This window comes from Vallitalea sp., assembly GCF_025211055.1.
Classification (GTDB): Bacteria; Bacillota; Clostridia; order Lachnospirales; family Vallitaleaceae; genus Vallitalea.
In genome coordinates this window covers 1-50,591 of sequence record NZ_JAOARO010000013.1, presented here as the reverse complement: position 1 = coordinate 50,591, position 50,591 = coordinate 1, and the positions used below count along the sequence as shown (strand labels likewise).

The window sequence follows — 50,591 nt, the reverse complement described above, 5'->3', positions numbered from 1 at the left end:
GGAGGATTGAGTTTACTCAACATATTAATTAAGCTTCTAGCTTAGAACTTTAGTGGGCTTTAGCCCAGGACCAATTAGGACTTTCAGTCCTCGGCATTTATGCCATAAATCCACCTGCTTTAGCAGGTGGGTAGTTTAAGAAAAGGTATTTTATAATTTTATTATTATATTTATTGAATATTTAAAGAGGAGATGTAAAAATGAATAGTATAATAAAAGTAATTAAAAGCGTAAGTGCGATAATCTTAGTTTTTATTTTAATTTTACCTGTTAATAGTTATGCTAGTCCACAAAAGAATCCCTGGGCAAAAAAAGGTTATGGAACTGCATATTTATCTCAAGTTGGCAAAATGGAAAATGCTAAGTTTTCTTTTAAATATGCACATAATGCATTTGGAGCAACTCCTTCTGTTTCATACCCTTGGGGAGTAAGTTTTGGATTTCAAGGTGCTGAATATACGTATCTACCAGATGAAATAGTTAATAGTCAGAAGGACTTTTAATGAAAATGAAAAATAAAACAAGGTTAATAATATTAGTATTATTAATTATATCTATTACAATTAACGTTTGCCAAATTGTTCATATTAAGAATATCAGAAAAGATATAGCAGTGAGTAATATGAATTTACTTATAGAATTTGATAATTATTTATTTGCAATTGATAAGTATTTAGTAAAAGAATCTTATTCACAAGAGGATTTAGAACTGTTAAATGATGTGACGAAAACATACAAGAGTATTATGTTGCAGAATAATTTTAATGATATATATGAACAGTTAAATAAACAAAATTTTATTATTAATGGACTGTTAGAAGAAGAAATTACGGAACAAGAATTTGCTAATAAGTTAAAAGATATTATTAGTGTTAGCGTAAAGTTACTGTAGGAAAATTGGAGAATAGAAAGAAAGCACCTCTTTTTGTTATTATAAGTTTACTACCCATTGGGATGGTCAAAGATTGGAGTCGATAAAATATCACGATTAAGGGTATATAAGACTAATGGTGGTCTTTGATTGTGATACCTTATTATACTAAATGTCAAATTAGTATTAGTCTAAAGTTATCGTTACTTTACGAATTTTACTTGCAAAGTTCTACATTTTTTATAAGGTTATTATAGTAAAATGTATTAGGAGTTATAATTAAATTATTAAAGGAGGATTGTATGAAACGTATTTTTAAGAGTGTTTTTTCACTAGTTATTGTTTTTAGTCTTGTAATTTGTACTACTAATGTTAGTATGGCTGCTGGTAGTTTTGACTTGGGTACATCTGTTACTGAGGTAAATGGTGTTCGTACTGCTGTCACAACAGATGGGATATCAGAGTATACAACGGTATATGATACTGTAGAAAATACTATACAGATGTTTGTGCGAGATATTGAAACAGACAAAGTATCTGCTGGCTCTTTAGAAGCCATAGATGAAGAAGTAGCCTTATTTATAGGACAAACAAGATCAAAGATTCATCAAGATACTTTTTGTAACTATGAATATGATATCTGGACAGGAAATCCATTTGAATGGAATCTTGAGAGATCAAAAGAATCTGGATCAGGGCAATTTTATTTTAAGTGCAATGAAAACAGTTCAAATGAGAATGAACTTGACAAATGGAAAGAAGTTGTTGACACTTTAAATGATTTGGAGTGGTCGGCTGTTGGTAAATACGGGATGGCATTAGTAACTACTGCAGCCTCTGGTTTTATCTCTGGTATGGCTGTTGCATCAGGTGGAATTTTAACTCCTGCTGCTATTACTTCTATTGTTGCTGCAACTGGGGCAACCGGTGCATCGGTTCATGCTCTTATAAAAGTAGGAAATGCATGCAATAACTGTCTCCTCGCTTACTGGGAAGTATACTATGCAACTGATAACATGCATTTCTAATGTATATGATTGAGACATTTATTAGGATAATGATGATAACTCTTATAGCTATAGTTTTTTTATACTACACTTATATGAATGTAAAAGTATATTTATATTTAAAGCTAAAGAGGAATTGTAGTTTGATTGAGGACAAAGAAAATATTGAGCATTTATCTAAGAAATTGATTTACACTCTTTGCTATGCTTTTGCTATGCTTGCTATCGGAGTTCTATATATGACTTCTATAAGTCTAAGTATATTAGCAGATATACTAATTATTGTGCTCTTCATTATTAGTTTTATTGATCATAATAGGTTTATTTCTAGAACTGATTTAACTGAAATAAATAAAAGCAAATCGAGCTAAATAATTTTTGATTAAATTAGCTAAATTGCAATAAAAATAGTAATATAATTGAGAGTTAAAATAATATTTGTAAATTTCTTTTCTATGAAAAGTTTTAAGAACATAAGTATTATAGCCTACACCTGTAGTAGGCTATAATTATATCCGTATATATAAACAGCACGTTTAATCTAAATCGACTTAAATAAAAATAAAAAAGTTTGCGCTATAATATTCATTACTATTTATAGGCAAACTTTATTTTTACTATAGCAAACGAAATATTACAAAAAATAAAATACAAAATATTTTAAAATGTGATAAACTAGAACTACATTCTTATATTATCATAAAGGGATTATTCTATCCTTTCATTTCCTACAGTAAATTAACGCTATCATTATTAGTAATATAAAAGATACGTATACAATTAGTGGTGATTATAAAGATTATATGAAATATTTCGATGAAAAAAATAGATTAATAACATTATCAATATAATACCTTTCCTATAAAGTAAAATTAATAAAAAAAGATAAATAAATAAGCTAGATTAATGCATTATGCAAATTCTAGCTTAAATTATTTGTATGATTAGTTTATATGTATTAAAACTAGTAATAACTTAATTTTAATAATATTTCTTTCTGTTTAATTCATTCTGAACATCATCAAGAGCTTCACCAAATCTTTGGAAATGAATTACTTCTCTTTGGCGTAAGAATTTCAATGGTTCAATTAGGTCAGGATCATCAGTGAGATTCATAAGGTGCTCATAAGTCGCTCTAGCTTTTTGCTCAGCAGCAAGGTCCTCGTGTAAGTCAGTAACAGGGTCACCCAATGAGCCGATACCTGCTACAGTGAAAGGAACACCGCTAGCATCAGTTGGGAACAGACCATGATCGTGTTGGGCGTAATGTGGAGCTAATCCAGCGTCTTTCAATTCTTGGATTGTTGCACCTTTAAGTAGTTGGTAGATCATTGCGGATATTATTTCTACATGGGCTAATTCTTCAGTTCCAATATCCGTTAACAACCCTTTTGTTTTATTAGTAGGCATAGCATATCTCTGATTAAGATATCGAATAGCAGCACCTAATTCCCCGTCAGGTCCTCCATACTGGGTAACTAGTAATCCTGCCATTCTTAGATCTTTATTTTTGATATTAACAGGAAATTGTAATCTCTTTTCATATAACCACATACTTTATCCTCCTTTATTCATTTTCCCAGGGCCATGGTCCATCTAACCATTCCCATGGATATTTGCTAGGAGACATACCAAAGTTAATTAGTGGACCCACATTTAATTCATAAATGCGTCTCTTGTTTTCATATTGACGTTGTATAACATTATAATCCGAAATTGCTCTTTTACAATCAGGATGGGTATCTAGATATAGATTAAGGTCTAAGGCAGCAAATCCTAATTGTTGTATATCTCTCATTAATTTTTTATCATACATTAATGACGCCTCCAATCACGATAAGGTTGATATAGATTAGGGAACATACTTCCTCTATGGAAACCTTCTTGTAAAGGGACTAGTCCCACATAAGGCTGATTGGGGATATAAGCCGTTGCCAATCTAATCTCGGGTTCTGGTTGCTTTATAGATGCATTCTTATCATTGTTTGAGTTGTATATATCTCGCATTAATATACTCCTTATAAATGTCTATAAATTAGCATATGTTAATTAAGTATAATTAGTGTTTTTCCAATTAACAAAAAAATATCTTAATATTATACAAGATATTATCAATTGTTTTCTAAGGTTATATCAGAAGGAGATAACTTATAAACCATATCTTTTCTTTCTACTATAATTTGGACTTTTGAGGATGTCTGGGGATCATTTTTCAGCTTATTGACAAGTTCTCTTGTTGGATTAATAGCTACTGGAAATGCAACTGATTTTAACATGGAAAAATCTCCAGCGGTATCCCCATATGCATAGGATTTTGATAAATCAATGTCATATTTTTTCACTAATTCATTAATTGCTTTCTTTTTATTAACACTATCCCACATAGGAGTTACTTCACCAGTGTAAATATCTTTGTCATTGGTCAAATACATGGAACCAATAAAATCATGAAACCCATGTTTCTTGGACATGGCACTAACCAATTCAAATGGTGAACCAGATACAGTAATAACTTTATGACCTTGCTTGGTATGCCATTTTATTTTATTTCTAGTGTAGGTATAGACTCTATCACCCTTTTGTTCAATAACCTTACCTGCTATAAATTCAATTTGGGTTTTATGAAGACCTTTAATAGCATCAATATATATTTCAGCCATTTTTATTAAATAATCATCATAATTACCAATACGTTTATCCCATTTAACATATTTTTCTCTAACTTCGTTATACCATCTTTGCTTATCGATGATTTCTGATTTAATCAATTTCTTGAATATCTCAGTTATAAGACCTTCTCTATATAAAGTTCCATCAATATCAAAAAAAGCTGCAATTCTGCTCATATTATGACCACCTTTCTTGTCGGATTAATTGAATGTATATATACAATATACGCTATCCATCTCTGTTATGCTAATAAAAACACATTATAATAGTTAGTATTAAATTATTATTATATTTATTATACATTATTTGTTAATTTAACTGTATGTGTTTTAATAATTTTTTATTATAAAGTGAGTTAGATGAAAGATAGATATTCTGTAATCAACATTTAATTAATTATATTTTAATTAAAGTAATTAACACTAATAAAATAGATTGCAGGTCTTAGTGCAGTTATAAGTGGTAAAAAACAAAGTTTATTATAAAATATGCTGAAAAGAACATAAAAAAATGTTATAATAAGTAGATACGAATTAGAATATTGATGAAATAATTGACATATAATGCAAGGAGATGTTAGTATGCCACCACTTACTACACTGATAAAACCAGCTTCAGGTAATTGTAATCTAAGATGTAAGTATTGCTTTTATTATGATGTAATGAATAGCAGAGAAGTCAAGAACTATGGAATAATGACAGAAGAAACATTGGAACAATTGGTTAAAAAAGCTTTTGAATTTGCTGAAGGACAAGTAACATTTGCTTTCCAAGGTGGAGAACCAACAATGGCTTCATTGGATTTTTTTAAAAAACTTATCATATTTGAAAAAAAATATAATACCAATAACATTAAAGTGAATAATGCATTACAGACCAATGGAATTGTAATAGATGAAGAGTGGGCAACGTTTTTTCATGATAATAATTTTTTAATAGGAATATCTATGGATGGTTACAAAGATATTCATAATTACTATAGAATATATCCTAATGGAGAAGGAACTTTCAATAGAATATTAAAAACAACTAAATTATTTGATAAATATGATGTTATGTATAACATTCTCTGTGTAGTTAATAAGCACATTGCCAAGCATGGAAGGAAAGTATATAACTTTTATAAAAAACAGGGCTTCAAATACTTGCAATTCATACCTTGTTTAGATGAAATTGGTGAAGAGCCAGGAAAAAATCCTTATTCACTTACTCCAAAAGATTATGAAATATTCTTAAAAAATATTTTTGACCTATGGTATGAAGATTTTGTAAGTGGTAATGGGATAAGTATAAGAATGTTTGATAATATTGTTCAAATAATTATGGGTTATGAACCAGAGAGTTGTGATATGAGAGGTCACTGTTCTGTAAATGCAGTTATTGAAGCAGATGGTTCCGTATACCCTTGTGATTTTTACGTGCTAGATGAATGGAAATTAGGTAACGTAGTTGACGTAGGGCTTGATGAAATATTTAAATCAGAAAGAGCAGTTAAATTTTTGAAAGAATCAATTAATACTGATCCAGAATGTCAAAACTGTGAATTTTACAGAATTTGCCGTGGAGGATGTAAAAGACATAAAGAACCCAAAATTGAAGGTAAGTACACTAAGAACTATTTCTGTAATGCATATAAAGAATTTTATAAATATACATTACCAAGATTTATACAAATTACTAGAAATATTAGATAGTCATTTATAGGATTAATATAGAAATAACTATTACACAATTATTAAGGATAACATAAATAAAAACAATGTAAAATAAGCCAAAGAGATACTAGAGTAAAACCTGTATCTCTTTTATTTTGCTAAGTTATTGGAGAAATTATTTTGTTTTATTAATTTAGCTAGGGTATGTTGTTGGTAATAATTATTCAATGATTATTATAATTATTACATAATGGTAGAGGTGTAGATTAGTATAGTGTAATTCATGAATTATTGTATACAATGCTACAAAAAAACAAGTATTTATTTTGGTGAATTGTGCATAATATATAAAAAAGCTATTGACATATACTATTATTCATTATATATTAAGGGCATAGTTAATGTTAGGTATAACACCCTTAATAATAATTGATTGTAATTTGGAGGGACAAAATGAATAATAAAAAGATAGTGTTAGGTGTAATTGGTGCAGATGTTCATGCGGTCGGGAATAAAATATTAGCATATGCATTTGAAAAAGCAGGGTTCAAAGTAATTAACTTAGGTGTAATGGTTTCACAAGAAGAGTATATTAAGGCAGCAATAGAGACTGGAGCTGATGCTATTTTAGTATCGTCATTATACGGACACGGAGAACTAGATTGTAGAGGACTTAGAGAAAAATGTAAAGAAGCAGGTATTGGCGATATTTTACTATATGTTGGTGGAAATTTAGTAGTGGGTAAGACTCCTTTTGAAGAAGTTAAACAGAAGTTTTTAGATATGGGATTTAACAAAGTATATCCTCCAGGAACACTTCCAGATGTATCTATTAAAGATCTCAAAGAAGATTTGGGAGTGAATGACTAATGGAAGCAGTATTGCTTATCGATTTTGGCAGTACCTATACCAAATTAACTGCTGTAAATCTTGAAAATAAAGCTGTTATAGGAACTTCAAAATCATTTACAACGATTGAATCAGATATATGTGAAGGACTGAATAATGCTCTAGATAAACTTAAATCCAAGCATAAGGATTTGTGTATAAAAGAGATGTTTGCTTGTAGTAGTGCAGCTGGAGGCTTAAGGATGGTAGCAATAGGCTTAGTCCCAGATTTAACTGCTGAAGCGGCTAAACGAGCTGCACTGAGTGCAGGAGCTAAAGTGATGAAAGTGTTTTCTTATGAACTTAATGAGAGTGAAGCAGAAGAGATAGAGAACATTAGACCAGATATTATTTTATTAACAGGTGGGACAGATGGGGGTAACAAAGAAGTTATTTTACATAATGCTAAGATATTAGCTTCATTAGAGACAAAAGCACCTATTATTATAGCTGGTAATAAATCGGTACAAGAAAAAGTTGCAGATATTTTAAGTGAAAAAGAGATTACTATATGTGAAAATGTAATGCCTGAACTTGATGTTCTTAACATTGAATCAGCTAGGCTTGCTATAAGAGAAGTTTTTCTTAGAAGAATAGTCTATGCCAAAGGACTTTCGGGAGTAAAGGATTTGATAGAAGGTATTATAATGCCAACACCTTCTGCAGTATTGGGAGCAGCTAAGCTTCTAGGAGAAGGTACTAAGAAGGAAAAAGGAATAGGAGACTTGATAGTTGTTGACGTAGGTGGAGCTACCACAGATATCCATTCCATAGCAGAGGGGTTACCCAGTAAAGGAGGCGTGCTTCTAAAAGGACTTCCAGAGCCATTTGTCAAAAGAACTGTTGAAGGTGATTTAGGAGTAAGATATAGTGCAGATGCTCTAGTAAGTACTTGTGGTATTGATGAACTATTGAATAAGACTGAACTTACAGAGAGTCAAATTAACGAATATCAGCAGTTTATTAAAGCTAATCCTGGTTATATAACAGATAGAGATGAAATATTTGAAAAATTTGACTTTGGGTTAGCTTCATTAGCAGTGAAAAACGCTACTAAAAGACATGTTGGAACAATAGAAACACATTATACTCCTTTTGGAGCGACTTATGTACAGACGGGTAAAGACTTGACAACTGTGAGAAATATTATTGGAACTGGTGGTCCAATAATTAATTGTAAAAAGGCTAAGGAGGTTTTGGAGGAAGCACTTTTCGATCCTCTTGAACCAACAGTATTAAAACCTATGCGAGGTAAGATTCTAATAGATAACAAATATATACTTGCTGCTATGGGATTATTAGCAGTAAAATACCCAGATATTGCACTAAGTATAATGAAAAATGAAATAAAACTAATTTTAGAGGTGGATTAATATGGAATTAAAAAATAAAAAGATAGATAGTAAGCTTTTTAAAACTATACAGGATGAAGTGCTTTTTGGGTGGTCAACAGGTAAAGAAGTAGATTTTGAAGAAGCGGTAAAATACCATGAAGCCATTCCTGAACATAAGATATTTTCCAGAAAACTTAGTGAAGCTAGTAAATTGGGTAATACACTAATTCAGCCAAGAGCAGGAGTTGCATTAGTTGATAAGCATATTGAACTTCTTAACTATCTAGTAGATGAAGGGGAAGCTGATCTATTACCTACTACTATTGATAGCTATACTAGACACAATAGATATGAAGAAGCCCAAAAAGGAATAGACGAAAGTAGAAAAGCAGGAAGGTCACTTCTAAACGGATTTCCTGCAGTTAATCATGGCATATCTTTATGTAGAAAAGTTAATGAGTCTGTTAATGTACCAGTTGAGGTTAGACATGGTACTCCTGATGCAAGATTGCTTGCTGAAATAACAATAGCAGGTGGGTTTACTTCCTTTGAAGGTGGAGGAATCTCTTATAATATTCCATATTCAAAAAATATACCCCTAGATAAAACTATATATGATTGGCAATATGTTGACCGCCTTATGGGTATCTATGAAGAGGCAGGTATTAGTATCAACAGAGAACCTTTTGGCCCTCTTACGGGAACATTAGTACCGCCGTGTATTTCCCATAGTGTGGCTATAATTGAAAGTCTACTTGCGGCAGAGCAAGGAGTCAAGAATATTACGGTAGGTTATGGACAATGTGGTAACTTAATTCAAGATGTTGCGGCTATAAGTACTATCAAGACACTCACAGAAGAATATCTGGAAAAATTTGGTTATGAAGATGTGGTTGTTACTACAGTATTGCATCAATGGATGGGTGGATTCCCACAGGATGAATCAAAAGCATTTGGCGTTATTTCATGGGGAGCAGCTACAGCAGCATTAGCGGGTGCTACAAAAGTAATAGTAAAAACACCTCATGAAGCTATGGGTGTTCCAACAAAAGAAGCTAATGCAAGTGGTATAAAAGCTACAAAACAAGTTGTTACTATGTTAAGAGATCAGAAGATGGAACTAACTAAGGAGCTAGAGGAAGAGAAGAATATAATAAAGGCTGAAACACGTTGCATTATAGATAAGACTATAGAACTTGGGGAAGGTGACATTGCTGTTGGAACTCTAAGAGCATTTGCGGCAGGTGTTATAGACATACCTTTTGCACCAAGTAGACAAAATGCAGGAAAAGTATTTCCAGCTAGAGATAACATGGGAGCAGTTAGATTCTTAGAATGTGCCAATATACCATTTACGAAAGAAATCAAAGATTATCATTATAGTAAAATGCTTGAAAGAGCGAAATATGAAAAAAGAGATATGAGTTTCCAAATGGTTATTGATGATATATATGCAATAGGTAAAGGAAGATTGGTAGGAAGACCAAGATAAAATAGTAGAGATACTGTAATTGTATTCTTAGAAAGGAATGAAAAAAATGAGAATTGTAGACGTTATTCTATCGGAAGGGAAAACAGGTTTTTTCTTTGATGACCAGAGAGCAATAAAAAAACATGCTGTACAAAATGGAGCTACATATAGTGGGGAACCAATTACCAAAGGATTTAGTTCTGTAAGGCAGGCTGGTGAGGCTATATCAGTTATGATTCTATTAGAAGATGGACAAATAGCTTATGGGGATTGTGCAGCAGTTCAGTATTCTGGGGCAGGTGGAAGAGATCCACTGTTTCTTGCAAAAGAATATATACCAATCATAGACAAATATATTAAACCAGTATTAGTAGGTAGAGAATTAACTAGTTTTAAAGATTTAGCTGAAGAAATTGATAATTATGTATTACCTTCAGGTGAAAGATTGCATACAGCTGTTAGATATGGAGTTACTCAAGCTATTTTAGATGCTGTAGCTAAGAGTAAAAAGTTGATAATGGCAGAAGTGGTTGCAGATGAATATGATACAACTGTTTCTAAGGTAGAGATTCCTATATTTATGCAATCTGGAGATGATAGATATAATAACGTTGATAAGATGATATTGAAAGGTGCTGATATTCTACCTCATGGTCTTATTAATAATGTTAAGTTGAAATTAGGGGAACAAGGCGAGTTGTTAAAGAAATATATTATGTGGATTCGTGATAGGGTTGTTGAAATAAGAGATAATAATGATTATCAGCCAGTTATCCATATAGATGTATATGGTACTATTGGACTTATCTTTAATAATGATTGCGACAGAATGGTTGAGTATCTTAAGGAGCTTGAGGAAGCGGCTCATCCATTGACTTTAAGAATTGAAGGACCTATGGATATGGAAGAAAGAACAGCTCAGATGAAAGCTTTGAGTGAACTTTGTGAAAAATTGGATGATAATGGAGTTCATGTTGAGATAGTAGCTGATGAGTGGTGTAATACATTTGATGATATTAAGTATTTTGCTGATAATAGAGCAGGACATATGATTCAGATTAAGACTCCAGACCTTGGTGGTATCAATAATACTATTGAAGCTGTTTTGTATTGTAAGGAAAAAGGAATAGGGGCTTATCAAGGCGGTACTTGTAATGAGACTGATAGGTCATCACAAGTCTGTGTGCATTTGGCTATGGCTACAGAACCAGTTCAGATTCTTGCGAAACCTGGAATGGGTGTGGATGAAGGATATATGATTGTTTTTAATGAGATGGAGAGGATATTGGCTATTAGGGAGATGAAGGAAAGAAATAAATTGGTTTAGTTTTCAGTTAGGGTAAGTCGGTCAGGGTAGAAAAGTGTACTAATCACTTGCCTTACCCTGGGAAGCGGTCGGTCTGCGTGATTAGTACACTTTTTACCCTTCGACTGATTAATTGACGCATGATTGTGGATATAAGTATATTTAAGATAAATTAAGTAGTTGGATTGAAATTAGAGAAAGGATGGGATTTTATAATGAGTAGAGAATTGAGAGTGTTGTCTCCGACGGCTATATTGGGTTATGGTTTTCCTATGAAATCATTTGAAGAAGGTATGAAGAGAAAACCTCATGTTATAGCGGTTGATGCTGGTTCTACTGATCCGGGACCTTATTATCTTGGAGCTGGAATTTCTTTTACTGATGAATCGGCTGTTAAGAGAGATTTGGAGATTATGATAAAGGCTGCAAGAGAGAATGGTATTCCTGTTATTGTTGGTACTGCTGGTGGTTCGGGTGGAGAGCCTCATTTACAGGAGGTTGTTGAGATAGTTAAGAGTATAGGTGAAGATAATGGTTTGTCTTTTAAGATGGCTGTTATACATGCTGAGATTGAGAAAGAGTATGTTATTAATAAGCTGTTGGATGGGAAAGTAAAACCTTTGCATCCTGTTCCAGAGTTGACTTTAGAAGAGTTGGAGAAGACAGAGCGTATTGTGGGTCAAATGGGGCTTGAACCTATTATTAAGGCACTGGAAGAAGGGGCAGAAGTTATTATTGCTGGTAGAGCATATGATCCTACTGTTTTTGCTGCGTTAGCGGTCAAGGATGGTTTTGATGCTGGTTTGGCACTTCATATGGGTAAGATATTGGAGTGTGCAAGTATTGCGGCTACACCTGGTAGTGGAAGTGATTGTATGTTTGGTTACTTAGGAGAGGATAATTTTAGGTTGGAACCTCTTAACCCTATTAGAAAATGTACTACTTTGTCTGTAGCGGCACATACTTTGTATGAAAAGACTAATCCTTATATATTGCCAGGACCTGGTGGAATATTAGATTTGCAGGATACTAAGTTTCATCAAGAAACAGATAATATCGTAAAAGTTACTGGTTCAAAATTCGTACCTTCTGATGTTTATACTGTTAAATTGGAAGGAACTAAGAAGGTTGGTTATAGAACAGTTTCAATAGCAGGGACTAGAGATAGTATAATGATTTCTCAGATTGAATCAATTATACAAGAAGTTAGAGATAGAGTAAAAGATAATTTCAAGAATGCAGATTATAAATATCATTTGGATTTTAAAGTGTATGGTAGAGATGCGGTAATGGGTTCTCTTGAACCAAAGAAAGAAATAACTAGTCATGAGATTGGTATTGTCATAGAAGCGGTAGCGGATACTCAGAAGATTGCTAATACAATATGTAGTTTTGCTAGGTCTACTATGCTTCATTATGGTTATGATGGAAGAATATCTACAGCTGGAAATTTGGCATTTCCATATTCACCTTCTGACTTTAAAGCAGGAGAGGTGTATGAATTCAGTATCTATCATATAGTGGAGGTAGATGATCCATATGAGTTGTTTAAGATTGATTATGTTAATGTATAATGATTAAGTAAGGAGGGATTTGGTATCATGAAAATTAAGTTAAAAGATATAGCAGAAGTAATTAGAAGTAAAAATGCTGGTCCTTATGAGTTGACTTTTGATATTATTTTTAAAGATTGGGAAATATTTGAAAAAGCTTGTGAGAAAAAAATTATCAATGAGAAAGTTATAGCTGATTTGTATCATATACCAGTTGAAGATGTTATTGATATAATAGAATTCAAACCAGCAAAAGCAATAAAAGCGACAATAGTCCGTCCTATGGCATCTGGGAGGTTAGGTGAGACAGATGTTTATGGTGCTCAACAGCATGCACCTTTGGTTGATTTAGAGGTGGACCTATAGACAATAAAGAATAAATACCTATATATATATAGATATTTATTACTAATTAACAATAAGCGACTTATTTGTTATAATATGAAAGCTATGTTTATCTATAGCATTGTATTAAATAAATTAAACTATATTAACGGAGGATAACTATGAGTATTATTTTAGGAGTATTATCATTAGTAGTAAGTATTGCTTTACCAGTAGTTATAATGATATTTACAGATTTTCAGATCATTCATTTTTCATTGTTTTTTATTATTCCAGCAGGAGCTATTGCAGTAGGTTATGTATGTGGCTTTGGATTTTTTAAAGGGCTATTCTTTTCACAGAAGAAAATAAAAAAACCGCATCTTTTCATTGGTGTGCTAATGGCAATTATATGCCTAGTATCTATTAAATATACTACATATTATTTAACTTGTTTTGATGGAGAAACAGGGGATATTGTTTATACTTTGGATGGGGATCATATAAGTAATTATGAGATAGATGGTTATGGGAGAATGACTTTCATTAATTACAATAAATATTTGATAGAAAATACACCAATTACTTTTAGTCGTCGTTCACAGCAATTAGGAGAAGTATCTAACCCGACTTTTGGTTGGGTAATGGCTATAATTGATTATATTGGTATTATTGTGGGTTGTTTATTAGCTGGATTAAGTATAAGTGGTGGAAATGAATATTGTGATACTTGTAGTAAGTATAGAAAGAGTAAAAAGATATTCAATATCCCAAAAGCTAATGGAAAAGCTTTCTTTGTTGAACTAGAAACATTAGTGAAAGATATGAATATGGATGTATTTTTGGAAGAAATAATCCAAAAACATGTTAGCAAAGACAAAAAAACTGAAGAATACTACCAATGCCATTTGGTATATTGTGAAGAGTGTAGAACTGCATTCCTCAAATTCAAATTATTTGAAAGAAGTAGAAGAAATAGAATAGAGGAAAATAATAATTTTAATTACAGTATTAAAGTTAATTACGATTTAGTAAGAAATTATATTAATCAAAATGTAGCATAACAGTTAAATTGATTTTATATGATATATAGGGTCACAACAGTTGAATAATATTAAAATCTTTATTGATTTTGCTCATCTTATTATCTATAATTAAAATAACAGTATCATTATACGTTTGTCATGATACTATGTTGTTAAGAATAGATATGAGGTGAAAGCATGAAAAGTTTTAATATAGATACTGTATGTGTACCCTATATTTATTATATAGAGTATAATAATATATCATCTATTGATGATTATGTAAAGGAAGTGATATCATGGCTATAACATTATTACAGGAAGCGTTAATGTATTCCGTTTATTTTGCACCTAGGGGTAGGAAAAGATTATTGAATCTAGGTCATCAGATATCACAGAGATATTTGAGTCCACTAGATAATCTTGTAGGAGTTATTGGGGATGCAGGAGCTGGAAAATCGGTTTTTATTAAAGGCATGTTTCCGGGACTTGAACTCACCAATGATGACGACGGAGTTAATGTAAGACCTCTACCATTATTAGATGGAGTGGATACAGGTTTCTTTAGTAGTCATACGTATCATATTGATGTTAGATTCGAATCAGCATTTACACAGATATATATGTTGGCTGATGCAGTAAAAGAAGCTATCAATAATGGAAAGAGAGTAATTGTGGAACATTTTGAATTGCTTTATCCATATCTTAATATTAATGCAGATATAATCATTGGTATAGGAGAAGAAGTTATTGTGACTCGACCTAGTATATTTGGTCCATGTCCAGGGGATATCGCAAATATTGTTCACAAATCAATTAAATACAGAAGAATGGCTCATACAGCAGAGGATTTAACTGGTTTTGTTCTAGAAAAGCAATTTGGATTTGAACATTGTGAGGGACATAACGACGTAAAACATGGTTTTGTTCTAGAATTTGACACTAAACCTAATATAGATATTGATGTTCTAGAGGAAAAGACTAAGGAACTTATTAAGAAAAATGTTGATGTGTGTTATGTTGATGATAATCATATATCTATAGATAATATTAAATTCCCATGTACTGGACCAAGAATACATCTAAAGAATTCTTCTGAAATAGAACATTTTCAATTGGTGAAGGAATTAAAATATAATCCATTGACTAATAGCTATGCATTAATAGGCATTATAGGTTTTGAAGAGAAAATTAATATTAATGAATTAAATAGCTTGAAGTATCATCTATAAGATATATATATAATTAATACTAGAAATAGAATAATTTTCATGATATTATGAATGAGCAAATAAATAGAATTAGTGAAAAGGAGGTCATGTAAATGTTAAAAACTAATATAAATACCGGGAAAAACAAACAATATAATATAATTGAACAACATGACCTACAGTTGAAGGATGCTGTCTAGTTATAATAATAAGTTATATTTAGCTGTAGGTACAGACCTACAGTTTTTATATATTAATTAATATTAGTAAGATTACTGTAGTTTACACTACAGTTTTTTTTATTATACAAAGCTGTAGATAATATGGCTTATTTTTTTATCCAGTTTTTAAGAATTAGAAGGGGGCAAGGTAATGATAAAGCTGTACCAGTTTATAAAAAATGTGGATTCTTCTGGGAAAGAAGAGATGGAAGTACTCATCTTATTTATGCCATATGTCATGCGTACTGAAGCTGTTAAAGAATACTTCAATACTTTTGATTGGTATGATGACAGTGTAAGGGAGATTAAGATTGAAAGTGACGGCAGAAGTGAAGGTGACTTCGAATATTATGAATACATGTGGGAAAAAGATGGAATCACTCTTAAGATGGAATTCGAGAAAAATGGTAGAGGTTTGACTTGTATTGAAACAGATGACTATAAAATAAAGGCAAGAGTGGATAAAAAAGATTTAGTTATCGGTAATGATTATAAGGTGCAGTATGAGTGCATTAATAAGAGTGAGAAAAATCTTGATATAGAGATTAAAGGAATAGAAGATAAAAATATAACGAATCATCTTAAATACAAAGGTAACATTAAGGATAAATTATTGATGGTGAATTTACACTAGATACAATACAGGAAGAACAAGATACTATATGGTTCTGATTGGCCTTTGGTAGACACTAAGGCGTATATTGAGTTTGTTAAAAAACTCTTACCAAAAAAATATTATAAAGATGTTTTCTATAATAATGCAAAAAGAGTATTCAGCTTGTAGACCATAATTTATGATATAATATTAATATCAAATACTAGAGAGGTAAAACTATGAAAATAACATTTGAAGAAATTGACAAAAAACAAATAGAACCATTTGAATATATTGCAAAATGGAGCAACGATCCAGAAATAAAATATTTTATTGGAGCCAATTTAACAGAAGGTGAAATGCCAGACCGTGAACCAAAAGAATTATTTAAAAACGCTGGTGGTAATGATAAACACATTTATTTGATAAAAGATGGTACAAAACCTATAGGAGATCTATCTATCATGATTGATCCACCACATGTTAAGAAAAAAGAGAAGAATACAGGCTGGATCAGTATCTGTATAGGTGAAAAAGAGTATAGAGGTAAAGGAGTAGCTCTTAAGGCTATGGATTTTTTAGAAGAGGAATGTAGAATGTTAGGAATGAAACGCATTGAGTTAGGTGTTTTTGAATACAATAAACGAGCAAGGGCTTTCTATGAAAAAATAGGTTACGAAGAATTTGCTAGAGTCAAGAATTTTGTTTATTATGAAGGTAAGTGGAGAGAAGACATAAGGATGGAAAAATATTTATAATCAGCATATCTATTAACCAATTCAATATTTTATTATATTTTTATCAAAATATGGAACTTTATTTTAATGTTTACGTCTAAGATATATAAGTTAAAAATAAATGACATTATTGCCATTTACTAAACTTGATTAATTATGATAGTTAAGAAAGGGGAATGAGTAATGAAGAAAAAAGTTGTGAGTTTAGTATTGATGGCTGTACTTTTTATAACTTTATTTAATGGTAGTTCCATATATAAAGGAATGGATGTGAACGCAGAGGAATTTAGAAATGGATATGCACTTATACCACAGAAGTTTGATAGTACAGGAATCAATACAAAAACAACATTCTTGTTAAAAGCAGATGATGACAAGTCTTTGGCACTTAATGAAATTAAAGAAGGTTTAAAAATTGAGGGAGATATAGAATACAGTGCAAAAAAAACTGAAGAAGGTTTCATAATAACTCTAGCTAAGGAGTTAGAAAAAAATAGTTTATATACATTTAGCTTCAAAGATATAACTTGGACATTCCAAACAATGTCTGATTTCTCATTACTGGGTGTATTACCACGTAATGAATCCGTTAATGTTCCAACTAATACAGGAATAGAGTTTTATTTTAGTCATGAGAATGCTGATGTAAAAGATTTTTTTGAAATCAGCCCAAAAGTAAATGGAAAATTTGAGACTCATGGAAATGTTGTAGTCTTTGCTCCAAAAGGTGGTTTAGAGCCTAAAACTCTTTACACTGTGACACTGAAAAAAGGACTAAAACTTAATGAATCAGAACAAGTATTAAAAGAGGATTATGTTTTCGGTTTTGAAACAGCTCCTAAGAAGAATAATGAATACAAAGAGCCAGATGGTTATTTTAATTTCAAGAATATAATAAATGAATTTTCAACTTCAGAAAAACCAATAATTCCAATGGATTATTATATTTATAATGAAAAATTAGCGAAAACGCCAATATCAGTTAATGTTTACTCTTACAAATCCATGGATGATTTTGCTGAGGCTATAAGCAAATATAATAAAATACCAAGATGGTCTTATTTTGGACATGAAGATGAAAAGATTGAGACAAAAGGTCTTTCAAAAGTCATGGATTATAAGCAGCCTATAGATATTGAAGACTATAATCAAAAATTTATTAATCTACCTGATAAATTACCAAATGGATATTATATAATAGATTGCAGCTGGGAAGATATTACTTTCCAAACATTCGTACAAGTAACAGACCTTAGTTTTTACTATATGAGTTCTGGTGAAAGAGATATGATTTTGTACAGAGATGCAAATACAACAGGGAACTCCAATAATCCTTCTATAGATAGTAGAAATATCTTATGGTTGAATGATTTGAAAACAGGTAAACCAGTTAATAATGGTGTTGTAACATTATATGAAGGAAAAGAAACTTATAAAAGCAATGAAAAAGGTATCGTAGAAATTAATAGAAAGAATAATGATAAAACAGAAAATACCATATACAAAATAGAAGCAGGTAACAAAAGTGCAGTATTAGTAGATTTTGCTATGTATGGTAGAGATTCTGCAAGTAAATATTATTGGAAGTACTTCCAAACAGACAGAGGCATGTATAAGCCTGACGATACAGTTGAATTCTGGGGATTTCTACAGAATAGATATGAAGACGAGAAGATAAAAGATATCACTGTAGAAATATCACAAGGAGGATGGTTCTACTGGGATTACTTACCATTCTCTGATGAGATGCCATACGAAAAAACAACTATAGAAACTGATAATGGTTTTTATAATGGCAAAATCAAATTACCTAATCTAGAAGAAGGTAGCTATCAGATATCTGTTAAACAAAAAGATCAGGTTATATCAACAAGTTATATTGATGTTAAGAATTATGTAAAACCAGCATATAAGATTGAGCTTTCAAAAGACAAAGAAGCCATATTCCTTAATGAAGTAGTGAATTTTGATATCAATACATTATTTTTTGAAGGAACACCCGTTTCTAATCTTGATGTTAACTATAATATCAATGGTTTTGAACATAAAAATGGAACAATGACATCTGATAAAAAAGGAAATGTTAGTGTTTCTTACACTCCCAAATATGTAGACGGAACTCAAGGTATCAAAAGGATTAGAATAAATGCTTACGCACAGCTTCCAGAATCTGGTGAAATCTATGGAAGTGAAGATGTAAGGGTATTCATAAATGATATCAATGTAGATATTGACAGCCATATAGAAGGAAAAAAAGGTACTCTAGCTGTTCAAGTAAATAAATACGATTTGACTAGACTGAATAATGATACTGCCAAAGATTATAATGATTATTTAGGTGAAGCTAAAGAAGGTCAAAAGATAACAGGAACAGTATACAAAAATGAATGGAAGAGAAAAGAAATAGGCGAGTATTATGATTTCATCAATAAAGTTGTAAGAAAGCAATATGAATATTATAAAGAAACCACTAAAGTAAAAGATGTCGTGTTAGTAACAGATAAAGATGGAAAAGCAGAGATTAAGGTAGTCTTACCAGATGTAAGAGATTGCTATTATACTGCAGAACTTAACACAGTTGATTCTCATGGTAGAAAAATGAAATTCAGCCAATACTTTGGAAATTATAGGATGCCGAATCCTCCTAATTCAAGTGAAAATATGGAAGACCGCTATATGTTAAAAACTGATAAAGATTCTTATTACGTTGAAGAAGAAATGAATATCAAGTTTGTCAATAAGGATAAGATATTAGAAAAAGGTAGTTTTCTATATGTAACAGCTCAAAATGGAATAAAGGATTATGAAGTCAATAATTCTCCAGAGTATAAAAAAATATTTGATGAAAGTTCTATACCAAATGTAGAGATTAGGGGAATATACTTTAATGGTAAAACATACGTAGAAGCTGAGAGTTTTTCTCCAAGATTAGATTTTGAAAAAAACAGGATTATATTTACTGCCAAGACAGATAAAGATAACTATAAACCTGGAGATTTGTGTAAAGTCTCATTGAAAGCTATGATATATTCAAAAGAAGAAAATAAAAATATACCTGCAAAAGATGTATATGTAAATGCTAGTCTAGTTGACGAAGCATTATTGAAATTAAATGATAATGAAATAGATACATTAGAAGAATTATACCAATGGGTTCATGGAGGTATTGGCAGCACTTATAGTTCACATAACAACATGAGTAATAACATGAACCATTTTGGATTAAGATTTGGTATGGATACAGAAAAAAGTTGCGATGAAGCTGTTAGCGAATCTCCAATGATGATGAATACTAAATCTGATTCAGCTGATGTTTATGTAAGATCAGTATTTAAAGATACCGCATTGTTCAGGACAATTAAATTGGATGAAAACGGTGAGGGAACATTCACATTTAGATTACCTGATAATGTAACTTCATGGCGTATGACATTTGCAGGCATTTCCAAAACATTAAAGGCTGGGTCTAATAAAGAAGAACTTATAGTATCATTACCATATTTCATAAACACAAGTCTTAACAAGACATATTTAGTAGGGGATAAACCATATATAGGGGTTAGTGTATATGGAAAAGAATTAAAAGAAGGAGAAAATGTTAAATATCAAGTAACAGCAGAAGGAACGGATTATGAAGTAACAGCTACTGGAAAAACCTTTGAAAGAGTCAATATTCCTCTATGGGAGATGAAGGAAGAAGGAACCTATGATATAGTAGTAAAGGCAATTTCAGAATCAGGCAATACTGATGGTATCAAACAGACAATAAATGTAGTAAAGACATACCATGAGATGAAAGTAGCAGATTACTATGATTTAGTTAAGGGTATGAAAATCAAGACTAACGATAGAGGTATTACTAATTTAACAATGGTTGATAAAGGAAGAGGTAAATTCGTACCTGAGCTTTATTCCCTTATGTACAATGGTGGTAAGAGGATAGATCAAAAATATTTGTCTTACATGGCAAGCAAAATGATTACTGATACATTCGATATGAAAGATATTTTAAAAGATGAGGTTAAAATATCTGATTATCAAGTAAGTGATGGTGGGTTCGCAATACTTCCATATGCTGAAAGCGATATAGAAACAACTGTTAAGTTATTACCTATAATAAAAGATGATATAAACACAGAAAAAGTTAAAAAGTATTTATACAACGAATTAGGTAACGATAAAAGCAGAAACAAGGCAGTAGCCCTTTATGGATTAGCAATTTTAGGAGACCCAGTATTATTAGATATTCAGAAGATAGAGAAAATATCTAATCTTAATCTAAAAGATTATCTATATCTATCACTTGCATATAGTGAACTTGGTGACAGCTATAAAGCAACTAACATATATGATAATAAGATAGCAGAGTATGAAGAAGAGTATAAAACAGTAAAAAGAATAAATTATGGAAAATCAGAAGATAAATACTTAGAGTATACAGCTCTTATGATGATGTTGGCTTCTAAGTTAGATATGGATGACAAAGATTTATATTATGAATATGTGACTACAACTTATTCAAAAGAAATACTAGTGAACAGTGAGAAATTAACTTATATAATAGGTGAGATAGACAAAGTAAGTACCAAAAAACCAAAAATAACTTATACTTATCAAGGAATAGCTTATGAAAAAGTAATTAAAGATGGTTGGCCTATAACCATTGATATACCTTCTGCTAATCTTAATCAGTTCAAGGTTAATAGTGTAGAGGGAGATGTGGCATTAATAGCAGTTTACAATAAAGCATTAATTAATAATAGTAAACAAGATGATAATTTAACAGTTAAGAGAGAATATTATAATTATGCTACAGGCAAAAAGACTAATACATTCAATCAATCTGATATAGTTAAAGTAGTCATAGATGTGGATATTGATAAAAATGCTATTGATAAGTATTATACTGTTACTGATTATGCACCATCAGGTCTTGTACCTATTGAATATTCAGGGAATTTTGGTCTTCGTCATGATGGGTGGTACTATTATAAAGATGTTGAAGGTCAAAAAGTAACAATGCATATTAGTAAGAATTATGAATATGATGAGGAATTATACTATTATGCTAGAGTTGTTACACCAGGAACTTATAAAGCAGATGGAACTATTGTTTCTGGTAATAAGGTAAAAGAAAGTATTAAGATATCAGATACTAATGAAATAGCAATAACTAAGTAGACTATATTATTAGGCAACCACCGTAAGGTGGTTGTTTTATGTTAAATTTAACTCTCCTATTATAAGTTTCAACAAAAAAGGGAATTATCTATATAATGGTAAAACCAATGAGTGGTTTACCAAAATGTAAAATAGGAGAGATTTATATTGGAAAAAAATTTACATGTTGGTTTTGATATAGGTTCTACAACAATTAAAATTGTAGTACTAAATCAACAAAAAAAAATAATATTCAGTAAATATAAGAGACACTATTCAGATATAAAAGAAAATGTCAAAGAGCTGATTAAAGAGGTATACAATAAATATAATGACAGTGATATAACAATTAATGTCAGTGGTTCAGCAGGACTTGGGATATCTGAAAAATTAGGTATACCTTTTATTCAAGAAGTAATATCATGTAGTCTGGCTATAGAAAATCTAGCGCCTAAGACAGATGTAGCTATTGAACTTGGTGGAGAAGATGCTAAGATAATTTATTTCACTAATGGTGTTGAACAAAGGATGAATGGTACTTGTGCTGGAGGTACAGGTGCATTTATAGATCAGATGGCTTCGTTATTGAAAACTGATCCAATGGGACTTAATGAATTGGCAAAGAGCTACAATAATATATATCCTATTGCGGCAAGATGCGGTGTATTTGCCAAAAGCGATATACAACCATTACTTAATGAAGGGGCAGCAAAAGAGGATATAGCTGTATCCATTTTTCAAAGTATTGTGACACAAACAATAAGTAACCTAGCATGTGGCAGACCTATAAAAGGTAATGTGGCTTTTCTAGGAGGTCCCCTTTATTTTTTGTCTGAACTTAGAAAAAGATTCATTGAAACCCTAAAGCTAAAAGAAGACCAAGTCATATTTCCTCTTGATTCCCATTATTTTATTGCTATAGGGGCGGCAATTAATTCAATGAAACATGATTCCATAACAACAAAGGAATTATTTGATAGATTAGAGGAGTTAGACAAAAGCACAGATTATGGGGTCAAAAGATTAAGAGCGTTATTTAGGGATACCAATGAATTAAATGAATTTAGAAAAAGACATACAAGAGATAGCGTACCTAGAAAGGATTTATCTGATTACATAGGAAAATGCTATCTAGGAATAGATGCTGGGTCAACGACTACAAAAATAATTCTGATGGGAGACAATCATGAGATACTTTATAGCTATTATAACAGTAATGAGGGACGACCATTAAAGATTGTAATAGATGTTCTAAAGGACATATATAATAAACTGCCTAATGGTGCTAAGATTGTTAAAACAGCTGTTACAGGATATGGAGAAGGATTAATAAAAAGTGCGTTAAAAATAGATATAGGGGAAATTGAGACAGTTGCACATTATAAGGCAGCAGAAGGATTTTTGCCAGGAGTGGAATTTATATTAGATATTGGCGGACAAGATATGAAGTGCTTGAAGGTGAAAAATGGAGTGATAGAGAATATCATGCTTAATGAAGCATGTAGTTCAGGTTGCGGTTCTTTTCTTGAAACTTTCGCTGAATCTCTTAATCTAACAATAGAAGAATTCAGCCAAAAAGCTCTTTTTGCAGAAGAACCAGTTGACTTAGGTTCAAGATGTACAGTTTTCATGAATTCTAGAGTAAAACAAGCCCAAAAAGAAGGTGCTACAATAGGTGATATATCAGCAGGATTATCCTATTCATTAATTAACAATGCATTACAAAAAGTTATCAAGATAAAGAATCCAGAGGAAATGGGAGAGAAGATAATAGTTCAAGGCGGTACTTTTTACAATGATGCTGTTCTTAGAAGTTTTGAATTAATATCAGGTAGACAGGTAGTAAGACCAGAAATAGCTGGAATGATGGGTGCGTATGGATGTGCATTAATTGCAAAAGAAAGATATACCAAGGGGGAAGTAACAAGCTTATTGACAAAAGATAAGCTAAATAGTTTCAACAGAAAGATACATCATCGTAGATGTGGTTTATGTGCTAATAACTGCTTGCTGACAATTAATGAATTCGAAGATGATAGAAGTTTTGTAAGTGGCAATCGTTGTGAAAGAGGAAGTGGTGCTAGTTACATTGAAGAGAACTTGCCCAATCTATATCAATACAAATTACAACGATTATTCAGTTATAAGCCTATTAGTAAGGACAAAGCAAAAGCAGTAATAGGAATTCCTAGAGTCATGAATATATACCAAAATTATCCCCTTTGGTTTACATTCTTTACAGAATTAGGTTTCAGAGTGCTTATTTCTCCAAGAAGTAATAAGAAAATCTATGAAAAAGGAATGGAAACAATACCATCTGAATCAGCTTGTTATCCAGCAAAGATTACTCATGGACATATTATGAGTCTAATAGAAAAACAAGTAGATATGATATTCTATCCATGTATATTCTATGAGAAAAAAGAATTTGCTTCAAGTGATAATAATCTAAACTGTGCACTGGTAATCTCTTACCCAGAGGTTATAAAAAACAATATGAAAATACTTGAAGAGAAAAATATCAAATTCCTAGATCCATTTTTGACTTTGGATAATAAAAATGCACTGGCTAAGGTACTACATGAGACTTTTAAAGATTATGGTGTGGATAAGAAAGAAGTAGATAGAGCACTAAAAATTGCTTGGGATGAAAATGAAGCTTTCAAAGAGGATATCAGGAAAAAGGGAGAAGAGACCTTAGAATACCTAAAAGAAACTGGTAAAAAAGGAATAGTTCTATGTGGAAGACCATATCATATAGACCCTGAGATAAATCATGGAATACCAGAGTTAATCAACAATCTAGGTATGGCAGTACTAACAGAAGATTCAGTTGCTCATCTAGGTAAAATAAATAATCCATTAAGAGTGGTTGACCAATGGACATACCATTCAAGGACCTATAGAGCTGCTAGTTTTGTAACAACAACAGATTATCTTGAAATAGTTCAACTAAACTCATTTGGTTGTGGATTAGACGCTATAGCAACAGATATGGTAGCAGAGATATTAGAAAATAATAATAAGCTGTATACATTGATAAAAATAGATGAAGTCAATAATCTAGGAGCAGCAAGAATAAGACTTAGATCATTGAAAGCGGCAATGGATGAAAGACAAAAAAATAGAATTACATCTATTCATGTTAAAGATTTTTATAAAAAGAGGATATTTACACAAGAAATGAAAAAAACTCATACTATTCTTGCTCCGCAGTTATCTCCTATACATTTTGAATTACTGGAGGAAGCTATAAACAGTTGCGGTTACAACCTTAAAATACTTCCACATGTCAATGAAAAAGTATTAAAAGAGGGGCTTAAATACGTTAACAATGATACATGTTATCCTTCTATCTTAATAGTGGGGCAGATATTATGTGCATTAAAGTATGGTAACTATGATAGAAACAATACGTCAGTAATAATATCTCAGACTGGAGGAGTATGTAGAGCTACTAATTATATAGCCATCATCAGAAAAGCATTACAAGATGCTGGATTTTCTGATATTCCCGTTTTATCATTAAATGCAGTGGGATATGAAAAAAACCCAGGATTCAAATTGAATTTAACTATGATAAATAGAATGATAATGTCAATATTGTACGGAGACTTGTTCATGCAATTAATATACAGGACAAGACCTTATGAAAAGATAAAAGGTTCAACAAAAAGGTTGCATGACAAATGGAAGAAGATATGTATAGATAATATAACTAATGATAGTAAGCTTAGACCAGATATCATAAGGGGTATCGTAGATGATTTTGACAAAATACCTCTATATGATGTTAGAATACCCAAAATAGGCTTGACAGGAGAAATATTTGTTAAATTCAATCCATTCTCTAACAATCAAATAGTGAAAATGATTGAAAAAGAGGGTGGAGAAGCAGTTGTTCCTGACTTAATAGATTTCTTCTTATATAGTGTATATAATTCGAAGTTTAAAAGCAGGTATCTAGGTAAGAGTAAAGTAAAAGCTTTGGCATGTGATATTGCTATTAAATATGTGGAAGCATTTAGAAGACATCAGAGAGAAGCACTTAAAAATAGTAATAGATTTCAGAATTCAAGGACTATCGGACAACTAGCTAGAGGAGCAGAGAATATTCTTTCTCTAGGTAATCATGCTGGAGAAGGCTGGTTTTTAACAGCTGAGATGGTTGAGTTACTTGAGAGCGGTGTGAAAAATATTATATGTATGCAGCCTTTTGCTTGTCTGCCTAACCATGTAACAGGAAAGGGAATGCTAAGAGCTCTAAAAGAAAGATACCCAGAGGCTAACTTATTAACAGTAGATTATGATCCTGGAGCTAGTGAAGTGAATCAACTTAATCGAATAAAATTAATGTTTGCAGTAGCATTTAAGGATTTGGAGAATACAGAAAAAATAGTAGGTAAGAAAAAAATTAAATAAAATAAAAAGGGGCGGTATTATATCCAAAAGCCCCTTTTATTGCTGTATTACACTAATTTTATATTATTTTATTCGGTAATATCTATTGGTTTCCTAAGTTTTTTAGTAATATAAATGAAAATAGCAAATTCAACTATTATTACACCATAACATACTAGTAGATTCTTTGTGAATCCATATACTATAAAAGCTACAAAGGATATTAGACCAGCTATTAATGCATATGGTAATTGGGACGTAAAGTGAGAATCCAGTTTTGCTTGAGCTCCTGTAGCAGAGAGTACGGTTGTATCACTTATTGGTGAGCAGTGATCTCCAAGTATAGCACCACTTAATACGGCAGCCATAGCTGGTAATATCATTGAAGGGTCAGTTGCAGCTAATATCTTACCAACAATTGGTAATAATAGTCCAAAAGTTCCCCAACTAGTTCCAGTCATAAAAGCAATAAAACTTCCAATTATAAACATAATAGGTATCAATAGGCTAGGATTCATTTGAGAGGTTTCAATCCAATCAGCCAAATATTGACCAGTATTAAGTTTATCTATAACCTCCACTAGTGTCCAAGCAGTAATTAAGATTATTGATGCAGGAAGCATAGAACTAATACCTGCCTTAGTAGCACAAAAAAGATTCTTTACTGAAACTTCACCAGTGGATATAGCAAATATAGTTGCTATAATTGTAGTGATTACAGAACCACGAAAGAGTGGAAGAGTAATATCTACAGATAACATTTGACTAATGTCCCATTTTGCTTCATATAACATACCACCTAAGATTAAGATGATTAGTGATAAGATAGTGATGATTAATGCCCACTTAGAACCTTTGTTAGTAACTGCTTGTACATGAGAAATATCTTCAGATGATTTGGAACAGCTGATATCATTTCCTTCTTCAGCTTTTTTTTCATAGGTTTTCATTTTACCAATGTTAATATTGAATTTTATAACAATAAATACCATTATAAGAGCTACAATAGCGTAAAACTGCATAGGAATCATTTGCCAATAAGCACCAGTTCCTGTGTTTGCAGTATAACCTACTTTTTTAAAAACACCTGTTAATGTACCGATTATATAAGCTCCCCATGTAGATATTGGTAATAATATGACTACTGGAGCACTTGTTGAATCAATAATATATGAGAGTTTGGCACGACTGATACTATAACGGTCTGTGATAGGCTTTGAGATTTCACCGATAACTAGAGCGTTGAAGTAATCATCAATAAAGATAACAATTCCTAGAATCCATGCAACAATTTGCGCTGCTTTCTTACTTTTAATTTTTGAAACTGCAAAATCAGCAAATGATTTTGTGGAATTAGTAATTGATAATAGAGTTGTGATAATTCCTAGTAACAATAAAAAACCTACTATTGGCATGTGCCAAGAAAAATCTGTTATTATTTCCCAAACTGTTGTACCTATGTAAGATATTGTATCTAACACATTGAAGCCATGTGCAATTAAAGAACCTATGATTATTCCAACACATAGTGACATGATAACTTTTTTGGTTAGGATAACTAATACAATCATTATAATTGCTGGTACTAAACTTAATAAAAGCTCCATAATTTCCCTCCTACTGTTTTTTTAAAAACTTTTGATTAATAATTGGCTAAGTTTATAACATTAAAAAAGACAATAGGTACACTATTGTCTGAAAGTATCTTATTCAAATAATAGCGCCTTCACTACAATGGGTAGTGAGAGTGATAAGTCTATTAAACTTAACTCCAACATTAATTCTTGGCTGAAAATAATGCTTCGGCAGATCATCCTTTCATCATACTTTATTGCTTGCCAAGCTAGGTTATGATTACTAATAATCTCTGCGCCTCTATTATGCTTATTCTATTGTCAGTATTGAATTATACAGGAGGATGATGTATAATGTCAAGTTGAATTTAATTATTATTTAACCTTCTAGGTATTTTACTTTCTTTGTTAAATATTTCAATGAGTTCTTTTACAGCTACATCTATGTCACTAGAATCTATTTCATAATCAAAAGTACCATAATATTTTTTCCATTTCTTATACATAGGGTCATAGTAATTATCAAGGAGTAGACCTACAAAGTCATGAAGATTACCATTTTCAATATATTCATTCATCAAGTTGTAATCATGATTGGACATATACGATTTTATTGTGGCAAGTGAATTCTTTATAAAAGATAAGTTCTCTTCAAAAGTACCATTAGTTTCCATGTAATCATCTAACAATCTCTGTATTCTAATATTCTTATCAAGATTGACAAGTACGTGGATACCTGTTTTGATATGATTGATAGCATATGTTGGAACGACTCTTTTACCTATTTTTGAGCTTTCTGCTTCAACAAAAACAAGTGAATCGTTAAAAGATATAGTTTTATTATAGACATAAGATTCAAATGCTTTTTGTGGAGGCTGTTTACCTAAACCTACACCACCAAATACTGAACCACGATGGTTAGCCAATCCTTCAAGGTCAAGTACAGGCATGTCAACTTTTTCTAGAGCTTTTAACAACAAAGTCTTACTACAACCAGTGTAGCCATGTAAAACAATATATGGAGATGGAAGGCTTAATCTTCTTTCAAAGTATTTTAATATATAAGTTCTATATGCCTTGTATCCTCCTTCTAGTTGATATGCAGGGAGATGCATCAAAGATATAACTGTAGCGATAGATTTACTTCTAAGTCCACCTCTCCAACAGAATATAACGATTTTACTATACCCTTTTGCTGCTTTTTTAATCTTAGCATAGATATCTGGTAGCTTATGGGAAGCTATTTCAAAACCTTCTTCTTTTGCAGTTATTTTATTAACATTTTTATAAGTATGTCCAAGATAGGCTCGTTCTTCATTATTGAAGATAGGTACATTGACAGCTCCTGGTATTGTTCCTTCCTCAAATTCCTTAGTAGTTCTGACATCTATAAAAATAACTCTATCCATATGAAGACATTTATCAATAGATATGGTTTCCATTATAATTTCCTCTTTTCGAAGTATTTCTTGTTAAATTAATACATATTATTATTTAGCGTTGCTTAGTAAGCAGGGTTATACTATAATGATGGTATCAAAATGAATTTGTTTATTTGTTTAATCTATAATTACTTTTATACTATAGTATACAGTATTAGTAATCTATAATTCAATAATTATTTTTAAATTTAAACTTACAGGAGGCATACAATGGATATTTACAGAAAATCACTTAAGATGCATGAAGAGAATAAGGGGAAGATTGAAATTGTTTCAAAAGTTAAAGTATCTAACAAGGATGAATTAAGCCTTGCATATTCACCAGGTGTTGCAGAGCCTTGTAGGAAAATAGCTGAAGATGAAAATAATATATTCAAATATACATCAAAAGGTAATATGGTTGCCGTTATTACAGATGGTTCAGCAGTTCTTGGATTAGGGAATATTGGACCAAAGGCTGCATTGCCTGTTATGGAAGGTAAGTCTATACTATTTAAGAAATTCGGCAATGTTGATTCATTTCCATTATGTTTAGATACACAAGATACTGAAGAAATCATTAATATATGTAAGAATTTGACTCCTTCACTTGGAGGTATTAATCTAGAAGATATATCTGCTCCAAGATGTGTTGAAATAGAGAGAAGATTAATAGAAGAATTACATATCCCAGTATTCCATGATGACCAACATGGTACTGCAATCATTGTGACTGCTGCTTTACTTAATGCTTGTAAATTGACAGGAAAGAATTCAAAAGAGTTAAAAGTTGTTGTTAGCGGAGCAGGAGCTGCCGGTAGCTCTATCGTTCGTATGATTTATAATTATGGAGTAGGAGACATAATATCTGTTGATATAGATGGAATTATCAATTCCAAACGTGAAAATTTTGATTTCTTGCAAAAAGAAATCCTTGAAATAACTAATAAGGATGACATTGAAGGTGATTTATCAGTAGCTATGAAAAACGCAGATGTATTTATTGGTGTTTCAGCTAGTAATATAGTATCTAGGGAAATGATTAAATCCATGAATGATAATCCTTTCGTATTTGCAATGGCTAATCCAGTACCTGAGATCATGCCAGAAGAGGCAAAAAAAGCAGGAGCAAGAATAATAGGTACTGGTAGGAGTGATTATCCTAATCAAATAAATAATGTTCTAGCCTTCCCAGGTATCTTTAGAGGAGCTTTAGATGTGGGAGCAAAAAAAATAAATGAAGAGATGAAGTTAGCAGCAGCTTATGCTATTGCTTCCGTAATTGACGAAAAAGAACTACGTGAAGATTATATTGTTCCATCACCCTTTGATGAACGTGTAGTACAAGCCGTAGCAGAAGCAGTCGCAAAAAAAGCTGTTGAAACTGGTGTAGTAAGGGAAAAATAAATTATTGATAATTTTATGTTTCTTCATAATGTGAAATAATACAAAAAAGTGAGTTGCGTGTATTCGTAATTCGCTTTTTGTTATCATATAAGTCAGAAAAAGTGTTTTTTTCTGACTTGGTTTCTGCAAAATAGTATATGTATATGATACGTAAGCTACTTGCTCGTCTGTGTTGCATAATCAGTATTACATATCAATGGGAAAAAATCACATGAATTAAATATTGACAAAATTACTCTATAGACATATAATATAAGTAAATAACTATATAAGAATATTATTATATAGTTAAGGAGGTAACTAATGAAAATTGATACAATGGAAGTTAATATATTAAAAGCAATGGCACATCCAGTAAGGCTAGAAATAGTAAAAAAGCTATTTGATGGAGAAAGATGTGTATGTGAATTATGTGACGATAATACCTATTCACAAGCTAACATGTCGCAACATCTAAAACTTCTGAAAGATGCAGATATAGTGACTACCAGAAAAGATGGTAATAAAGTTATATATAACATCAAACATGATGAAGTTAAAGATATAATTATGTTAGTGAATAAATTAGTAAGGACAGAAATTAATAAATTACTTGATAGTGAGGTATAGATATGTTTAATTGGTTAGATTATTTAGCACAAGCTTTTGTTACCAAAGTTATAGGATTATCTATGGAAAGCAAATGGGGAAGCAGTATACATTTTTTCATATATGATATAATCAAGATTATCATTTTATTGAGTATCATGATTTTTCTCATTTCATATATACGTAGCTATTTCCCACCAGAAAAGACAAAAAGGATTCTTTCAAAATTCAGTGGTATAAAAGGTAATATAATGGCATCGCTATTAGGTATCGTTACTCCTTTTTGTTCTTGCTCATCTGTACCTATTTTTATAGGATTTGTTGAAGCAGGAGTACCATTGGGGCTAACATTCTCATTTCTGATTACTTCACCAATAGTTAATGAAGCCGCATTTATTATATTGCTAGGCTTATTTGGATGGAAGTTGGCTGTTGTTTATGTAATTACAGGAGTTATTGTTGGTGTTCTAGGTGGACTTATTATTGGAAAAATGAAGATGGAAAAACAAGTTGAAGAATATGTCTATAATACAAAAGTAGCTCAGATTGATCCAAAAGATTTGACTATAAATGAAAGAATATCTTTTGCTACACAAAATGTAAAAGATATAGTTAAAAGAATCTGGCTATTCTTAATAATTGGTATTGGAATTGGAGCAGTAATACATGGATGGGTTCCAGAAGACTTTCTTGCAAGTTATGCAGGTGAAAATAATCCATTTGCTGTACTTATCGCTGTTGTGTGTGGAATTCCACTCTATTCAAATGCTATGGGTACAATACCTATAGCTCAGGCACTTATAGGCAAGGGAGTTGGTATAGGTACAGCACTTTCATTTATGATGGCTGTAACAGCTCTATCTGCACCTGAATTGGTTCTTCTTAGAAAAGTCATAAAACCTAGATTGATAGTTTGGTTTGTCATTGTAACTGGAATAGGTATATTAATGACAGGTTATTTATTTAATTATATTGGGCATTTATTGATGTAATATAAATAACTCAACTTTTTCACCTTTAATTTAATACAGGTAAATTAAGGCTTTTCCGCAAAGCCTTTTAAGTAGCTTATCTGCATAGAATATTGAAGTAGGAAAGTGAATAAATTATTAATTATTAATTAAAATGGAGGTAATACTAATGGTTATTAAAATTTTAGGAAGCGGTTGTAAAAACTGTCAAAATCTATACAAGAATACTTTGGAAGCACTAGAAATATTAGGTATAGAAGCCCAGGTATTGAAGGTTGAAGATATTAATGAAATCATGTCTTATGGTGTTATGAAGACACCAGCATTAGTTGTTGATGATGAAGTAAAGATTATGGGACGTGTAGCTAAATCTAAAGAATTGACAAAATTGATTAAAAATTAGTTAAATTGATTTTTTATCCATTTAATATAATAGGAATAATGCATTAAAAATGTCATAAAAAGAAGTTAACAATTTCCTAATAAGTAGAAAACTTGATAAAACCTAGAAAATAGTGTATAATGTAAACAAATAAAAAAATAGAAGTAAAAAATATTAGTATTTGGTATGCAAGGTATATAATGTTTTAGAGCAGTATATATTCAAACATGTCAAAAAAATGGTTTAATTTTATTGGACATATTTCTACCGTTTTTTTAAAGAAAGAAAGTATTTTTGAAAATATTAGATTTGAACTGGGGTTTGTTTTGGGTCTATTTACTAGGCAAGAAACTATGCTACTATTATAGTGGCATAATGTGAATATATATATTATATGAAACATAAGCACTCTAACTCTTATCCTTTTAAGAGTTAGGTGCTTTTTTTAATACTGCGCTTGATTTCTTAAAAGCGTATATGTGACTATGTCACTTTATATAAAGAATAGAAATGGAGGATTATATGGAAAAAAAAGATTTAAGCAAACAATTATATTCGAGAAACTTTAAAAAATGGGGATTTGATATGAACTTGTTCGTATCAATAGTATCAGCAATATTGGTATTAGGATTCATTATATTTACCATTACTAAGCCAACATTATCTGCAAAGACTTTTACTGGTATTAATGATAGTTTGAATAAAAATTTCAATTGGTTATATGTATTGACTATTAACCTTTCATTCATATTTTTATTGGTGGTTGGGATTTCAAAACTTGGAAGAATAAGATTAGGCGGATTTAATGCAAAGCCAGAGTATAGTAATTTTTCATGGTATGCTATGTTATTTAGCGCAGGTATAGGTATTGGTATATTCTTCTATGGTGTAGCAGAACCTATCTATCATTTAGATATTCCACAAGAGCTTAATTCAGGTTCAACATATGATAATTTTAAGATGATGTTTATGCACTGGGGAGCACATGCATGGGCACTCTACGGATTAGTAGCAGTAGGTCTAGGTTACTTCGCTTATAATAAGAAACTTCCGTTCTCATTTAGAAGTTTATTCTATCCATTGATTAAAGATAAGATTTTTGGTATATGGGGAGATATAATTGATACTTTTGCAGTATTGGCAGTATTATTTGGTCTAGCAACCTCATTAGGCTTAGGTGCAAATCAAATTAATTCAGGAATGAATTATGTTTTTGGCATACCTATCAATTCAACTGTACAAATAATTCTAATTGTTGTTATAACATTTATTGCCACATTATCTGTAGTTAGTGGTATATCAAAAGGGATTAAATTATTAAGTCAAGCTAATACAATAATAAGTGGTGTTTTATTAGTAGCTATACTATTAATAGGACCAACCGTTTATATATTATCAACATATATGTCAAGTTTAGGTTTGTATATAAAAGAGTTTTTTCATGTTGGATTTTTTACAGCAACTACATCAGATGGTATTGCATGGCAAGGTTCTTGGACAGTATTTTATTGGGCTTGGTGGATATCATGGACACCATTCGTAGGGACTTTCATAGCACGTATATCTAAGGGAAGAACTATAAGAGAAATAGCTATTGGAACTGTTGCATTACCAACGATTATTATTACAATTGCAATGACTATTCTAGGAGCTTCAGGAGTGTATACAAATAATTTATATGATGGAGTTATCAAAAAAGCAATTGATAGCAACATTGCAACAGCTATGTTTGAGATGTTCAAATATCTTATAGAATCACCTGCACTTCAGATGATATTTTCTTTTGTAGCTATTATAGCTATTGTTTTATTCTTTGTTACAAGTAGTGATTCAGGTTCATTGGTTGTTGATAATTTGACTAGTGGAGGGAAGCAGGACTCACCTAAAACACAAAGGGTATTTTGGGCATTAATGGAAGGACTTATTGCATTATCAGTTCTATTATTAGGTGGAGAAGATGCTCTTAAGACTATACAATCAGCAGTAGTAATCACAGGATTGCCATTTGCAATACTTTTAATAATAATGATGTATTCTCTTTCAAAAGAACTTAAAAAGAGTTACAAGAAACATGAATATAATACAATCCTTAAGCTTAAAAGAAAAATGGACAAACTAGATGATGATGTTGATTATAAATAATTACTAATTTTAAAGCTAGTAAAGTATTCTTAGTGCTAAGAATTTTTACTAGCTATTAGTAGGAAGGTACTTGGTTAATTTTATTATCAATTATTAGAAATTATTTACGTAAAGTTATTTTTTGATAAATAATTCAGTAAACATATATCCGTACTTGCTTCCTTTTTGAATACCAACTCCAACATGTGTAACTTCAGGATTAAGAATATTTTTTCTATGCCCTGGTGAATTCATTAATGCTTCATGTGCTTCTTGAACTGAATTATTACCTGCAATATTTTCTGCTGCACTTAGGTATTGAATACCAAAGTTCTTTAACATATCAAAAGGATTACCATAAGTAGGTGAGTTATGACTGAAATAATTGTTATCAATCATATCCTTTGATTTTATCCTTGCGATTTCTGATAGTTGATTATCAGCTTTTAAGGCTTTTAGACCATTTTGTTTTCTGGATTCATTTATCAAATTGATAAGTTGTTGCTCTTCATTAGAAATATTCTTATTGGTTGTTGTGTTTTCATCTTCTGCATTATCATTAGCTACAGTATTATCATAATTACCTCTAGTATCTTCAGGTATTGCTTCACGGTTGTTAACTCCTGTTCTAGTTTGTGGGGAATACATTTGATTTGTTCCTCTAGGTGTTTGATTTCTAGGAGTTTTTTCAGTGGTAGTACCTGGGGTAGGTACTTTGCTAGCAACTGGGGTTTGACCAACGTTACCTTTGTTGATAGCATTATTAGGTAATATAGGAGTACATTGTTGTTGAGGTACAAAACCTATTTGGTTATTTGGTAGTTTCACACAAAACCAATCTTCGTTTACTTTGCTAATTACATTAAGATTAGCATCTTTATTAGCGGTTTGTAATACTTTTGAAGTAGGATCACATCCCTGTGTTACATTACAATTATTAGCTGTTATCTTAACTGCTTTTACATCTCCAGTTTCATTAACCGAAGATTCTACACCTTTGACAGGTTCTTCATTAGTTGCACAAGATGTAAGAATCACAGTTGTGAACAATGTTAAAACTAATAGTGATTTTATTCTTTTCATATTATCCTCCTTATCTAAAATTATCTTTTTATAAATGACTATTTTTTTAGTACTTATTATTCCATTATTTATTATTAGAAATGACAGATTTTTTATTAAAATAAAAACAAGAAAATAAGTATTATTTTACCTATTTATAATAAAAATAGCCTATAATTTGTAAGAGTTTCAATATAATTACTGACTTTACATTTATTTACAAAATATTATTTTCTTCATCATGAACAATTTTAAATAAATGTTGACAGCTCTAGACTATTGTAGTAGTATAAAATTGTAAACTATTATAATAGTCTGGAGTGGTTTTGTGGAACTAATTAAGTTATATGACTCAGAATTAAGGTTAATGGAACTTATCTGGCAGCAGCAGGAAAGTATAACAGCTAAGCAATTAAGTCTTATTGCAACTGAAGATATAGGGTGGAATAAGAATACGACCTATACTATTTTGAAGAAGCTGATAGGAAAAGGAGCCATAGAGCGTATAGAACCAAACTTTGTATGTAAGCCTCTTATAACAAGAGAGAGAGTTCAGATTGATGAGACTAGAAAGCTAATAGACAAATTATACGATGGTTCTATAAGGGCTTTCTTTACTTCATTTATTAAGAAAGAAAATTTGTCCAAAGAAGAGATAGAACAGCTCAAAGATATTATTAATAAAGAGTTATAAAGGGTGAATACTATGATAAACAATATATTTTACTACATTTTGAATATGAGTATAATAGCAGCTATCATAGTAGTTATACTTCTATTAATTAGAGCTGTTTTCGGGAAGTGGTTGCAAAAACCATTGATATATGCACTATGGGGTATTGTTTTGTTTCGTTTACTGATTCCAATATCCATATCAAGCGAATACAGCCTAATAAATTTGGTGAATCCTGATTTTGCAAAGGCTGTTGTTGTTTCTGATACCAATAATGGTGTAACAGATATAACTTATAGTACAACTAATGTGATGCAGCTTGCAGAAGAATATAATCCTATAGAATATAAGACTAATAAGATAGAAACAATCTTTAATATATTTGGTCTTGTATGGTTGATTGGAGCTGTTTTATTTGTCTTAGTAGCTATTATAATCTACAGAATAACCATGAAACGTCTTAATGAGGCTATAAAATTAGAATATGATACCAGAATCTTAGAAAAATGCATGAAACGATTAAATGTAAATAGTGAAATAGGGGTCTATGAATCAGGTTTTATAAATACTCCAATTGTAAGTGGAATATTAAAAACTAAAATTATCATACCAAAGAACATAAAATCAGATTTCTTAGAATATATATTGATTCATGAGTTATCCCATATAAAAAGAAAAGATAATATATGGAAGTTATTGACTATATTAGCAGTATGTATTCATTGGTTTAATCCATTTGCATGGTTGTTTCTATGGGTTTCAGAACATGATATGGAAAATGCTTGTGACTATAAGGTATTAAAAAATATTCCAGACGATAAAAGAAAGAATTATGCATTAGCATTAGTAGTATTAGCTGATAATCAAAGATTACTATTTCCTGCATTAGGCAACACAGCAGTGAAACAAAGGTTAATCAATATCACAACTTATAAAAGAATATCTACTACTATGTTAATAATTACTTTTATTTTATGTATAATAGTTACAATATTGTTAATAACGAATCCTATTACATAAGGGGTGTATAAAATGAAAATAAATAGAATATTGATGATTACATTATTAATAGTGTTAGTACTAACATCATGTAAGCAAAATATTATAGCTAAAGAAAACGTAGTTGTACCGGATAAAAAAGCTAGTTCTGAAATAGTACATGAAGAAGTGAAAAGTATTGATAATTTATTTGGAAATCATAAATATTGGAATAAGATTGGACAATATGATACTAATTATGTGAAATTAAAAGATATAAATAAAGAAGATATAAAAGAAATAGGAGTAGATTTTTCTATGTTAGGGGAATCTTCTGCTATACAAGAATTATCTGATGGTTACATAGTTGTTGGACTAAAAAATGTAAAAAGTAAAAGGTTAACAAATAGCAAAGGGACTTTTAACTATAAACCTATATTACAAAAACTTGATGAAACAGGTAAGATAGTATGGGTGAAGGAGTTGAATGAGAATATATCTTCTAGCTCTATAAAGCATCTACTAACTTTTGAAGATGACAGCTTTTTATTTGCAGTTGATTCTTATCCTCAATGGATAAATGGAAAACTAACGAAGGAAAATAGCTATATAGTTAAATTTGATAAAAAGGGTAATCAACTATGGAAACAAGAATTTAATAATTATTCTACAGATATGTTTATTGACATCTTACTAACTAATGCTGAAGAAATATTGGTTATTGGAGAATGTATGGCTAAAGATTATAAGTCATATATTAATAAGAAACAAATAGTTAATGATGATAGTAGTAATGATATTGTTATAACTAAATTAGATGCAAAAGGCAATATTGTTAGACAGAAGATTTTTGGAGGTAGTGATGATGATAATCTGTATGTATCAAAATATGATAAAGATATGGGTATAATTATAAAAGGTCGTACTAAATCAAAAGATGGAAGCTTTGCAATAAATACCAAAGAAGATAATAAGATTTTTGTAGCATGTATTAATGAAAAGAACCTAAAAATCAAATGGGTTCATCATTTAGAAGAAAATTATTCACCATATAACCAATTATATGTTGATAATGGTCTAGTATATGTGGCTATTGATAGGGCCTCAACTCATTTAAAAAAGAATAAAGGTAAGATTATAACTATTAATAATGAGGGAAAAGTTACTAAGACCATAACACATATTTATACTGAATCTGAGAGATGGTCAGATTCTATGATTACACTAAGCAATCATGATATAATTGTGGGATGTGGTAATCAAAACTTAGGTACATTAAGAATATTCAGTGATTCAGGGAAAGAAAAGAAAATAATCAAGAACCTTAACCTATCACCTAATGAAATTATACCTACAGATGATGGTGGATTTATAATTAAAAGTATTAGAGAAATAGAAGTCATACCTCAACCATCATATATATCAAGTATATGGTTTGATCATGAAGTTGTTATAATAAAATATGATAGTAATTATAATGTTAAATGGCGTAAGACATATGACAAATATAAGGGAAGTATAGAGGTAGATAAAGTTATTCCACTTAAAAATGGTAAAGTCATTATTGAAAAACAAAATAGTTTGAATGCTATCCAAGTGGATGGTAAGTCTATTTCACCAGTAGAAGGATTAAAAATCAAAGATGCAAGAGAATTGATAATTAATAAACTTGTTGATATGGGTGTTAAGGGAGATATTAATAAAGTTGCAATTATAGAAGAGATTACAACACAAGAAATGTGGGAAAATGTAGGTGCCCAAGTTTATAAAGTTGATGTAAACTATGCATGTATTTACGGGGTTGCTATAATTAAAGATAATAAGGTATTAGAGATTTTATATGGTATGCCCACTCTGTCAGTTTTTCTTGCAGACTTAGATGAAGATGGTGTTTATGAACTTTATACAAATATAGCAAAGGGATCAGGAATAATAAGTTATGAGATACTGGGATACAATATTGCTACACAAGAGCGGTATCATCTAGCCAAGCGTGGTAGAAAAGATTATAGTCTACTAGTTGATAATAATACTCTTATGGCAAAAGTGTATAGATATCCACATTTGCAAAAGATAGAAAAGATTGGTAAAGTACGATTAAAAACTAATGGAGATAAATGGGAGATTGATGTAGATTACTATATACAAAATACAAAAAAGTAAATAGTATATAAGTATTATTCTGCATATTAATATAATTAATTAGTCTAATTGACAAAATAATATTTAATATGTTATTATTCTATGGATTGTTAATTACACAAAATTAGGAGGAATTATAAATGACAACATTAGAATTCATAAAAAAATACAGAAAAAAGAAATACATAAGTTTTTTAATTTTGGCAATATTATTAATTAGTGGAGCTATAATAGTTAATAAGTGTTTGATATCATATGATGAAAACACAAATAATCCAACTGTTATAAATAGCATTGAAGACTTTAACAATGCAATGGCTAATAATGATTATATTGAGATGGAAATAAGTGATTATATCGATCTTGGTAGCGTTACAACAGAACGTAATGGTTCAACCATTTCAGAAACTTTTTATATCGGAATTAATCTTAATGATAAAATGCTTGTTGTATCCATAAAAGATGATGAATATCATAATTTAGTTAGTAAAATTAATTCAAAATATTTACTTAGAGGTACACTTTGTAATATCACTAATAACTTACGTGATACACTAGAAGAATTACTAGAAGATGCAATTTCTGCTGAAGAGTTGAACGAACTGATGTATGATAATTTTTTATCTTGTGAAACGCCAATTGATGCACTTACATCAAAAATATTATTATTAATTTTCTTATTCATAATGAGCTGCGTGTTCTTATATGTATTAAGAAAGAATTCTAGAAGTATGAGAAAGTTAAAGAAACAGCATGGTAGTGATTTTAGAATGTTCTGTGAGAGAGTTGATGCAGAGATGAAAGCTCCTACCGCATTAAAAAAGGGTGCTATTACAGTAACTCAAAATTATATTGTAGCTAATAGTCCTTGTACATTCTTTGTAATGCCAATTAATGAGTTAATGTGGATATATAGAGGAGTAACTAGATATTATAGAATAATTGAAAAATCAAATATCACATTTGTATTTTCTAATAAAGCTAAATATCAGATTACATCAATAAATAAAAGAAACATTAATGATCTTATTGAGTATTTTTCACAAGAGGATCAAAAATGTATCGTAGGTTTTTCTGAGGAACTTAATAAAATGTATAGGAAACAACCAGATACTCTTATTCAGAAATGGAAGAGTAATGATAATCAATAAACTAATTAGGCTATGAGTGTAGAGAGTATAAGGGACTATCACGCCCACTATACTCTCTACACTACTGTTACCCAATATTTTAAATATAACAAATTTATTCAGCAAACTGTAAAGCAATTTCCATCATCTTAGTAAAAGCATTTTGACGTTCTTCACTACTTGTCTCTTCTTTTGTTTCAAGTGAATCAGAAACAGTCAATAAACATGCTGCGTTTTTACCAGATACTTTAGCATTTGCAAACAAAGCAAAAGATTCCATTTCAGCTGCTAAACAGCCATAATCATCTCTATAGCTCTTATATACTTCAAAATCACTAGAATAAAATACATCAGATGAATGTATACGACCTCTAATAATAGGTATATTAAGTTCTTCAGCGTGTTTTGTAATTTGTTCATTCAATTCTTTTGATGCCTCTATTACATCTTTATCATAGCCATTTTGAACTTTTGCATAAGTTGATTGTGACCATGATTCTTCAACTAGAATAACATCATATAGTTTTAAGTCTTTAGTATAAGCTCCGCAAGAACCTATACGAATAATGTTTTCTACATCATAGAAATTAAATAATTCATATGAATAAATACCTATACTTGGCATACCCATTCCTGAACCCATAACAGAAATACGTTTTCCTTTGTAATTTCCAGTATAGCCAAACATATTACGAACGTTATTAAATTTTACAACATCTGTAAGATAAGTATCCGCAATAAATTTAGCACGCAAAGGGTCACCAGGCATTAGTACTGTCTTAGAAATAAGATTTTTATCTTTGCATTCAATATGTGGTGTTGGTATACTCATAAAAATTCTCCTTTACAATATTAATTTTTAGTATATATAAGTAGGTTTTAGTTATTACTTACATATGTTAGCCTTATGAATAAACTTATTAGTTTATTCAATAAGATTATTCAATAAAAAGTTATAGTATACCTTTTTATGAAATAATCTTAATGATATTATATTTATTATACATAGTTATTAATAACATAACTAGGACATATGTCTTTTGATAAAATTTATATTTTTGAAAAAAAGTTATTGGCATTTGCCAATAATGGGTATATAATAGAAGAGGATAAATAAAATATAATAATGAATTAATTACTTGTAGGTATTATATCCATTATTATTAATATAAAAATGGAAGGAGTAATAAAAATGAAAGTATGTATTTCAAGTACAGTAGATAGTATTAACGGTTTGACAGATGGTAGATTCGGTAGATGTCCTTTCTATGCTATCTATGATGATGAAACTAAGGAGTATGAATTTGTAGAGAATGAAGGTGCCAAAGCCGCACAGGGAGCAGGGATCAAAGCAGCTCAGATTGTAGTAGATAACGGTGTAGATATTGTTATTACAGGTAATTTAGGACCAAATGCTATTAGAGTTCTTCAAGCAGGTAATATTAAAATATTTAAGATGCTAGGAGATAATATAAAAGAGCAGATAGAATACTATAATGAAGGTAAATTGATTAGTATTGATAAACCTGGTGCATCACATATGGGGATGGGAAGATAATAATTAAATTAGGATAAATACTATAGAAAAAGAGGAATTTGTTATGCAAATTGCGGTTTTAAGCGGTAAGGGAGGTACTGGTAAGACAACAGTATCAACTAATCTTGCCAAATTAATTAATGTTAGATATATTGATTGTGATGTTGAGGAGCCTAATGGATTCATCTTTCTAAAACCACAAGATATCAAGAGTAAGGAAGTAAGTATACCTGTTCCTTACGTAGATGAAGATAGATGCATACATTGTAAGAAGTGCGTAGATATATGTCAGTTTAATGCATTAGTGCATACTGACAAAGTAATTCTTTTTGAAAAGTTATGTCATGGATGTGGCGCATGTAGAGCTGTATGTGAGACTATGGCTATTATTGAAAAAGATAGAACTATAGGTAAGATTGAAACGGGTTACAGTGATGATATGCAGTGCCTTAGCGGAACACTTAATATTACAGAACCTATGGCAGGACCAATTATCAGTAGACTTAAGAGTATGATAGATGATAAGACTACTATTATTGATTGTTCACCAGGTAGTTCATGTAATGTTGTTAAACCATTACTAGGTGTTGATTATGCAATATTAGTTACAGAACCTACAGAATTTGGTTTACATGATCTTAAAATTGCAGTAGAATTAGTACGTAAGATGAAAATATCTTTTGGAGTTATCATCAATAGAATGTCACAACAAGAAAATGCTACATCAAAGTATTGCAAAGATGAAAATATAGATATTATTGGAACTATTCCTTTTGACAGAAATATTGCAGTTATGTACTCTAAAGGTGAGCTACTGATTAATAATGAAAAATATAAAAAGATGTTCACTGACATAATGAGCAACATAGAGGAGGCTATAGGATGCAGCTTGTAATAATAAGTGGAAAAGGCGGAACAGGAAAAACTACTATTGCAGCATCATTTGCCTATCTTAGTGAAAATAGTATCAAATGTGATTGTGATGTAGATGCTTCTAATCTTCATATTGTTTTAGGTGGTGAAGATATTAAGAGGGAACCATATATAGGTGCTAAGGTAGCCTATGTTAATGGAGATAAGTGTACCTTATGTAGAGCCTGTGAAAACATGTGCAGATTTGATGCCATAAAAGATGGTGTAGTAGATGAATTAAAATGTGAAGGCTGTGCAGCATGTACAGTGGTTTGTGATTATGATGCTATCACTATGAAAGATGAAGTTACAGGTGATACCATAATAACTAAAACTTCTAAAGGTATATTATCAAGAGCCCAGATGATAGTGGGTGCTGAAGGTTCAGGAAAACTAGTTACTGATGTGAGAAAAAATGCATTAAGTTATGGGAATAAAGATGACATGTACATTTTGGATGGTACACCTGGTGTAGGATGTGCTGTTATGGCTTCTGTCACTGGTTGCGATATGGCTCTTATAATTGTTGAACCAAGTCAATCAGGTCTTAATGATTTTAAGAGAGTACTTTCAGTTGTAGAGTTTTTTGAGATAAAACCATTAGTATGTATTAATAAGTATGATATAAATGAAGAGGTAACAAAAGATATATCAACTTATTGTGAGACCAAAAATATTGATTTAATCGGTAAAATACCTTTTGACACTACAGTTGAAAAATCAATTAATGAATTGAAACCTATTGTGCTATACGAAAATAGTATGGCAGCAAAAGAAATCAATATAATATGGCAAACACTAAACAATTATACAAAATAAAATAATATTAATCAAGGAGGAATTTAAAATGAAAGTAGCTATAGCAAAGGAAGGAAATGTAGTTTCAGGACATTTTGGGTTTTGTGAAGGATTCCAAATCTATGAGGTAGAAAATAATCAGGTTAAAGACACTACATTAGTAGCTAATCCAGGTCACAAACCAGGGTTTTTACCTAGATTTCTTGGAGAAAAAAAAGTTAATGTAATTATTGCTGGAGGAATGGGTGCAACAGCTCAACAACTATTTAATGAAAATAATATTTCAGTAATTGTTGGTGCTTCGGGAGAGTTAGATGAAGTAATTAAGAGATATATTGATGGAAAATTGGAATCTACAGGAAGCGTTTGCCACGAACATTCACATCATGATGAAGGTTGCGAAGAATAATAGCTCACATTAGTTACAAATGATATTTTTTTATGGATAGCAAAGAAAGAATATACTCTCCTCTTACAGTATTATTCATATTATAAATTAGTATTTGCTATCCATATTTAATATTATTAAATGAATAGGACAAAAATAATATGCCAATATAATGATTGAGTAAGGGAAATAATCATTATATAGACATAAAAAAATATGTATGTAAAGTAATGGTTGGTATATTTATTTGTGATTTTCTCTGCTTAAGTTAAGTGAATCCATATTAAATATTCTAATAGCGTCATTAACGGTTGTTTCAATTGCTAATTTACCATATTTATCTACTTCTTTTTTATCTTTGGCTCCATGAGATAGTGAAGCAGGACCACATATGCAACCACCTTCACAAGCCATTCCTTCAATAAAGTTCCCTTGTAAACGATTGAATTTTGCTAATCTCAGATTTTTGGAGCATTCATTTAGTCCGTCACATACTACAGGTTTAATATCAATAGTGAGATTGTTGGTTTCTACAACATGCTTAATAGCATCTGTAACCCCGCCAGATCTAGCAAATATCCTTCCAAAATAAGAAGCATTATCTAGAATCCCTTCGTCACATTCTTCTACTTTTATATCATGAGCATCAAATAATGCTTGTAATTCTTCAAATGTAAGAACATAATCAGCTTCACCTCTTAGGTCGGGTTCATTGATTTCTGATTTTTTAGCGGTACATGGACCAATGAAAACAGTTTTTGCTGTAGGGTCCGTATTTTTAATAAGCTGTGAAGTAGCAATCATAGGGGAAACAGCAGTTGATATATGATCTATAAGATCAGGATAGTTTTTCTTGATATATGTAACAAAAGCAGGACAACAGGATGTAGTCATCCATTCTTTTTCGCCAAGTTCTTTAGCAACTTGTGTGCTTTCGTAGTATGCAATAATATCTGCACCTAAGGCAACTTCAACAACATTATGGAAGCCTAATTTCTTTATTCCTGTTATTACTTGTTCTATTTTGGCATAAGTAAATTGACTGGAAATGGCAGGTGCAATCATAGCATATACTTTATAGTTATTGTTTTTACCTGATTCCTCAATGAGTCTAATCACATCCACTATAGATGATTTATCCATAATAGCGCCAAAAGGACATTGGTATACACAGGCACCACAGCTTATACAATTCTCATAATCTATAGAAGCTTTTTTAGTATCTGGGTCTATGTTTATTGCATCTGCATTACAAGCTTTTACACAAGGTCTTTGAATTTCAATAATGGCATTGTAGGGACATGCATTGGCACATTTACCACATTCTTTACATTTATCCGTATCTATATGAGCTTTTTGTCCAGAAAAATCTATTGCATTAAATGGACAGGCTTCTTTACATTTGTGAGCTATACAGCCCCTGCAAGCTTCTGTAACAGAATATTTTTGAATAGGACAGCTATCACATGCCATATCAATAACTTGTATTGTGTTATCATTGTCGGGGTCACCCCCTATGGCCAATTTAACTCTTTCATTTATTATAGCTCTTTCTTTATATATACAACATCTGGTTTCTGGTTTGGGACCAGGGATAATTTTATTTGGAATATCTAATATATCTTTTTCTAACGATTTGTTTAGTGCAGATGAAGCTACTTCTTTTAGTACTTTGTATTTTAGTAGTTGCACATTAGTTTCAAATTTTCTCATTGTCTTCCTCCTAAATTATGAAACAAACTGTATATAGACATGATATGATTAATTAATAGTAGTTAATTAAAAAAGTTAAATATAGGTTATGGTAACTTGCTTACCTATATTTTCTAATTCATTTGCTAATTCGCCTACAATCTTTAACTTTATATTAAGGCTGGTGGGGAAATTAGGGTTTTGATGAGCAGGATTAACTGCTTTTCCTACCCAGAAATGTACATGTGTACATTCATTTATTAAGTAATTGGCTAGTTTGCTAGCTCCATTATTTTCATTTAGATAATTTGCTTTAGTAGTGAAATTGTCCATGGAATAAGTTTTTAGTAGTTCTAGAGTTTGTTTTAATGTCAGTACCCCTTCAGTTACTAGATCAATACCATCCATATATGCCATAGGAGGTACATCTTTTGCCATTGTTTCAATGTCTACATAGATTTCACGATTCAATTCTCTTGAGGCTATATTTGCTGTAGTTCCTCCGCATATTACTTTTTTACTATTGCCTTTGGATAATTTATTGATTATCCATTTATCCATATCCCTATCTTCGGGAGGACCTGTAAACAGGTCTATGTTTTCTATTTCACGAACTCTGATATTCATTATTGTGGTATCATCGCCAGGATGGTCTTCATAGAGATTATTACATACCCCAATGAAATTACCACTTATGTTACGTGATGTTTTTTCAACTTTTGCAAGGTCTCTAAGATAGCCATTAATATTGTCCCATTGCCATCCAAGATTAAGAAGTGCTCCAACACCTGCATGGACAGCGCCATCACTTATTACAGAGATATTATCTCCAACCATTAATTTGAAATTGCTTTCTAGAATGGTTTTTCCGTTAATATCAATTTTACGCTTTTTTAATTCTAGATCTATTCCGTTACGATATATAAAAATAGGTGGATTATCGTATTCTGCTATATATACCTTTCCTGATTTATCGATTTTTATCATAGTGAAAGTAGAATAAGCAAGTTTCCTTACTTGACATTCGGGGAGAGTATTTACAATAGTATCTACGGTATCTTTGATACTTGCTCCTTCTTTTAACATAGTTGCAGCTATCTTAGCTGTTAGAGTAGCAAGTATATTAGCTTTTACACCGCTACCTAGTCCATCAGATAGAACGGCAATTACGCTATCATCTGTTCGTATGATTTCGACTTTGTCACCACATAGTTGTTCACCGTATTTATTAATGCTATTATGAAAAATATCAATAAAATATTTCACTTAGTAACACCTTCCTCGCCTAAAACAATCTGTTGTAATTTCATCAATGTAATCTTTGTTTCAGCGGTTGTTTCACCTAGGAGACTAGCTATTTCTTGAGCAACTCGCATTTGCTTCTCAATTACATTATCAGCTACTTCCAGAGTATTTTTCTTGAGATTAATAAGTTCTTGATTTTTCTTTTCTATGTTAGTAACATCATATAAAATAGCCATAATCAGATTTTGTTTTGGTAAGAATAAAATGGTTTCATTTACAATCAAGTTATAATGAGAATAAACTACTCTCTTATTAACAATATTTTGTTTTGTTTTTAAAACATGATTGAAATCACTATTGTCAATATATGTTGATAATGCTTTGCCTTTTGATAAGTTGGAATTAATCATAAAAGCACTTTCACAAGCAGGGTTAACATCTACAATATTAAGGTTTTCATCTAATAATAGGATTATATTAGGTGTGCTTTCAAAAATGATATTTGAAAGTTTTTCTGCTTTACTCCTCATGTAAGGAATACACATTTCTGGTTGCGACATACCTTCATATACAGCTTGAGCTTTTTCACGACAGGTATTGTAACCACAAGCACCACAATTAAGCTCATCTTCCTTAACAACTTTACCCATTGACTTTAAGATCTCTTTTATTTCTTCTTCTGAGGCAAGTTTTTTAGTAACATGGCTATTGGTAAAAGAACGATTATATACTGTTTTATTGGATAGTTCATATTTTAGAGCTTTTTTTTCCTCTAAGTAATCATCAACATGAAGCTGTCTTAGATGAACATTTTCACTATTCTTGCTGACAGCAGGACCATTGATACATCCGTTAGCACATATATTTGCTTCTATGAATAGATTTCCAACATCTTCTTTTGATATTGTTTGAAACAAATTTTTGCAGTCTTCTATACCAGTAACACTTACTGAACGATATCCGTTTTTAGTAATGTCATCTTCAATTCCTTTTAAGATACCGCCTTCAAGAGGATATCTCTGACCATATGAGGAAGCTGATGAATCAAGGTATGAGTCCTCTAGGTCATTTAGTATTATTCCTTCTTCATGTAACCACGTATCAAGTTCTTCAAATGATAAAATAGCGTCAATGTCTCCAGTTTCTTGGTAACCAAAAGCTTCACATCTTTTGGAGATACAAGGACCTACAAATGTAATAAATGAATTCTGACCATATTTTTCCTTTAGTAATATGCTATGAGCTATCATAGGAGATACTACAGGAAGAAGGTAGGGGAGTAATTCGGGATAGTAACGTTGTATTAATAAGTTTACTGAAGGACAACATGAAGTAATCAGGTTTTTCTTATCATTATGATTACCCATATATTCCTTATAGAGATCACTTACGATTTCTGCACCTATTGCTGTTTCTTCTATTATTTCAAAACCAAGTTCTCTTAGAGCAGCTATAAGTTTTTTAGGTTTTTTATAAATACCACTATAAGAGGGTGCTAATGTAACAACCATTTTTTTATTACTTTGGATAGAATTCTTTATAGCACTTAAATCACTTTTTATATTTCTAGCATTTTGTGGACAGACTACAAAACATTGTCCGCAGCCAATACAATGATCTTCCATAATCTGTGCTTGGTCATCAACTATTCTTATTGCTTTCACGTGACAATTTCTTACGCACTTATAACAATTCTTACAATTGACAGGTAAAAAATCCATTATCTTCATAATAATAACCCCCTTATTGTTGTGGTAACTTAGTTAAGATTTCATTGTAAAAAAAATCTTCAGTTGTAGAAGGACAGACTGAATATATTTTATCGTCTACTTTGACTGATACTGCTTGGGTACATCTTCCAAGACAAAAAGCACCTTTTATTTCAATTTTATCTTCTAAAGAACTAGCCTTGACTAATTCTTGGAGCTTTGAAATAACGGAATAAGATCCTTTTAAATGGCATGCACTACCTATACAAATATTAATTGTTAACATTTTAACCACTCCTTTTGATATAATAATTATGTATTATCTATAATTATATATACATATAGAATAAAAAAATTAGGCTTTAGTATAAAGCATTTTAATATATATATGTTGAATATATAATATATTATATATAATTATTAACAGTTATTAGTATAAGTACATATGTATGATAATACAAAAGCTTATTGTATTTAGCACATATATATCTTATCAAAAATTAAAAAAAAGTCAACAATTTTGTTAATTTATTAACAAAATTGTTGGTACGAATAAGAGCTTTAATAATACAAATATTAATATAATTTAATAAATAAAAATTATACTGATGAATTAAAATATATTAGTATAATAGATCTAAGAATTATACATAATAAGAGGATCTAAACGTCCATGTTTAGCGGAAAGGCACTTTGCAGTCCTAGCACGCTTATCGTATCACCTATAGAACCTTGCCTTGATAATCTCGTAGAATATTAAAGAGATAACATTTACTTGGTTCTTGGATATTTTATGTGTCACTTTTTCTGCTTTTATCCTTTTTTACTGAATATCACACCTTCTAAGAACTTTTCATCCATGCATGCATAGAGTCTTTTTCTTTTTATACTCATCTTTTTTTTGCTTATTTCTTCTGTTTTTAGTTTTTCTTAGGATGCTTTAACTTGAACAGATTATTGATACCTATATATCTACGGACGTTTTGTCGTATAGCTACAAATTTTTTCATGCGTATGCCGTGAATCTTTACCCACCAATGCAATTCAAACCAACCGTTGTTGAACTGATTTATGAAGAATTAGGATTTGCCGTTAATAACAAGAAAAATGAACCAGCTATTAAAATTGATCTTAGAGTAGTTAAAGAAGCCGAAGATATATATAAGTCAATACAAGAAGGGGTTTCTGTTGGTGGACCTAATGCAATAGCTGTTGGTGTTACAAGCGTTGCAAGCTATTTATATAAAAAGAATCCAGAGAATATAGAGCCTGGCTATCTACAAGACTATTTAAATAGGCAATATGTACTTAAAAATGCATTTTATCCCATAAATCGTGTCGTTCGTCAGGATTTCTTGTATTTTATTATAAAAAGATATAATATTGAATGAAGAAAGGAAGGAGCTAATTATGGGACAAACAAAATACAATT

The 50,591-nt window shown here is 30.8% G+C and carries 44 protein-coding genes and 1 riboswitch; of the genes, 32 read left to right on the top strand and 12 right to left on the bottom strand.

Annotation, left to right across the window (positions count from 1 at the left end; translation table 11 throughout):
• Positions 1-200: 200 nt before the first annotated feature.
• From N4A55_RS01930 to N4A55_RS01915, 4 genes are all read left to right on the top strand, one after another.
• On the top strand, positions 201-503 hold the full coding sequence (locus N4A55_RS01930) for a hypothetical protein (protein ID WP_293753725.1): 303 nt from the start codon (positions 201-203) through the stop codon (positions 501-503).
• Complete coding sequence (locus tag N4A55_RS01925; protein ID WP_293753723.1) at positions 503-892, top strand: hypothetical protein; 390 nt, start codon at positions 503-505, stop codon at positions 890-892. Before N4A55_RS01930 ends, N4A55_RS01925 begins: the two co-directional genes overlap by 1 nt.
• 281 nt (positions 893-1,173) lie before the next feature.
• Positions 1,174-1,899: a geobacillin-26 family protein gene (locus tag N4A55_RS01920; RefSeq protein ID WP_293753722.1), complete on the top strand. Its 726-nt coding sequence runs from the start codon at positions 1,174-1,176 to the stop codon at positions 1,897-1,899.
• A 122-nt stretch (positions 1,900-2,021) separates the two neighbouring features.
• Positions 2,022-2,249 (top strand): hypothetical protein, encoded by a 228-nt coding sequence (locus N4A55_RS01915; protein WP_293753721.1) that lies wholly within the window; start codon positions 2,022-2,024, stop codon positions 2,247-2,249.
• Positions 2,250-2,859: 610 nt separating this feature from the next.
• Here N4A55_RS01915 and N4A55_RS01910 read toward each other — a convergent pair.
• From N4A55_RS01910 to N4A55_RS01895, 4 genes are all read right to left on the bottom strand, one after another.
• Positions 2,860-3,432, bottom strand: a complete 573-nt coding sequence (locus N4A55_RS01910) for a manganese catalase family protein (RefSeq protein WP_293753720.1) — start codon at positions 3,430-3,432, stop codon at positions 2,860-2,862.
• A gap of 13 nt (positions 3,433-3,445) precedes the next feature.
• Positions 3,446-3,694 carry a spore coat protein CotJB gene (locus N4A55_RS01905; protein ID WP_293753719.1) on the bottom strand — a complete coding sequence of 83 codons (249 nt, stop codon included), beginning with the start codon at positions 3,692-3,694 and terminating at the stop codon, positions 3,446-3,448.
• Positions 3,694-3,885, bottom strand: coding sequence for a spore coat associated protein CotJA (locus N4A55_RS01900; protein WP_293753718.1), 192 nt, complete (start codon positions 3,883-3,885; stop codon positions 3,694-3,696). Before N4A55_RS01900 ends, N4A55_RS01905 begins: the two co-directional genes overlap by 1 nt.
• Positions 3,886-3,989: 104 nt before the next feature.
• Positions 3,990-4,724 carry an HAD-IB family hydrolase gene (locus N4A55_RS01895; protein ID WP_293753717.1) on the bottom strand — a complete coding sequence of 245 codons (735 nt, stop codon included), beginning with the start codon at positions 4,722-4,724 and terminating at the stop codon, positions 3,990-3,992.
• A 405-nt stretch (positions 4,725-5,129) separates the two neighbouring features.
• Here N4A55_RS01895 and N4A55_RS01890 point away from each other — a divergent pair, with 405 nt between their 5' ends.
• The 14 genes from N4A55_RS01890 (at position 5,130) to N4A55_RS01830 (ending at position 26,450) form a co-directional block, all read left to right on the top strand.
• A complete protein-coding gene (locus tag N4A55_RS01890; protein WP_293753716.1) occupies positions 5,130-6,242 on the top strand; it encodes an anaerobic sulfatase maturase in 1,113 nt (370 codons plus the stop codon).
• A 414-nt stretch (positions 6,243-6,656) separates the two neighbouring features.
• A complete protein-coding gene (gene glmS / locus N4A55_RS01885; protein WP_293753715.1) occupies positions 6,657-7,073 on the top strand; it encodes a methylaspartate mutase subunit S in 417 nt (138 codons plus the stop codon).
• Positions 7,073-8,464 carry a methylaspartate mutase accessory protein GlmL gene (glmL, locus tag N4A55_RS01880; protein ID WP_293753714.1) on the top strand — a complete coding sequence of 464 codons (1,392 nt, stop codon included), beginning with the start codon at positions 7,073-7,075 and terminating at the stop codon, positions 8,462-8,464. The genes glmS and glmL overlap by 1 nt, the downstream gene beginning before the upstream one ends.
• Position 8,465: 1 nt before the next feature.
• The gene (locus N4A55_RS01875) at positions 8,466-9,917 is read left to right on the top strand and encodes a methylaspartate mutase subunit E (RefSeq protein WP_293753713.1); all 1,452 of its coding nucleotides are present in this window, start codon (positions 8,466-8,468) and stop codon (positions 9,915-9,917) included.
• 46 nt (positions 9,918-9,963) lie between these two features.
• Positions 9,964-11,223, top strand: a complete 1,260-nt coding sequence (locus N4A55_RS01870) for a methylaspartate ammonia-lyase (RefSeq protein WP_293753712.1) — start codon at positions 9,964-9,966, stop codon at positions 11,221-11,223.
• Positions 11,224-11,417: 194 nt separating this feature from the next.
• Positions 11,418-12,776, top strand: a complete 1,359-nt coding sequence (locus N4A55_RS01865) for an acyclic terpene utilization AtuA family protein (protein WP_293753711.1) — start codon at positions 11,418-11,420, stop codon at positions 12,774-12,776.
• A 27-nt stretch (positions 12,777-12,803) separates the two neighbouring features.
• On the top strand, positions 12,804-13,121 hold the full coding sequence (locus N4A55_RS01860; RefSeq protein ID WP_330666280.1) for a DUF4387 domain-containing protein: 318 nt from the start codon (positions 12,804-12,806) through the stop codon (positions 13,119-13,121).
• 140 nt (positions 13,122-13,261) lie between these two features.
• Positions 13,262-14,143, top strand: coding sequence for a hypothetical protein (locus tag N4A55_RS01855; protein ID WP_293753710.1), 882 nt, complete (start codon positions 13,262-13,264; stop codon positions 14,141-14,143).
• A gap of 260 nt (positions 14,144-14,403) precedes the next feature.
• Entirely contained in the window at positions 14,404-15,336 is a 933-nt protein-coding gene (locus N4A55_RS01850) for an alanine-tRNA synthetase second additional domain-containing protein (protein WP_293753709.1), read from the top strand.
• Positions 15,337-15,687: 351 nt separating this feature from the next.
• Positions 15,688-16,170 (top strand): hypothetical protein, encoded by a 483-nt coding sequence (locus tag N4A55_RS01845; protein WP_293753707.1) that lies wholly within the window; start codon positions 15,688-15,690, stop codon positions 16,168-16,170.
• Positions 16,171-16,320, top strand: a complete 150-nt coding sequence (locus N4A55_RS16995; protein WP_443083806.1) for an amidohydrolase family protein — start codon at positions 16,171-16,173, stop codon at positions 16,318-16,320.
• Positions 16,321-16,370: 50 nt separating this feature from the next.
• Complete coding sequence (locus tag N4A55_RS01840; RefSeq protein ID WP_293753706.1) at positions 16,371-16,889, top strand: GNAT family N-acetyltransferase; 519 nt, start codon at positions 16,371-16,373, stop codon at positions 16,887-16,889.
• Positions 16,890-17,051: 162 nt separating this feature from the next.
• Entirely contained in the window at positions 17,052-22,049 is a 4,998-nt protein-coding gene (locus N4A55_RS01835) for an Ig-like domain-containing alpha-2-macroglobulin family protein (RefSeq protein WP_293753705.1), read from the top strand.
• 144 nt (positions 22,050-22,193) lie between these two features.
• Positions 22,194-26,450 carry an acyl-CoA dehydratase activase-related protein gene (locus N4A55_RS01830; protein WP_334303774.1) on the top strand — a complete coding sequence of 1,419 codons (4,257 nt, stop codon included), beginning with the start codon at positions 22,194-22,196 and terminating at the stop codon, positions 26,448-26,450.
• Between the two features lie 68 nt (positions 26,451-26,518).
• Here N4A55_RS01830 and N4A55_RS01825 read toward each other — a convergent pair whose 3' ends face one another.
• Together N4A55_RS01825 and mnmH are read right to left on the bottom strand one after the other, a co-directional pair.
• Positions 26,519-28,036, bottom strand: a complete 1,518-nt coding sequence (locus N4A55_RS01825) for a Na+/H+ antiporter NhaC family protein (protein WP_293753701.1) — start codon at positions 28,034-28,036, stop codon at positions 26,519-26,521.
• 103 nt (positions 28,037-28,139) lie between these two features.
• Positions 28,140-28,315, bottom strand: a riboswitch (Lysine riboswitch).
• A 56-nt stretch (positions 28,316-28,371) separates the two neighbouring features.
• A complete protein-coding gene (gene mnmH / locus N4A55_RS01820) occupies positions 28,372-29,445 on the bottom strand; it encodes a tRNA 2-selenouridine(34) synthase MnmH (RefSeq protein ID WP_293753700.1) in 1,074 nt (357 codons plus the stop codon).
• A gap of 210 nt (positions 29,446-29,655) precedes the next feature.
• Here mnmH and N4A55_RS01815 point away from each other — a divergent pair, with 210 nt between their 5' ends.
• The 5 genes from N4A55_RS01815 to N4A55_RS01795 all read left to right on the top strand — a co-directional run bounded on the left by N4A55_RS01815 (position 29,656) and on the right by N4A55_RS01795 (position 34,914).
• Positions 29,656-30,831: an NAD(P)-dependent malic enzyme gene (locus N4A55_RS01815; protein ID WP_293753699.1), complete on the top strand. Its 1,176-nt coding sequence runs from the start codon at positions 29,656-29,658 to the stop codon at positions 30,829-30,831.
• Between the two features lie 303 nt (positions 30,832-31,134).
• Positions 31,135-31,440 carry an ArsR/SmtB family transcription factor gene (locus N4A55_RS01810; protein ID WP_293753698.1) on the top strand — a complete coding sequence of 102 codons (306 nt, stop codon included), beginning with the start codon at positions 31,135-31,137 and terminating at the stop codon, positions 31,438-31,440.
• Positions 31,441-31,442: 2 nt separating this feature from the next.
• Complete coding sequence (locus tag N4A55_RS01805) at positions 31,443-32,411, top strand: permease (RefSeq protein WP_293753697.1); 969 nt, start codon at positions 31,443-31,445, stop codon at positions 32,409-32,411.
• Positions 32,412-32,559: 148 nt separating this feature from the next.
• Entirely contained in the window at positions 32,560-32,793 is a 234-nt protein-coding gene (locus N4A55_RS01800) for a thioredoxin family protein (protein ID WP_293753696.1), read from the top strand.
• Between the two features lie 501 nt (positions 32,794-33,294).
• The gene (locus N4A55_RS01795; protein WP_293753695.1) at positions 33,295-34,914 is read left to right on the top strand and encodes a BCCT family transporter; all 1,620 of its coding nucleotides are present in this window, start codon (positions 33,295-33,297) and stop codon (positions 34,912-34,914) included.
• Positions 34,915-35,028: 114 nt separating this feature from the next.
• On the opposite strand, the gene N4A55_RS01790 is transcribed toward N4A55_RS01795, so the two are convergent.
• The gene (locus N4A55_RS01790; RefSeq protein ID WP_293753694.1) at positions 35,029-35,976 is read right to left on the bottom strand and encodes a CAP domain-containing protein; all 948 of its coding nucleotides are present in this window, start codon (positions 35,974-35,976) and stop codon (positions 35,029-35,031) included.
• A 307-nt stretch (positions 35,977-36,283) separates the two neighbouring features.
• Here N4A55_RS01790 and N4A55_RS01785 point away from each other — a divergent pair, with 307 nt between their 5' ends.
• From N4A55_RS01785 to N4A55_RS01770, 4 genes are all read left to right on the top strand, one after another.
• A complete protein-coding gene (locus N4A55_RS01785; RefSeq protein WP_293753693.1) occupies positions 36,284-36,649 on the top strand; it encodes a BlaI/MecI/CopY family transcriptional regulator in 366 nt (121 codons plus the stop codon).
• A gap of 12 nt (positions 36,650-36,661) precedes the next feature.
• Positions 36,662-37,648: a M56 family metallopeptidase gene (locus N4A55_RS01780; RefSeq protein ID WP_293753692.1), complete on the top strand. Its 987-nt coding sequence runs from the start codon at positions 36,662-36,664 to the stop codon at positions 37,646-37,648.
• A 12-nt stretch (positions 37,649-37,660) separates the two neighbouring features.
• A complete protein-coding gene (locus tag N4A55_RS01775; RefSeq protein WP_293753691.1) occupies positions 37,661-39,769 on the top strand; it encodes a hypothetical protein in 2,109 nt (702 codons plus the stop codon).
• Positions 39,770-39,888: 119 nt separating this feature from the next.
• On the top strand, positions 39,889-40,899 hold the full coding sequence (locus N4A55_RS01770; RefSeq protein WP_293753690.1) for a DUF6709 family protein: 1,011 nt from the start codon (positions 39,889-39,891) through the stop codon (positions 40,897-40,899).
• A 94-nt stretch (positions 40,900-40,993) separates the two neighbouring features.
• On the opposite strand, the gene deoD is transcribed toward N4A55_RS01770, so the two are convergent.
• Positions 40,994-41,710 (bottom strand): purine-nucleoside phosphorylase, encoded by a 717-nt coding sequence (gene deoD / locus N4A55_RS01765; protein ID WP_293753689.1) that lies wholly within the window; start codon positions 41,708-41,710, stop codon positions 40,994-40,996.
• 360 nt (positions 41,711-42,070) lie between these two features.
• On the opposite strand from deoD, the gene N4A55_RS01760 reads away from it, so the two are divergent.
• Genes N4A55_RS01760 through N4A55_RS01745 form a run of 4 tightly spaced genes read left to right on the top strand, consistent with a single transcriptional unit; the run spans position 42,071 to position 44,534 of the window.
• Complete coding sequence (locus N4A55_RS01760) at positions 42,071-42,436, top strand: NifB/NifX family molybdenum-iron cluster-binding protein (protein WP_293753688.1); 366 nt, start codon at positions 42,071-42,073, stop codon at positions 42,434-42,436.
• Between the two features lie 43 nt (positions 42,437-42,479).
• Entirely contained in the window at positions 42,480-43,310 is an 831-nt protein-coding gene (locus N4A55_RS01755) for an ATP-binding protein (protein ID WP_293753687.1), read from the top strand.
• Positions 43,298-44,146, top strand: coding sequence for an ATP-binding protein (locus tag N4A55_RS01750; RefSeq protein WP_293753686.1), 849 nt, complete (start codon positions 43,298-43,300; stop codon positions 44,144-44,146). The genes N4A55_RS01755 and N4A55_RS01750 overlap by 13 nt, the downstream gene beginning before the upstream one ends.
• A 28-nt stretch (positions 44,147-44,174) precedes the next feature.
• Positions 44,175-44,534 (top strand): NifB/NifX family molybdenum-iron cluster-binding protein, encoded by a 360-nt coding sequence (locus tag N4A55_RS01745; RefSeq protein ID WP_293753685.1) that lies wholly within the window; start codon positions 44,175-44,177, stop codon positions 44,532-44,534.
• Positions 44,535-44,756: 222 nt separating this feature from the next.
• Here N4A55_RS01745 and N4A55_RS01740 read toward each other — a convergent pair whose 3' ends face one another.
• From N4A55_RS01740 to N4A55_RS01725, 4 genes are all read right to left on the bottom strand, one after another.
• Entirely contained in the window at positions 44,757-46,226 is a 1,470-nt protein-coding gene (locus N4A55_RS01740; protein WP_293753684.1) for a 4Fe-4S dicluster domain-containing protein, read from the bottom strand.
• A 75-nt stretch (positions 46,227-46,301) separates the two neighbouring features.
• Entirely contained in the window at positions 46,302-47,471 is a 1,170-nt protein-coding gene (locus N4A55_RS01735; RefSeq protein WP_293753683.1) for a SpoIIE family protein phosphatase, read from the bottom strand.
• Entirely contained in the window at positions 47,468-49,180 is a 1,713-nt protein-coding gene (locus N4A55_RS01730) for a [Fe-Fe] hydrogenase large subunit C-terminal domain-containing protein (protein WP_293753682.1), read from the bottom strand. Before N4A55_RS01730 ends, N4A55_RS01735 begins: the two co-directional genes overlap by 4 nt.
• 13 nt (positions 49,181-49,193) lie before the next feature.
• Entirely contained in the window at positions 49,194-49,445 is a 252-nt protein-coding gene (locus N4A55_RS01725; protein WP_293753681.1) for a (2Fe-2S) ferredoxin domain-containing protein, read from the bottom strand.
• A 751-nt stretch (positions 49,446-50,196) separates the two neighbouring features.
• On the opposite strand from N4A55_RS01725, the gene N4A55_RS01720 reads away from it, so the two are divergent.
• On the top strand, positions 50,197-50,550 hold the full coding sequence (locus tag N4A55_RS01720; RefSeq protein ID WP_293753679.1) for a hypothetical protein: 354 nt from the start codon (positions 50,197-50,199) through the stop codon (positions 50,548-50,550).
• Positions 50,551-50,591: the final 41 nt, after the last annotated feature.

Excerpts from the sequence above, each read along its gene's own strand:
- N4A55_RS01930 (WP_293753725.1), top strand. The coding sequence starts at position 201 with ATGAATAGTATAATAAAAGTAATTAAAAGCGTAAGTGCGATAATCTTA.
- N4A55_RS01925 (WP_293753723.1), top strand. The coding sequence starts at position 503 with ATGAAAATGAAAAATAAAACAAGGTTAATAATATTAGTATTATTAATT.
- N4A55_RS01920 (WP_293753722.1), top strand. The coding sequence starts at position 1,174 with ATGAAACGTATTTTTAAGAGTGTTTTTTCACTAGTTATTGTTTTTAGT.
- N4A55_RS01910 (WP_293753720.1), bottom strand. The coding sequence starts at position 3,432 with ATGTGGTTATATGAAAAGAGATTACAATTTCCTGTTAATATCAAAAAT.
- N4A55_RS01905 (WP_293753719.1), bottom strand. The coding sequence starts at position 3,694 with ATGTATGATAAAAAATTAATGAGAGATATACAACAATTAGGATTTGCT.
- N4A55_RS01900 (WP_293753718.1), bottom strand. The coding sequence starts at position 3,885 with ATGCGAGATATATACAACTCAAACAATGATAAGAATGCATCTATAAAG.
- N4A55_RS01895 (WP_293753717.1), bottom strand. The coding sequence starts at position 4,724 with ATGAGCAGAATTGCAGCTTTTTTTGATATTGATGGAACTTTATATAGA.
- N4A55_RS01890 (WP_293753716.1), top strand. The coding sequence starts at position 5,130 with ATGCCACCACTTACTACACTGATAAAACCAGCTTCAGGTAATTGTAAT.
- glmS (WP_293753715.1), top strand. The coding sequence starts at position 6,657 with ATGAATAATAAAAAGATAGTGTTAGGTGTAATTGGTGCAGATGTTCAT.
- glmL (WP_293753714.1), top strand. The coding sequence starts at position 7,073 with ATGGAAGCAGTATTGCTTATCGATTTTGGCAGTACCTATACCAAATTA.
- N4A55_RS01875 (WP_293753713.1), top strand. The coding sequence starts at position 8,466 with ATGGAATTAAAAAATAAAAAGATAGATAGTAAGCTTTTTAAAACTATA.
- N4A55_RS01870 (WP_293753712.1), top strand. The coding sequence starts at position 9,964 with ATGAGAATTGTAGACGTTATTCTATCGGAAGGGAAAACAGGTTTTTTC.
- N4A55_RS01865 (WP_293753711.1), top strand. The coding sequence starts at position 11,418 with ATGAGTAGAGAATTGAGAGTGTTGTCTCCGACGGCTATATTGGGTTAT.
- N4A55_RS01860 (WP_330666280.1), top strand. The coding sequence starts at position 12,804 with ATGAAAATTAAGTTAAAAGATATAGCAGAAGTAATTAGAAGTAAAAAT.
- N4A55_RS01855 (WP_293753710.1), top strand. The coding sequence starts at position 13,262 with ATGAGTATTATTTTAGGAGTATTATCATTAGTAGTAAGTATTGCTTTA.
- N4A55_RS01850 (WP_293753709.1), top strand. The coding sequence starts at position 14,404 with ATGGCTATAACATTATTACAGGAAGCGTTAATGTATTCCGTTTATTTT.
- N4A55_RS01845 (WP_293753707.1), top strand. The coding sequence starts at position 15,688 with ATGATAAAGCTGTACCAGTTTATAAAAAATGTGGATTCTTCTGGGAAA.
- N4A55_RS01840 (WP_293753706.1), top strand. The coding sequence starts at position 16,371 with ATGAAAATAACATTTGAAGAAATTGACAAAAAACAAATAGAACCATTT.
- N4A55_RS01835 (WP_293753705.1), top strand. The coding sequence starts at position 17,052 with ATGAAGAAAAAAGTTGTGAGTTTAGTATTGATGGCTGTACTTTTTATA.
- N4A55_RS01825 (WP_293753701.1), bottom strand. The coding sequence starts at position 28,036 with ATGGAGCTTTTATTAAGTTTAGTACCAGCAATTATAATGATTGTATTA.
- mnmH (WP_293753700.1), bottom strand. The coding sequence starts at position 29,445 with ATGGAAACCATATCTATTGATAAATGTCTTCATATGGATAGAGTTATT.
- N4A55_RS01815 (WP_293753699.1), top strand. The coding sequence starts at position 29,656 with ATGGATATTTACAGAAAATCACTTAAGATGCATGAAGAGAATAAGGGG.
- N4A55_RS01810 (WP_293753698.1), top strand. The coding sequence starts at position 31,135 with ATGAAAATTGATACAATGGAAGTTAATATATTAAAAGCAATGGCACAT.
- N4A55_RS01805 (WP_293753697.1), top strand. The coding sequence starts at position 31,443 with ATGTTTAATTGGTTAGATTATTTAGCACAAGCTTTTGTTACCAAAGTT.
- N4A55_RS01800 (WP_293753696.1), top strand. The coding sequence starts at position 32,560 with ATGGTTATTAAAATTTTAGGAAGCGGTTGTAAAAACTGTCAAAATCTA.
- N4A55_RS01795 (WP_293753695.1), top strand. The coding sequence starts at position 33,295 with ATGGAAAAAAAAGATTTAAGCAAACAATTATATTCGAGAAACTTTAAA.
- N4A55_RS01790 (WP_293753694.1), bottom strand. The coding sequence starts at position 35,976 with ATGAAAAGAATAAAATCACTATTAGTTTTAACATTGTTCACAACTGTG.
- N4A55_RS01780 (WP_293753692.1), top strand. The coding sequence starts at position 36,662 with ATGATAAACAATATATTTTACTACATTTTGAATATGAGTATAATAGCA.
- N4A55_RS01775 (WP_293753691.1), top strand. The coding sequence starts at position 37,661 with ATGAAAATAAATAGAATATTGATGATTACATTATTAATAGTGTTAGTA.
- N4A55_RS01770 (WP_293753690.1), top strand. The coding sequence starts at position 39,889 with ATGACAACATTAGAATTCATAAAAAAATACAGAAAAAAGAAATACATA.
- deoD (WP_293753689.1), bottom strand. The coding sequence starts at position 41,710 with ATGAGTATACCAACACCACATATTGAATGCAAAGATAAAAATCTTATT.
- N4A55_RS01760 (WP_293753688.1), top strand. The coding sequence starts at position 42,071 with ATGAAAGTATGTATTTCAAGTACAGTAGATAGTATTAACGGTTTGACA.
- N4A55_RS01755 (WP_293753687.1), top strand. The coding sequence starts at position 42,480 with ATGCAAATTGCGGTTTTAAGCGGTAAGGGAGGTACTGGTAAGACAACA.
- N4A55_RS01750 (WP_293753686.1), top strand. The coding sequence starts at position 43,298 with ATGCAGCTTGTAATAATAAGTGGAAAAGGCGGAACAGGAAAAACTACT.
- N4A55_RS01745 (WP_293753685.1), top strand. The coding sequence starts at position 44,175 with ATGAAAGTAGCTATAGCAAAGGAAGGAAATGTAGTTTCAGGACATTTT.
- N4A55_RS01740 (WP_293753684.1), bottom strand. The coding sequence starts at position 46,226 with ATGAGAAAATTTGAAACTAATGTGCAACTACTAAAATACAAAGTACTA.
- N4A55_RS01730 (WP_293753682.1), bottom strand. The coding sequence starts at position 49,180 with ATGAAGATAATGGATTTTTTACCTGTCAATTGTAAGAATTGTTATAAG.
- N4A55_RS01725 (WP_293753681.1), bottom strand. The coding sequence starts at position 49,445 with ATGTTAACAATTAATATTTGTATAGGTAGTGCATGCCATTTAAAAGGA.
- N4A55_RS01720 (WP_293753679.1), top strand. The coding sequence starts at position 50,197 with ATGCAATTCAAACCAACCGTTGTTGAACTGATTTATGAAGAATTAGGA.